A 57,671-nucleotide genomic window follows, 5' to 3' on the forward strand; every position below is an offset into this window, starting at 1 on the left:
GCCCCGGACGCCAGCCGCCCCACGCCTCCGGGCGCCATGTTCGCCCCGCCGCCGGTGGACGATGTCAGCCTCATTCCCACCCTGGAGGAGGCGGAGCGCATGCTCATCGCCCGTGCCATGACGGTCACCAAGGGGCACAAGGGTCGCACCTGCCAGATTCTTGGAATCAGCCGGCCCACCCTGGAGCGCAAGCTCCAGAAGTACGGTCTCGCACAGGGACAGGGTCCTCAGGTCCACACCTACCCCGTGAAGGACGCCTCGTGAACACTGTCACGGCTCCGACAGTGACGCGGCCGGTTTGAACGTTTCGTTCAACTTGATCAGACTGTTTGAACGTTCTGTTTCAGGTTTTGGACACAGAGCGGGGGGCGATGCGGGCCTGTAGCGCTAAGTACCCGGCATTACTCAATGTGTTCCCCCGGTGGCACTTCATTCCCGGCTGGCACGTAACTTGGAAAAGGAAACCCCCGTTCGCCGCTGAAGCAAGCGGCCGGTCTTCCCCACCTTTCCTTCTTCCTTCCACGGAGTGATTGCCATGCACGGATTCAACCGCCCCCTCGGCCCCATCGGTTCCAACGTCGTGGCGCCGCTGCAGACGACCAGCTCCGGGATGATGGTCACCGCCAACAAGCTCATCCCCGGGCAGGAGGCCATCGACTTCAAGGGGTACTTCAAGGTCGAGTCCTTCCCGCACAACTCCACCATCTACCGCCCCGGCGACAACACGGACCGCGTGTACCTGCTGAAGTCGGGCCGCGTGCGCCTGATGCGCATTGGCAAGAACAGCACCCGCTCGGTGGTGTCCATCCTCCGCCCGGGCGACCTGTTCGGCGAGCTGTTCCGCCCCGAGGGCACGCCCATCGAGGAGATGGCCGTGGCGGCGGGCGAGGCCGAGGTGTGGAGCATCGAGGGTCGTGACTTCCGCGCCCAGCTGGAGGCCCGTCCGGCCCTGGCGGTGGACGTGGTCCGCGCCTACGCCGAGCGCGTCCGCTCGCTGCGCAAGCGCGTGCTGGGCCTGACGTTCAAGGAGGTTCCGGCCCGCCTGGCGGACACCCTGCTCACCCTGGTGGAGGCGCACGGCGAGCGCTGCCCGCACGGCGGTGAGACGGACCTGCGCGGCATCACCCAGCAGGACCTCGCGGACCTCGTCGGCGCCTCGCGCTCCTTCGTGTCCACGCTCATCAACGAGATGAAGCGCGAGGGCGTGCTCGGCAACGTCGGCCGCATCCTCTGCGTGCGCGACCAGAAGGCGCTGCGGAAGATCGCCTCCAAGGAGAAGTGAGCCGTTACTTCCCGCGGTGACTCGCGGGAATGGATGCCAGACCTCGGGCCTGTCCGCGCGACCTTCGCGTGGCCGGGCCCGTGGCGTTTTCTGAGAGGCCGAGAGGCCGGGCCGCGCGGGGTGCATGGAACGTTGAATGCCCTGCTCCGTCCTGGACCGGACGATCTCCCACGCTCGTTGCACGGAACGTTCAGGGCCCCCCTGCCCGCCCCAGGTTCGGGCCCGGGCGCCACGCGCCTTGCACGAAACGTCAGGCCCCTGAGCCGCGCGGGGCGGCTTCCAGCGGACCACACGCGTTGCACGAAACGTCGGTGCGAAGGCGCGCGGAACGGGCGATGCGGGATGCACGAAACGTCGATAACCCGACGCGCCCCAGGAGCGGGGCGCGCACATCGCACGAAACGTAGACGCTCCGGCGCCCTGGGAGCAGGCCGCGCACACCGCACGAAACGTCGACGCGAGGGTGTGCGGCACGACGGCGCGGGTTACGCGAAACGTCAACGCGCCGCCGAGCGGGAGCGGACCGCGCACACCGCACGAAACGTAGACGCCCTCCGCTCACGGGGAGCAGAGGGCGTCCGGTGCTTCGCGGCGGTTGAACGAGACGTCAGGCGCGCGGCGCGCGCAGCTCCTCCACCTCGGTGCGCAGCAGCCAGTCGTCCGGGAAGTCCGTGGCGGCGGCGGCGATCTGCGCCAGCCGCTCGGGCTTCACGGTGCGCGCCTCGCGCATCTGACGGACCTCGCGGTAGAGCGCGGCCAGCGACGGGTGCAGGGCCAGGGCCTTGCGCGAGCGCGCCTTCGCCTCGCCGTCCCCCTCCGAGAAGGCGCTCATCTCGCCGAACCACCGGTCCCACGTCTCCGGGTCCGCCGGCCCACCCGCCACCGACGGCAGGTGCGTGCTGACGAAGAGCTTCGTCACCGCCGGCAGGTCCAGCTCGCGCCCGGCCAGCCGGCCGCGCAGCGCCAGCACCTCGCCACCGCCCGCGGCGAAGCCCTCGAGCACGAGCCCGCTCTCCAGCGCCAGCTTGAACGGCCCGCGCTCCGGCAGCGCCGCCTGCCCGAAGGCCACCAGCGCGGAGCCATTCCACGGCTTCTCTCCTCCCGCCTTGCCTTCCCGCGACGAGAGGATGGGGCCGTCCATGTACACCAGCGCCGTGGTGAGCCCCGAGGCCAGCGGCCGGGGCGCGGCCACCATCTCCAGCACCCGGCCCGTCACCTCGCGCCCGTCCGCGAGGACGAGGTGATTCACCGTGCGCGCGCGCCGCGCCTCCTCCAGCCCGAAGTCCCCGCCCCGCTTCCACGCCAGCGTGGACTCGAACTCGCGCAGCACCTCGAACAGGTGCTCGAAGTCCCGCGCCACGAACAGCTGCGGCTGCATCCGGGTGATGTCGTAGTCCGTGTCCGCGCAGGCCACGCTCAAGGGCAGCTTCTTCACCGCCGGGGTGAGGCAGTGCTTCGCCTCGCCGATGCTGGACAAAATCCCCGCGCCATAGATGCGCGGACGCTCCAGGTCGCCGATGAGGCCGTACTCCGCCGTCCACCAGTACAGGCGGCTGGCCCGCGTGCTCTCGCTGACGAAGCGGCGGCTCGCGCTCGCCGCCTCCAGCCGCGCCTGGGCGTGGGCCACCTCCTCCTCGCTGGCGTCCGGGTCCTCCTTCACCACCGACAGGTTGCGGATGGCCTCGAAGACGGCCTGGTCCTCCACGCTGGCGATGGACTTGAAGCCCACCAGCCCGCACGCCTTGAGGTACTCCGCGTAACGGCGGTTGGCGATGATGGGCGCGTGGCCCGCGCTCTCATGGACGATGTCCGGCGCCGGCGTGTATTCGATGTGCTCATGCGTGCGGATGTCCGCGGCGATGGCCAGCACGCCCAGCGCCTGCAGCTCCGTGAAGACGGCCGGAGGGATGAAGCCGCGCACGCCCACGCACGCCCAGCCCAGGCGCGAGAGCTTCTCGTTCATCTCGTCCAGGCTGGGGATGCACTCCGAGCCGATGCCCGTCGCCTCCAGGCCCTCCAGGTAGACGGAGTGGGCCTTGTCCGCCAGGTGGCCGCGCAGCTTCCCCAGGATGTTGCGCCACACGGCCTGATCCCGCGCCGTGTACGCGGCATAGTCCTGGCTCACCACGAAGCGACGGAGGTGAGCAGGCAGGCGGGCTATGGTCCGTTCCGTGGGAGTCATCGTTGTGCACCTCTGGCAGAATCTTCTACCCTCCAACGATAACTCGTCTAGGCCCAAACGGAAATCCGGCAGAATTCGACGGCTTCGTCGTTTTAACGACGGAAGTTGGGCAGGCTGCGAATGCCGTCCAGGAGGCTGCGCGCTCCAGGGCTGAGCGAGCCGGTGGGCCAGAGGGCGACGACCTCCACGGCCTGGGGCTCCTCCTCCCTCAGCGGCCAGGCGCGGATGTCGTGGGGAAAGGGGTGCATCAGGCGCAGGTCCGGAGCGATGGCGCAGGCCTTGAAGGCCCGCAGCAGCTCGTACATGAGGAGGAAGCTCTCCGCGCGGGCCACCTCCATCACCGTCACCCCATGCGTGGCGAAGCGCGCGCTGTTGGCGCCTCCGTAGGGGTCGTCCCGCAGCCAGTCGACGAAGGGCTGCCCCTCCAGCTCCTTCACGTGCAGCGAGCGCCGGTTGGCGGCCTGCTCGACGAGCGGGTTGTCCGGCCCGGCAATCACGACGAAGGCCATGCGCAGCAGGGACTCGGCCTCCACGCCCTCGTGGGGAGGCAGCGGGGTGAAGTCCAGGGCGAGGTCCAGCTGCCGCGTCTGGACCTGGCGGATGAGCTCGTGGGGACCGCCGAAGCTCAGCACCAGCTTGAGGCCGGACGCGGCGGCCTCGCGCGCCACGTTGCCCAGCAGCGACAGGGACAGCGTGGGATTGAGGCCCAGGCGCACCACGGGCTCGGCGCTGGCCAGATCCCTCAGCCGCTTCATGTCCAGCTGGTGCAGCGGCGTCTGGGTGCCCGCGAAGAGGCGCTCGCCCCGGGCGGTGAGCTGCAGGCGGCGGCCGGGGCCGCGCTCCAGCAACGGGGCCCCTTCCGCCACGGCCAGCTCCAGGGCGCGGATGTGCTCGCTCACCACGGAGCGCGCCACGCCCAGGTGCTCGGCGGCGGACTCGATGCTGCCGGCCTCCACGGCGGCGGCGAAGGACTCCAACCAGACCAGGTGCCGGACGAGCTTTCGCGGGGGCATGGGCTCCATCCTGGCACCGGCCTCCCAGTGGGACACGGGCGTTTTGTGGCCCGGAACCGGCGCCCGCGAGTGGACGGAAACCGCGCTGCTCGTGCGCTCCCCGGGCCCTCATGCTCCCTGGCTGGAGGACCGGCCGGGCTCCCGTCACTTCTTGAACATCCGCCCACGGCGGGCTAGCAGGGAGCGCGATGTCACGAAAGCCCCACGCCCCTCCCGCCCTGGCAGGGCTCCTCCGCCGGCTGGACGAGGCTCGGCCCCTGCTGGGGCCCTCGCTGCTCTGGTGCGTGCTGCACGGACTGCTGTCGCTGGCCTTCTTCGGAAGCGCTCTGCTCTCCGCGGCGGGGCGACTGGCTCCGGCCCTGCGGCCGCTGGTGCTGGCGGGAGGCGTCGTCCAGGCGCTGTTCCTCGGCCTGCTCATCTTCCTGGTGACGCTGCCGCTGGCGCTGCTCGGCCGCCGCTACGCGGTGGGCGTGGCGGGGGTGACGGCGCTGGCGGTGGCGCTGTCCGGCGTGGACTCGCTCGTCCTGTCGTCCCTGGGCTTCCACATCAACGGCTTGGTGCTGGCGGTGGCGCTCCAGCCGCGCGCGCTGGCGGAGACGGGCCTGTCGCCCGTCGAAGTCACCCTGGCCGCGGCCGGTGCGTTGGCGTTGCTGGGGCTGGACGTGTGGGCGGGGGTCCACTTCATGCGGCGGGTGCGTGCCCCTCGCCGGGTGCTGGCGGCGGTGGGCGCGCTCGTCCTGCTGTGCACGGGCGAGCGGCTCTTGAGCGCGTACCTCATCTTCTCGCACGGAGGCGCCGTGCAGCATGCCGCCACCACCCTGCCCCTGCAGGCGCCGGTGCGGATGAACACGCTGCTGACGCGCCTCACCGGACACCCGCCCGCCGCGGGCCTGCGCCTGGGCGTCAGCCCCGAGGCCGGCGCGCCCGCGGCCACCATCGACCCGGCCGACGTGCGCTTCACGCGCCGGCCCGACATCCTCGTCATCCTCGTGGAGAGCCTGCGCGACGACTTCTTCCGCGAGGACGTGATGCCGAACCTGTGGCGGCGGGCGGAAACCGGAACGCGCTTCATGCTCCACCACAGCGCGGCGAGCTCCACGGACTACTCCCTCTTCAGCCTCTTCTTCGGGCTGGAGGCCCAGCGGCGCGACGCGGTGGTGGGCGCCGGGCGCGCGCCGCTGCTCTTCCCCGCGCTGCGGCACAACGGCTACCACCAGGCCTTCTTCGCCGCCTCCTCCGTCGACTGGATGGGCCTGAAGGACACCGTCTTCCGCGACGTGCAGGGCGGCCTGCGCACGGACTACACGGGCCGCAGCCACCTGCGCGACGAGGCCATGGTGAAGGACGCGCTCGCGGTGGTGGAGACGGCGCCGGCGGACACGCCGCTCTTCCTCTTCCTGTTCTTCGCCGGCACGCACTTCGACTACGACTACCCGCCCCGCTCGGCGGTGTTCTCTCCGGCCTGGAACGGCAAGGGCGGCCTCGCCACGGCGGGCATTCCCGCGGAGCACATCAAGGCGCGCGCGTGGAATGCCGCCTACGAGGTGGACACCAAGGTGGAGGCGCTGCTGTCGCGCATCGAGGCGGTGCGCGGCGCGCGGCCGCTCGTCATCTTCACCGGGGACCACGGCGAGGAGTTCCGCGAGCACGGCCGCGTCGGCCACGCCAGCGACGTGACGGCGTCCCAGCTCCACGTCCCCATGCTCATCTTCGACGAGCGGCTCCCTCCGGGCGAGGTGGACGCCGTCACCGGCCACATCGACGTGGTGGCCACCCTGTTCGACCTGCTGGGCGACACGCATGACCCGTCGCTCCTGGGGGACGGCATCCCCATGACGCGGCCGGATCCGGACCGCTACCTGCTCGCCACCATCGGCTGGGAGCCGCTGTACGCGCTCATCGGCCGGGAGCTGAAGGTGCGCTTCGGCGCCGGCCTCCCCGGCACGGAAATCACCGACGTGAAGGACCGCCCGCTGCCGGACGCGCGGGCCCGCTTCGCCGCGGAGGCGCCCCGCATCCTGCGGCGGCTGCGCGGTGGGGAGGACACCCCCGCGCCCGGGCCCGCCGCCGCGAGCCCGGCCACGCCCTGAGGCCCGCGCGTCAGAAGCGGAACCTCACGCCCAGCGCCAGCGAGAAGAGCCCCGTCTCCACGGTGCCGGGGTCCTGGAGGAAGTGGATGATGCGGTAGTCCGTGGCCACCAGCTCGAAGTAGCCCTCCAGCAGCCGCAGCCCCAGCGCGGGCACCGGCCGCCCCGCGCCGGCCCCCAGGAGCAGCGCGGGCCGCAGCCCCGTCTTGAACCAGTAGTAGCCGTCCTCGTACCGGTCCGGCAGGCGCACGAAGTAGGCGTCACCGAAGGTGTAGCTGAACAGCATCCCCACCGTGAGGGGCCGCACGCTCCAGCCCTCCCACTCGAGGCGGAACGGGTGCAGCTGCCCCTTCAGCGTGAGCGTGAGGAAGTCCTCTCCCGCCACCAGCGGCGGCGCCCAGCCCAGCAGCAGCCCGGCCTCCACCGACTCGTCCAGGAAGGACCACCCGGGCCCGCCGGAGAACAGGCCGATGGAGCCCGCGAACTGGAACGTCGCATGGTCCGGCACGTACCAGGGCGGCCCCTCGCGCGACGGCTCCGAGAGCGCCGCGGTGGAAACCAGGAGGAGCGCCGCCACGAGGAACGCCCGCGAGTGCCAGCCCGCCGCCATCAGTAGAAGACCCGCTCCACCTGGACGGACTCGCCCTGGACGCTGACCAGCAGGTAGTTGCGGTTCTCCAGCGAGTCCGCGACGAAGTAGCGCACGCCCTGGCGCTCATTGCTGTCGAACCGGTGGATGTGCGCGTGGAAGGAGACGGACACCCCGCGCTCGGCCTGCAACGCCTCCAGCGGCTGGGACAGCGTCGCGTCGAAGTCTCCATGCCCCGGCGGCACATGGGAGAAGGTGAACAGGTGCGTGAGGCCCGGCTCCGGCGTGAGCGCCTCGCGCAGCGCCTCCAGGTCCGGCACGTTGCCCGGGAAGCCGTACTCGCGCGAGTTGGAGTCGTAGAGGACGAAGCGGCTGCCCGCGTAGTCGAAGGAGAGGAAGGTCGGCCCGAAGGTCCGCCGGTAGATGTCCGCCCCGGTGCCCAGCACGTCATGGTTGCCGATGACGGCGAAGTACGGCACCGGCAGCTCCTCCAGGAGCCCGGCCGCCCACTCGTACTCCTTCGCGGAGCCGTACTCCGTCAGGTCCCCGAGCTGCACCACGAAGGCCACGTCCCGCCGCTGGATGTCCCTCACCGCCGCGGCGGACTCGTCCAGGAACAGCTGCATGTCCCCGATGACGGCGAAGCGGAACGCGCCCTCCCGGGTGTCGCGCCGCAGCCGCTCGAGCGAGCGGGCATGCCGGTCCCTGTCCCCCCCACGAAGCTCGTAGGGGTGGAACTCGAAGACGCCGCAGCTTCCACAGAGCAACAGGAGCAACGGCCATGGCATCCACCAGCGCACGCCCGCGAGGTAACGGCGGACCCCGGGGCCTTCAACCCGCGATGCCCACAAATCAATGGCGCCCCCGGGCGAAACCCGGGGTGCCATCGACTATCGGACACACGCTCCGGGCCCGGGAACGGCTGGCCCCTACGCCGCGGCGGCCTTCCCGCCCTCCCAGTCCTCCACCTCGTAGAGGAACTTCGAGCCGCCCATCAGCTTGCGGTTGGCCGAGGTGCTCTGCACGAAGACGACGTACTTCTCCAGGCTGGCGGGGCGGATGCGCACCGTCTCGCCGGGAGGCAACCCGAGCATCTCCCGCGCGCGCTCGCCGCTGTAGAGGTCGCCCGTCTTCCGGTCCATCAGCACCACTTCCTTGTGGCCCTGGATGGTCTCCGTCTTGGTGAACTCGTAGAAGCCGCGGCCCGTCTTGAAGCCCAGGCCGTTCTCCTGGACGAACTCCTTGATGGGCATGGCGCGGTCCACGTCCAGCACCTGGAAGCGGCCCGGCGGCACCGCGCGCAGGTCCGCGGCCCCGAAGACGGACGGCGTGGAGCGCCGGAGCATCGTGCTGAAGATGGCGTTGAGGCCGCGGCTCATCCGGCCCTCCTTCACCACCTCCGCCTCGTAGTCCTGGAGCTTCGCGTCCGACGACTGCTTGTAGCAGATGGCCAGCAACATGTCGGTGACGTGGGCGAACTGGTCCAGGCTCAGGTGGAACCCGCCCGACTTCTCCGCCAGCTCCCGGTAGAAGGCCGTCGCGTGGCCGCGCGCGAGCGCCTGCACCCCGTACACCGGCACGCCCATCCGACCCAGCGCGTCCACCTCCTTGCGCCAGTCCAGCCGCTTCGGGTTCTGGCTCGGCGCGTGCGGCACGTCATCGCCAATCAGGACGAACGCGCGCGTGTACCCCACCGTCCATGAGAGGGATTGCGCCTCGCGCAGCACCAATTCATAGCACTCCGGGGCGTCACCACCACCCGTCTGTCCCACGCGGTCCACGAAGCGCACGACGGCGTCCTCGTCGTCCGTCAGGTCCAGCACCTTCGTCACATAGGTGGAGCCCGCGTCGCAGTAGTCCCCGTGCGCGATGATGCCAATGCGGATGCCCGGAATCTCCTTCATCAGCCGGGACACCGTGCCCCGCAGCTTCTTGCGCACCTGCGCGAGACACGGATACATGCTGCCCGTCGTGTCGAAGCTGAAGACAATCTCGACGCGGTTATCAATGACTGACGTGCTCATCGTATGGCCCCCTCGTGTGTGCCGACGAGAAGAACCATACGTGGCGGGTCTGACATCCGACGGGGCCCCGGAGCCGGGCGCTCCGGGGTTTTTCCGGCACCTGGAAGATGCTCCGGGCGGCGCCTCAGAACGTGAACATCATGCCGGTCTCCAGGCCCGCGGCGGAGGTGCTGCCCTGCACGCGGCCCACGTCCACCGCCTGGAGGGCGTGACGGGTGTTGAGGAAGAACGGCTCCACCACCAGGGCCAGCGAGGGACTGGGACGGTACTCGTAGCCCACGCGCACGCTGCCGTTGCGCAGCAGTCCCGGTCCGGTGCCAGAGAGGGTGCCGCTGCCGAGCGCGGGGACCGAGCCATCCGGAGCGGGGGCGTACCCGTAGGCCGGCACGACGCGGTCCAGGGTGAGCATCCGCGCGAAGCCCGCCGAGGCGTACACGACGTGGCGCTCGGAGAGCGTGTGCCTGGCGCTCACGAAGCCGCTCACGCCCCGGTTGTCCGCCGCGAAGCTGCCCTGCGGGAGCGAGAGCATCCCCAGGTTGGCGGTGTTCTGCCCCACGTTCAGCTCCACCCGGAGCGTGGTGCTCGCGAAGGGCACCCACTCGCCGAAGACGTCGGCATGGGCGGCGAGCGCCTCGCGGTCCTCGGCCCCGCCGGTGCCCGCGAAGGTGAGCCGGGTGGCCAGGGCGCTCACGCCGACGCGGCTCTTGCCGAAGAGCACGGCCCCGCGCACGGCGAACGTGGGCAGCCCCAGCTCCAGCTGCGAGTCCCGCGCGGTGGGGTTGGCGCCCGGGAAGCCGATGGCCGCGCCCACCTCGGAGTGCGGGCCGGTGTGCAGGTAGCGGACCTGGAGGCGCATGAAGCCCTCGTTGCCGCCCTGGAAGAGGGCTCCCACCAGGTTGAGGGTGTACGGGGCCAGGGGCGCGACGAGGTCCCAGTCCTGCCCGATGGAGAGGGTGTCCTCCGGCGTCACCTTCCAGTCCGCCCGGGCGATGCGCAGGCGCGGATTCGCCTGCACCGTGGGCGTGGCCTTGGCGAAGTCGACGAAGTCGAGCTCCACCTGGCCGCGAAAGGCCCCCTTCTCGTTCACCCAGATGCCGAAGCGGGTCTGCTGCACCTGGAAGCTGAAGCGGTCGTGCTCCGGCTTCGTGGCGAGCGCGTGGTTGCCGGCCGCCGTCACCGCCACCATGGTCTGCTGGGTGAAGGACTCCAGGGCGGAATTGCCCACCACCACGCGCGGGTTGAGCGTGCCGTACACGCGCACGAGCGGGGCCTCGGGGGCGGCGGGAGTGCTCTGGGCGGCGGCGCTCGGAGGCGGAGGGGTCGCCGCGGCCGGAGGCTGCTCCGCGCCCTCGGCATGGGCCATCGGGGCCGCGAGCAGCGCGAGGCAGAGCGGTGAGAGGTGGAGAGGAGATAGCGGGCGGGAACTGTGGCGCACGGGGGTCCTCGGCAGGGGAAAAGGTGCGGTTCCCTTACCAAGTGCAAAGCAGGGGCCGCGCTGCCCTCGTGCGAGAAATGACTGGTGGCGCGCACTTCTTGCGCGTTGTGGCCAGGAAAGCGAACGCCTTCGACACGCCCCCGCATGGGCTCGGGGCGCCTCCCGCCATCCAGGAACAGCCAGTCCAGGCCCCCTCCTGCGTATTCCGGGAGCAGCCGGCCCGCGCGAGGTGCCGCTCAGGCAGGGGCCGTCCAAGGCGCGGAGCCCTGCTCGATGGCGTCTTCCATCGGGTGGAGCGACGATGCATTCAAGCGGCGTAGACGGCTGGAGGGCTGTCCCACTCCGGGACAGGGAGGACGTGTGCGGAATCAGGTGTGGTGCTCGGTCCTGGCGGGTGCGCTCGTCTCGGTGATGGCGGGCTGTGGCGAGAAGTCCGTGTCGCCGGACGGTGAGGGGCCGGACGCCGGGCCCGTGCTTCGCGCTCCGGACGCGGCGCTCGTCCAGCGCATCGAGGAGGTCCGGACGCGCGTCCTCGCGGACACCTGCTTCCGCGAGCACCCGGGCAGCGCGGAGTGCGCGTGGGTCGACCACCCGTTCGACCCGGCGGAGTTCTCGATGACGGAGGGCACCGGCGAGGCCATCCTCGTCGTGGACGACTTCCGCGGCCTTCCGCCCATGCTGCTGCGCTACCGGAACCGCCTCCGTGGCTACTTCCGCACGACGGAGGATGGGACGCTCGCGCCCATCCCGTTCACCTGGCACCTGCCCGCCGGGCTCCACGACGCGCTGACCGCGTTCGCGGGCCCGGGCATCATCCCGGCCGAGTGGCTGAGCTCCCTGTGGGAGCCCCTGAACGGCGCCTACGGCTCCCTCGACCTGGGGGGCCTCGGCCATGGCTACATCGTGCTGTCCCTGCTCGTGGAGGCCAGCCCGCGTCAGCCCCTCGTCCTCTGGAAGGACGAGGGCTTCGAGGTGGCTCCGCGCGAGGCGTTCTGCGCGCCGACCGCGACACCCGAGACGCTCGAGCCGTTGCACGCGCACGCCCGGAGGAAGGCCGACTCGCTCCGGTCCGTCATGCGCGAGCTGAACGTGCGGTTCATCAACTTCAGCCGGGGGGAGACCGTCGCGACGCTCCGCGACACCTGGGCGCGACTCTGTGGCGCCACGCCCCCGTCCGACGAGGTGCTCCGCGCGAAGCTGCTGACGGTGGAGCCGGTCATGGAGGTGCTGTTCGGCTCTCCAGGGGTCTTCGCGGCCCACGCCGCGGGCTACGTCTCCGGACCGGACGTCTCGCCTTTCGACTTCCCTTCCGAGCGCCATCCCAACCGCCTGCGCGTCGGCTTCTTCAACTCGCTGGACTCGGGTCTGGACGCGGAGGGTCACGGGCCGTACGCGAACCTCGAGGGCCAGCCCGCCGCGCACGCCGTGGACATCTACCTGAACGCCGGCATCCGTCCGAGCAGGCCCTTCGACTTCAACCGGACGCCGATGCTCCAGGTGGATGGCTTCGGCGTCTCCATCGGCCCCTTCAGCAGCTTCATGCAGACCTCGTGGATGGCCCCCATCGCGCTGTCGACCTTCATCTACCGGCGGGACGGCGCCCACGGAGGAGAGGCGCTGTCGGACGCGCTCATCCAGCGCATCATCGATGAGATGATACCGCCCGGCTGCGCGGACCTGCCCGGAGGCCGGTGCAGCTACCAGGACCCGCTGAAGTTCGGCCAGACCGAGGCCATGCGCCTGGGCTACCGGGCCGTCGAGTACGCCGCGCCCTGACGCGCGTGCTCTATTCTCCAGGCGCGTTTCACGGAGACCCTTCCTTGAGAGTTCCCTCCTCGCGCTGGGGCATCCTGGCGCTGCTGCTCGCCGCCTGCTCCGCGCACCGCGCGCCCACCGGAGCCCCTCCCAACGAACCCACCGAGCGGGAGCTGCGCGCGCGCATCTACCTGGCGAAGGGAGACGCGGCCATCGAGTCGAAGCAATGGGGCCTGGCCGCGGGGGCCTTCACGCTCGCGCGCGCGGCATGGGATTCACCGGAGGCACAGTGGGGACAAGCCTGGGCCACGGACCGCGCCTCCACGCCGCGCTGGACGAAGAAGTTCGAGGGCTCGGTGCTCGCCCTCGCCTTCTCTCCGGACGGACAGGTGCTGGCCTCCGCGGGCTACGACTCCGTCCTCCGCCTCTGGAACGCGAGCAGCGGCGAGCTGCTGGCGAAGCTCGAGGGACACCCGGCCGAAATCCACGCCGTCGCCTTCTCTCCGGATGGCCGCTGGCTGGCGGCCGCGGGACGGCCCGGAGACATCTGGCTCTGGGACTGGCGCGAGGGCCGGCGGGTGGCACTGCTCCAGGGACACTCGGACGTGGTGCGCGGGCTGGCGTTCTCTCCCGACGGAAGCCGGCTGGCCTCCTGCGGCCTGGACAAGACGGTGCGCGTCTGGAGCACCGGCCCCTGGACCGAGCAGCTGCGGTTCGAGCACGACGACTTCGTCATCGCCGTGGCCTTCTCCGCGGATGGCGGGCGGCTGCTCTCGACGAGCATGGACCGGAGCGCGCGGGTGTGGGACCTGGCATCTCGCAAGGAGGTCCACCGCCTCCTGGGCCATACGGAGAAGGTGGAGTCGGGCGCCTTCTCCTCCGACGGGCAGCTCATCATGACCGCCGCGGCGGACCGCACCCTGCGCTTCTGGAGCGCGCGGACGGGGCAGCTCGTCAACGTCCTGCGCAACCTGGGCGATGTCTCGGTGGCCGCCATCGACGCCCGGTTCCGGCTCCTCGTCCAGGGAGGCTGGGATGGGCGCGTGCAGCGCGTCGACGCTCGCGACGGCGAGCCACTGGAGCGACTGGACGCTCATCATTCGTTCGTGGCGAGCGTGGTCCTCTCGCCCGACGGCCGCGCGTTCGCCTCCGGGGGAATGGATGGCGTCCTGAATGTCTGGTCCCGCCCGGAGGCTCCCGCGGAGGTCGTCCTGCGCGGCCACGGAGAGTGGATGGAGACGCTGGCCTTCACCCGGAAGGACGAGCTCTTCACGGGCGCCGAGGACGGCATGCGCCGTTGGCACGTCTCGGATTGGAACGACGTGCAGGTACGCCAGGAGACGGCGGAAGCGGTGGTGTCCCTGGCGGTGAGCCCCGACCGCCAGCTCGTCGCGGCGGGCACCACGAAGGGCGCCGTGCGGGTGCTGGAGGCTGGCTCGGGGCGACAGGTGCTGGAGCTCTCCGGTGTGAATGGCTCCGTGCGCGCGCTGGCCTTCAGTCCGGATGGGAAGGTGCTCGCGGCGGGCGGAGACCCGGACATCCATCTCTGGTCGGTTCCCTCGGGCACGGCCCTGGGCCGGCTGGTGGGGCACACGGCGAAGGTCTGGACCCTGGCCTTCGACGGAACGGGCGAGCGGCTCGCGTCCGGTGGCTCCGACAAGACGGTGCGCGTCTGGGACGTGGGCCGGCGTCAGCCGCGCTTCCACCTGGACGCGGGAGAGCGTGTCCGGGCGGTGGTCTTCACCCCATCCGGCGACACGCTGGTGACGGCGGGGATGCGGCAGCCCATCCGCTTCTGGAGCGCCGCGGAAGGCCGGCTGCTGAAGACGCTCGACGAGGGCAGCGTGGGTATCCTGGCCCTGGCGATATCACCGGACGGCCGGTTCCTGGCCTCGGGCGGATTGGACATGCGGGTGAAGGTCTGGAGTCTCCCCGCGGGCGAGCTGATGGGACAGGTCTGGGGCCAGCAGGGCTTCCTGGCCGCCATGGCCTTCTCTCCGGATGGCTCGGTCCTGGCCGTGGGCGCCTCGGACAGGACGCTCAAGCTGCTCCGGTTCGACAGCATCGCGCACCCGCCCGCGGCGGGCACCGGAGTCCAGGAGACGCTGCTTCGCTACGGCCTCGAATGGGATGAAGCGCGGTTCCTCCTCCAGCACCGATGACCCGATAAATACGGTGGCTCCCTCCTCTGAAGCCCGAAGGCATTCACCGAGGGAGTTCACGACATGAAGAAGTCAGGCTGGAGCTTTCCGTTGGGGTCGATTTCCGCGCTGCTCCTGAGCGTGCCCCCCCTGGCGGGGGCGGCACCGTTCACGGAGAACTGGGCGTCGTACCCGTCCCGCTACTTCTACAGCTACGGCGGAGCCGCGAATACGGCGTCGTCCGTCTCGCAGTCCGGAACGACGGACGGCCGGGCGCTGCGGCTCCAGCTGTCGGCCTATCCCGCTCCGGGTGTCGGGGGCGGCATCACGCAGGAGAGCTCGGCGCGCTACCAGTACGGGACGTTCACCACGCGGCTGAAGACGACGAACTGCGCGACGCAGCCGAACACGGGCATCGTCACGGGGTTCTTCACGTACTTCAACGACGGCGGCGACTACAACGGCAACGGCCTGCCCGATAACAGTGAGATCGACTTCGAGTGGCTGTGCGCCGAGCCCCAGGTCATCTACCTCACGATGTACACGGACTTCGGCCCGACGGCCCATCGCCGGGTCTCGCGCATCCTCAACCTGGCGACCGGCACCATCCTCTCCACCTGCTACTACGAGAGCTTCAGCGGAGCGTGCACGCCGCTGACGGGCAACGAGAACCTCCCCACGACGATTCCGGCGCTGGCGGGCTACAACTCCAGCACGGCGTATTACGAGTATGGCTTCACGTGGACGGCGAGCCGGGTGACGTGGTGGGTGGTCCACCCCACCACCGGCCAGCGCATCACCCTATGGGACTACCAGGGGCCGGCCTCGCGCATCCCCGCCAATCCCTCCCACTTCCTGACCAACACGTGGCACACGAACGACTGGACGCCGCCGAGCCGTCCGCTGGCGACGCAGCCGCCCAACTCGGCGCGGTATGCCTACGTGGACTGGACGGCCTACGTGCCCTGAGCCCGCGTCCCACGGACGAGCAGTGGGAGCGGCGCGCTCCCCTGCTTCTCCGCGGAGACCGGCGACGCTCGGGTCACTTCAGACTGTTCCGGAAGAACGTGGTCACCTTGTCGAAGGGAATGAGGTTGACGCGATCGTAGAGGTCCACGTGACCCGCGCCCGGCACGATGAGCAGCTCCTTGGGTTCAGCGGCAAGCCGATAGGCCTCGTCGCTGAACTCCCTGGAATGGGCATCCTCGCCCGTCATGAAGAGCATCGGACGAGGAGAGATCGTCTCGATGTCCGTGAACGGGTAGAAGTTCATGAACTTCGTGTTGCTGCTGAGCGTCGGATGCGTCGTGGTGTTCGGGTGATGACCCCTCGCGGTGCGGTAGAAGTCGTAGAACTCGCGCTCAATCGCGGTTGACGTGTCACTCAGCTCCTTGGGCGCCCCGCTCGTATACCGGGTTTCGCCACCCGCGAACTCCACATCGCGCTGCAGCGCTGCCTCCTCGATGATCTTCTTTCTCTGCTCGAGGGTCACCGAGTGCCTGAGCCCGTTGCGGTTGGCGGCGCCCATGTCGTACATGCTGACTGTCGCGAGGGCCTTGATGCGCGGATCGATCTTGGCCGCACTGATGGCGAAGCCCCCGCTGCCGCAAATTCCGATGGCGCCAATCCGCTCCCTGTCGACAAACGGCTGGGTGCGCAGGAAGTCCACCGCGGCGCTGAAGTCCTCGGCATAGATGTCCGGCGCGACGACATTGCGGGGTTGGCCGTCACTCTCGCCCCAGAAGGACAGGTCCAGGGACAGGGTGACGAATCCCTGCTCCGCCATCTTCGTGGCGTACAGGTTCGCGCTCTGCTCCTTGACCGCGCCCATGGGATGTCCGACGACGAGCGCCGGAGTCCTCGCGCCGCGCTCCAGGCCCTTGGGAACGAACAGGTTCCCCACGACATCCATCTTGTATTGGTTCTTGAAGCGGACCTTCTGAACGGTGACCTTGTCGCTCGTGTAGAAGTTGTCCGCACCGTTGCTCGTGTCCCCGGACGCGAGACCCGGCGTTGGACGTGCCACCGATGCCGCGGGCGATGCGCAGGCCACCAGCGCGGAGCATGAACCCAGCAGCAGTGCGCCGAACAAGGAACGCCGGTGGGTCGCGAGGGGCAGTTTCATCTTCTTCATCGTCTTCATCCTCATGGGTGTCGTTTGTGTCCAAGGGGTACCGCCCGGCTCCGCCGGGGGCTACGCGTCGAATGTGAACGGGCCGTTCAGCGCTCGTTGACGGTGGGCCTTCACGCCGCGCTCTTCAGCGACTCCATGCGGACCTCGGCCTCGCCAACGCGGGCCTCCCTCGACGCCCGGATGGCCAGGAGGGCCGCTCCCCCGAGCAGTGCGGCGCTCACCACGAACGTGCTCTGGTAGCCGCCACGGTCGAACAGCAGCCCTCCGAGCGAGGCGCCCACCGTGATGGCGAGCTGGATGGCCGCGACCATGAGGCCGCCGCCAGCCTCCGCGTCGCGCGGCAGCGTGCGGCTGAGCCACGTCCACCACGCGACCGGCGCCGCCGTGCCGATGAGTCCCCACCCCACGAGGAGGACGGCCGTTGCCGCGAGGGCCTGGCCGAAGACGACGAGCGCGACCGCGATGACGGCCATCGCCACCGGCGCGGCGATGAGCACCGCGGACAGCCGCCTGGCCACGAGGGACCCGATGAGAGACGTGCCCAGGAGCCCCGCGATGCCCATCCCCAACAGGATCAGCGAGAGGGTGGACACCCCGACCCGGGTGACCGTCTCCAGGAAGGGACGCAGGTACGTGAAGAGGGCGAACTGGCCCATGAAGAAGAACGTGACCGCCAGGATTCCCCACAGCGCCTTGGGGCGCCGAAGGAGGGCGAACGTGCTCGGAGGCGGAGCGGCGCGCTCCGTGGGCATGGGAGGCAGGGTGAAGAACTGCCATGCGAGGGTGATGACCGCGAGAGGAACGACCGCGAAGAACGCGCCACGCCACCCGATGTACTGGCCCAGGAAGCTGCCGAGCGGCGCCGCGATGGTGGTGGACAGCGCGTTGCCACCGTTCAGCAGGGCGAGCGCGCGCGGAACGTCTCTCTCGGGGACCAGCCGCATGACGGTGGCCGCCGACAACGACCAGAAGCCGCCGATGACGATGCCAATGAGCGCACGGCCCAGCATGAGCACGGTGAAGCTCGGCGCCAGGGCGGTCACCAGGCCCGAGACCAGCATCACGCCGGTGAGGCCGAGGAGCAGCTTCCGTCGGTCGACGGACCTGGCCGCGGACGCGATGAAGAGGCTCGTCAGCACGGCGAAGAGGCCGGACACGGCAATCGCCTGACCGGCGCGGCCTTCGCTCAGGTGGAGGTCCGACGCGATGGGCGTCAGGAGGCTCACCGGCATGAACTCGGACGCGATGAGCGTCGAGACGCACAGGGTGAGCGCGAATACGGCGCCCCATGACGCGGAGCGCGGGGCCGGCGCCATGGGCGAGCCGGCGAGTTGGATGGACATGCTTGGCCTTTCGTGGTGGCAAGTGCCCCGCGCGTCGTGCTCGCTGAAGCAGCAGGGCCCGGTGAAAGGACTACGAGGCGCGCCCTCCGAGGACTAGAGGCGGGGAGCGAACGGGCCGTTAAGCACGGGTTGATGGTGGCCAATGAAGACAATCCCCTTCCAGCAGCTCCACGTGTTCCTTGCCGTCGCGCGTCTCCAGAGCTTCCGTGGCGCGGCGCGCGAGCTCGGCGTCTCCACGGCCGCCGTGAGCCAGTCGGTTCGGCAGCTGGAGGAGCAGCTGAGCGTGGTCCTGCTCAACCGCACGTCGCGCAGCGTGGCCCTGACGGACGCGGGGCGGCGGCTGGTGGAGGAGGCCGGTCCGAGCCTTTCCCAGGTCGCTGCCGCCCTCCACGGGGCCTCGGCCCAGCCCGGTGAGGCCGTCGGACGGCTGAAGCTGTCCGTGCCGCGAGGGGCGGTGTCCCTCCTCATCGCGCCCGTGCTGCCCGCATTCCGGGCGCGATACCCCCGCGTGGAGGTGGACGTCGTCGTCGAACAGCGCCTCGTCGACATCGTCGCGGAGGGCTACGACGCCGGCGTGCGCCTGAGCGAGACCATCGAGCGCGACATGGTGCACGTGCGCCTGACGGACGCCTTCCGCTTCGTGGTGGTGGGTGCACCGGCCTACCTCGAGAAGCACGGCCTCCCAGAGCGCCCCGAGGACCTGCTCCGGCACGAATGCATCGTCCTGCGCACAGCGACGACCGGGACTCCCTATGCCTGGGAGCTGGAGCGCGGAAGCAGGACGTGGCGCATCCCGGTGCACGGCGGTATCGCCACCAACGACGAGATGACCGGCGTGGCGCTCGCCACCGAAGGGGTGGGGCTGGCGTACACCCTGGAACCAGCCATCCAGGAGCATCTGCGCTCCGGACGCCTCGTGCGGGTGCTGGAGGACTATGCGCCCACCGTGCCTGGCTTCTTCCTCTACTACCCCAGCCGCGCCCAGCGCTCGCAGCCCCTGCGCCTCTTCATCGAGGCAGCCAGGGAGCTGGCAGGCAGGACGGGCTGACGCCTTCTGCCGCGCGGCGTACCGAAAACGCTGCCGCGACGAGCACCTCTTCGACCGGCCGAAGCAGAGCCGCGGAGTGGCGACACACTCCGAGAAGCGCGCAGCCAACACCCTGGCGAGGGTTCACCTCGCTGCGGACACGCCCTACCGTCCCTGCTCCTTGAAGTCCGCGGCGGACAGCCCGTGCCGGCGCAGCAGCTCGTAGAAGTCGGTGCGGTTGCGTCCGGCCATGCGCGCCGCGGCGCTCACATTCCCTCCGCTGCGGCGCAGGGTCTCCACCAGGTAGCTGCGCTCGAAGGCATCCCGCGCTTCGCGGAGGGTGGGCAGCGGGGCCTCGTTCCCCTGCACCCGGAAGGTGAAGGGGGCGGGGCCGCCCTCCTCCGGCGCGGCCGTCTCCTCGCGAGGAGGCGGCTGCACGAGGTGGATCAGGTGCTCCGCGCGCAGCTCCTCCGAGGCCGCGAGCAGGACGGCGGCCTCCATGACGTTGAGCAGCTCGCGCACATTGCCCGGCCAGACATGGTCCCTCAGGAGCTGGAGGGCGTCCGCGCCCAGGCGAGGCACCCGCATTCCGTTCCGGGCCGCGGCGCGCTCCAGGAAGAGCTGGGCCAGCAGCGGGATGTCCTCCGAGCGCTCGCGCAAGGGCGGCATGGTGAGCGGCACCACGCACAGCCGGTAGTAGAGGTCCTCCCGAAAGCGCCGCACCTCCACCTCCTCGCGGAGGTCGCGGTTGGTGGCCGCCACCACCCGCACGTCCGCCTCCTCCTCGGTGTTCGAGCCCACCCGCGCGTAGCGCCGCTCCTGCAACACGCGCAGCAGCTTGACCTGCACGCTGGCCGGCGCCTCTCCCACCTCATCGAGGAAAAGTGTCCCTCCGCGAGCGGCGCCGAAGAGCCCCTCGCGCGACTGGGTGGCGCCGGTGAAGGCTCCCTTCACGTGGCCGAACAGCTCGCTCTCCAGCAGCTCCGGCGGCAGCGCCCCGCAGTTCACCGCGACGAAGGGCCCGTGCGCGCGGCGCGACAGCCCGTGCAGCAACCGCGCGGCGAGCTCCTTGCCCGTGCCCGACTCGCCGAGCACCAGCACCGTGGCATCCGAGGGCGCCACCCGGGCGATCTGCGAACGCACCTGCGTAATCGCGGGGCTGACGCCGAGGAGTCGCTCGCGAGGGGCGCCGGCGACGATGCGGCGCAGGTCATCCACCTCGCGCTGCAGCGTCGTGCGCTCGAGCGCGTGCACGAGCTTCTGCACCAGCTCGTGGTCCTGGAATGGCTTGGTGAGGAAGCCGTAGGCGCCTCGGCGCATGGCCTCCACCGCCGTCTCGATGGTGCCATGCGCGGTGAGGATGACCACCGGCAGCTCCGGGATGCACTCCCGCGCCTGGGCCAGCACCTCCAGCCCGTCCACGTCTCCCAGCCGCAAATCGAGCACCATCGCGTCGACCTCGCCGCGCGCCACCCGCGCGAGCGCCTGCTGGCCGGAGGGGACACTCGTCACCTGCATCCCGTGCGTCTCCAGGCGCAGCGAGATGAGCTCACACAGCTCGAGGTCGTCATCCACCACCAGCACCCGGTTGGCGGACGGAGAGGGAGTCTGGGAGGACGGGCTCATGCGGGACTCGACTCGGAGGAGGAGGAGGACAGGGAGGCGGGGGCCTCGGTGACGGGATGGACGGGCGCGGAGCGGCGAAGCGGGACCCAGAGCGCGAAGGAGGCTCCCGGTCCCGGCGTGTCGAGGTAGTCCACCTCACCGCCATGCGCGCGCATCATCTCGCGCGCCAGCGGCAGGCCCAGGCCGATGCCGGGCGAGGTGTCCCTGCCCACGGGCGAGGTGAAGAAGTGGTCGAAGAGGCGGTCTCTCACCTCGGGCCGGACACCCGGGCCCTCATCGCTCACCACCACGCGCGCCCAGGTGCCGGCGTCCGTGTGGCCGGGTGGCCCCGCCTGGGTGACGGTGCGCACCATCCGGATCCGCTGCCCCGGCGCGGAGACGCGGATGGCGTTGCCCAGGAGGTTGGCCACCGCGCGCTCGATGACGGCCGCGTCGAGCGAGTCGGGGGCCAGCGCCCCCTGCGTCTCGAACTCCAGCCGCACGCCGGCCTCTTCGGCCTCGAAGCGCATGGCCTCCATCGCCTTGAGGAGCACGTCATCCAGCAGACAACCCGCCTCGCGCCGCAGTGTCTTGCCCGACTTCACGCGGGACATGTCGAGCAGCGCGGAGACGATGCGGATCTCGCGCTCACAGGCGCTGCGGGCCACGTCCACCACCCGCCGCTGCTGCGCGCTGAGCGGGCCGGTGGTGCCGTCCGCCAGCAGCCCGAGCGCGGCCCGCAGCCGCGTGAGGGGCGTGCGCAGGTCATGTGACACGGAGGCAACGAAGGCGTCCTTGAGCTGATCGATTTCCGCCAGCCGCGCGCGCATCCGCTCCAGCTCGTGGGCCAGCTCCTGCACCTCGAGCGGCCCTCCCACCGGAGTGATGGGCCTGGAGGTGCCCTGCCCCACCTGCTGGGCCTGCGTGGCGAGCAGCTCCAGCGGTCGCGTCACGCTGCGCGCCATCCACCGCGCCACACCCCAGGCGGCGAGCACCGCCAGGACGCCGAAGACGAGCCCCACGCGAATCGCGGTGGCGCCAATGGCATAGGCCTGTCCCTCGCGTTCGAGCACCACGCCGTGCAGCGAGTGGACCATGGCAATCCAGGCATCCGTGAGGTTCTCGTCCCACGTGAGCCGCTTCTCACGCAACGCGGGGTCGAACAGTCGGGCGCATGTGTCCCCGTCGCTCACGTGCCGGGCATACGCGCGGTAGTTCTCCGCCGTACTCCGGGTGCTCGACTGGATGGCGTCTCCATGCTCGGCCAGCAGCGCCTCCAGCCGCTGCAAGGGCGCCTTCATGGTGGCGGCCGCCGTGGCTCCAGATGTCGGGTCGCGCTCACACGCCAGGATGGCGCGCCGGGCGGCGACCTCGATGCTCCAGGCGGCCTGGTGGACGGCCTCCTCCTCCTGCACTGTCGCGAAGTGCTCTTCGCGAATCTCCGTGAGAAGGGCGGTCATCCGGACCAGGGCCACCACGGAGAACGCGGCGGCGCCGAGGAGCACGACGGTGAGCAGGGCATGGGAGATGAGCAGACGCTGAACGAGGCGCATGTCGTGTGCGGGCTCCTAACGTGTACCCGTCTCACGTGCACGCGAGAGTGTGCCGGGTCGCACGCTCACCAGACACGGCGTCGGCTGGAGCTGACAGGTGTCGGCCGAACCCCGCAACATGAGTGTCGGTTCAGGCCGACAGCGCGGAACACCGTCCGTGTGAAAGCGACGCGGCATGGAGCGTGAAGAGGGCGCATGCCCATCATGCTCGAACATCATCCGATTGGAGCCGCGGAGCGCCTGCGCTTTTTGGTGGGGGACTGGAAGCAGATGGTTTCGTCCCGGACGCTCGGGCCGGACCTGTCCAGTGCGCTCACGGTCGCGTGCGTGGCACTGCCGCTGAATCTCGCGCTCGCGGTGGCCTCGGGGCTGCCGGCCAGCGTGGGTCTCATCAGTGGAGCGATTGCCGGCGTCGTGGCGGGGATGTTGGGAGGTGCACGCCTGCAGGTGACGGGGCCCGAGGCGGCGCTGGTGCCCATCGTGCTCCTCCTGGTCCAGCGCCACGGCATCGGAGGCATGGTGGTGGCCACGCTGCTGTGTGGCCTCCTCCAGATACTGCTCGGCGTGCTGCGCGTGGGACGGCTCGCGAAGCTGCTGCCCGCGCCGGTGGTGCGTGGCTTCATGGCGGGCATCGGACTCATCCTCCTCAACAGCCAGCTGCCCCGGCTGTTGGGACTGGAGACGTCCGGCACGTTCTCCTCCGTGCTCAGCCAGGGAGGAGCGCTGGGCGTGCACGCGGGAGGACTCGCCCTCGGCGTGCTGGTGATGGCGTGCATGGTGGGGCTGCCCCGGCTGCACAAGCGGATTCCCGCGGTGCTGGTGGGGCTCGTGGTGGCCTCGGCGCTGGGCGCGCTGCTGGGCCCCGAGCTGGCGCGCGTGGGAAGCCTGCCTCCGGGTCTGCCTCCGCCCCGCCTCCCCTCGCTGGAAGGCATCGACTGGAGCGCGCTGCTTCCCGACGCGTTCTCGCTCGCGCTCCTCGCGTCGCTGGGCTCGTTGATGTCGGCCAGCGCCATCGACCAGCTTCCGGCCGCGGGGAATCACCGGACCGACCATGACCAGGAGCTGATGGCGCAGGGCATGGCCAACCTCGCGTCCTCGCTCTTCGGCGGGATGCCGGTGATGGGTGCCATCGTCCGCTCCTCGGTGTCCATCCAGGCGGGAGCCCGCACCCGCGCGGCGGCGGTGCTGCATGCGCTCCTGCTGCTCGGCGTGTGTCTGGTGGCCGGGCCGCTCGTCGCGCGCGTGCCCATCGCCGCGCTCGCCGGCATCCTCGTCGTCGTGGGCGTGCGGCTGCTGGACGTGCCGGGCGCGCGGGCCCTCTGGGCGAAGGAGCCCGCCCAGGTGGCGGTGGTCGTGGTGACCGCGTCCGTCATCGCCTCGGTGGACCTGCTGCTCGGACTGGGCGCGGGCGTGGCGCTGTCCATCGCGTTGGTGCTGATGAATCGACCGCGCACCGAGTCCCAGGTACGCACCCTGCGCCTGGATGGACGTCCCTTCTTCCGAAGCCTGGGCGCGGCGGCCGCGGGTCAGGACGACCAGCCGCCCATCCAGCGCATCCGCATCACCGGGCCGCTCGACTTCCTCTCCCCGGGCATCCTCAACGCCACACTCACGCGGAAGCCCTTCCCGCGCTACCTCGTGCTCGACCTGTCCGCGGTGCCCTACATGGACGCGACGGGGCTCAAGGCGGTGCTGGACCTCCGGGACTGCCTCGGCGTGCGTGGAGGCGTGCTCGTCGTCGTTGCCCGGGGCGAGGTGGCCCGCCTGCTCGAACAGGGAGGGCTGCCGCGAAGCACGCCGCTGGCCAGCCTGGTGCCCTCGTATGACGAGGCGCTCGAACAGGTCGCCCGGACGCACAAGGCCCTGCCCTCCTCGTACGCGCCCCAGGAGCCACCGCCGATGGGGGCCTGAGCCAGCGCCGTGTCCTGCCTCGGCGCATCATTCCGATGTGTTCGCCGGAACATCGGCCGTGGGCGTCGAGAAGCGACCTTGCCCGGATTCCAGGAGCGTGCTGAAAAGCCCGCCCCACAGGCCCCGGGCATGGGGGCGCGGAGGTCACGGTGGAGATCGAGAAGCCCTACCTGCTGTTCCTGGGTGACGTTCCCGACCAGCTCGCCGCGAAGACGGCGCACGGCATCGTCGACTGGCGGCCCGACTGGTGCGTCGGGCAGCTGCGGCTGCCGGGCTGCAAGGCCGACTGCGGGCTGCCGGACCTGGACATCGCGCAGGCGAAGGCGAAGGGCGCCAGGACGCTCATCGTGGGCGTGGCCAACGCGGGCGGCGTGCTGCCGGAGCACTGGATTGGGAAGCTGGTGGAGGCGCTCGACGCGGGGATGGACGTGGCCACCGGCCTGCACAAGCGGCTGTCGTCCTTCCCCGCCATCGCCGAGGCCGCCGCGCGCAACGGCCGCAAGCTGCACGACGTGCGCCTCCCGAGCATGGACTTCGCCACGGGCAAGGGCACGAAGCGCCCGGGCCTGCGGCTGTTGACGGTGGGCACGGACTGCTCGGTGGGCAAGAAGTACACGGTGCTCGCGCTGGAGAAGGAGATGCGCGCGCGGGGCCTCAAGGCGGACTTCCGCGCCACCGGCCAGACGGGCATCTTCATCTCCGGGCGCGGCGTGGCCATCGACGCCGTGGTGTCGGACTTCGTCGCCGGTGCCGCCGAGTGGCTCACCCCCGCCAACGACGCGGACCACTGGGACCTCGTGGAGGGCCAGGGCTCGCTCTTCCACCCGTCCTTCGCGGGCGTCACCCTGGGGCTGCTCCACGGCGCGCAGCCGGATGCCTTCATCGTCTGCCACGAGCCCACGCGCACGAAGATGCGCGGCGTGCAGCATCCCCTCCCCTCCATCCAGGCCGTCATCGACCGCACGATTCTGGAGGGCCAGCTCACCAACCCGCGCATCCAGTGCACGGGCCTCGCCATCAACACCGAGCACCTGGACGAAAAGGAAGCCCTCGCGCTGCTGGAGCGCACCGGCCGAGAGCACGGACTGCCCTGCGTGGACCCCATCCGCACCGGCGTCGGCCCGCTGGTCGACGAGCTGATGCGCCGCTTCCCCGCGGGCGGGTGAGGGTCCATGCGCAAGCTCACCGTCAAACACGAGAGCTGGCCCATCGCGGGGAAGTTCACCATCTCCCGGGGCTCGAAGACGTCCGCCGAGGTCGTGGTCGTCACGCTGGAGGAGGACGGCGCGAAGGGGCACGGTGAGTGCGTCCCCTACGCGCGCTATGGCGAGACGCTGGAGGGCGTCATCGCCGCGCTGGAGGCCGCGCGCCCGCGAATCGAGGCCGGGCTGGGACGTGATGGCGTGGCGGAGGTGCTCGCGCCGAAGGCGGCTCGCAACGCGCTGGACTGCGCGCTGTGGGACCTGGAGGCGAAGCGAAGCGGCCAGCCCGTGTGGAAGCTGCTGGGGATGTCCGAGCCGAAGCCGCTCGTCACCGCGTACACGCTGAGCCTCGACACGACCGAGGCGATGCGGCAGGCCGCCGAGAAGGCCGCGCACCGGCCGCTGCTCAAGGTGAAGCTGGGACGCGGCATGGAGGACATCGAGCGGCTGCGCGCCATCCGCGCGGGGGCTCCGGCCAGCCGCCTCATCGTGGACGCCAACGAGGGGTGGAAGCCGGAGGAGCTGCCCGCCCTGCTCGACACCTGCGCGGAGCTGGGCGTGGTGATGGTGGAGCAGCCCCTTCCGGCCGGCAATGACGAGGCGCTGCGGGGGATGCGGCGGGCCGTGCCGGTGTGCGCCGACGAGTCCGCGCATGACCGCCACGGGCTGGGGACGCTGCTGGGGCGGTACGACGCCATCAACATCAAACTGGACAAGACGGGGGGGCTGACGGAGGCGCTGGCCCTGGCCGGAGCGGCGCGGGCGGAGGGGCTCCAGCTGATGGTGGGCTGCATGGTGGCCACCTCGCTGGCCATGGCGCCCGCGATGCTGGTGGCCGAGGAGGCGGCGGTGGTGGACCTGGACGGGCCGTTGCTGCTCGCGAAGGACCGGGAGCCCGGCATCCGCTTCGAGGGGAGCACGATGTACTGGCCCCCTCGGGAGCTGTGGGGCTGACGGGCTTCGTCCTTTCCGTGTCACGGGGCTGAAGGTGCCGCTTGCCCTGGGCGCCGTGCGCGCACAGCATGGACGGCCATCGTGTCCGCCCCTTCCGAGAGCCCCTCCCCCCACCGCACGTACACCGAACGCCGCGCCGCCGCGCAAGCGGACCTGTCCGCGCTGGACCGTGTGAGCGCCCGCTACGCCAACCTGCGCACCCTGGCCTTCCTGGCCGCGCTGGGCATCGCGGGCTTCACCTTCGTGGGACGGCTGCCGAAGGTGTGGTGGTGGGGCGCGGCGGCGGTGATGGGGGTGTACGGGCTGCTCGCCGTCCTGCACCACCAGGTCTTCCTCCGGGAGGCCCGGGCGAAGCTGTACATCCTGCTCAATGACCGCGGGCTCGCCCGGCTCGGGCGCGGCTGGCACGAGTTCACCGAACGGGGGGAGCGCTTCCTCAACGGAAGCCACCTGTACACCCCGGACCTGGACGTATTCGGCCAGGGCAGCCTCTTCCAGCTCATGAACGAGACGGCCACGCGCGCGGGCGAGGAGCGGCTGGCGGCGTGGCTGTCCGCGCCGGCGAGCGCGGCGGAGGTGGAGGCTCGGCAGGGCGCGGCGCGCGAGCTGGCCCCGCGCGTGGACTTCCGGCAGGACCTCTGCGTGGACGCGCGGGTGGTGGCCCGGGAGAAGGCGGACCCGGCGCTGTTCATCCAGTGGGCGGAGGCGGGGCCGTCGCTGAACGCCATCCGCTGGGCGCGGCCGGTGGCGGTGGTGCTGCCGCTGGTGACGCTGGCGGTGTACATCCTGGAAGAGACGGGCGTGCTCCCGGACGGGTCGGTCTGGGCGGGGCTCGCGGCGCAGCTCGCGGTGGCCGTCATCACCCGGCGCACGTTGCAGGCGATGGACCGGGGCGTGGAGGCGGGCGAGCGCGGCTTCGTGCGCTATGCGCCCCTCTTCGAGCGCGTGGAGAGCCAGAAGTTCGAGCACCCGCTGCTGCGGCAGCTCCAGTCCGGGCTGCAGCGGCCGGGCGAGAAGCCCGTGTCGGCGCACTTCGCGCGCTTCAGCCGGCTGTTCTCCTTCATCGAGTTCAAGCGGCACCAGTTCCACCCCATCGTGCACTGGCTCACGCTGTGGGACATCCACGCGCTGTTCGCGCTGGAGCGCTGGCGCGAGGCGCACGGGAAGGATGCGCGGCGCTGGTTCGAGGCGCTCGCGGAGCTAGAGGCGCTGTCGTGCGTGGCGGGGCTGGCGCATGACCGGCCGGAGTTCGCGTGGCCGGAGCTGGAGGCGCAGGGCCCGCGCGTGGAGGCGACGGTGCTGGGGCATCCGCTGCTGGACGCGCCGGTGCCCAACGACGTGTCACTGCCCGGGCCGAAGCATGCGCTGCTCATCACCGGGTCCAACATGAGCGGCAAGACGACGCTGATGCGGGCGCTGGGCTGCAACGTGGTGCTGGCGCTGGCGGGAGCGCCGGTGTGCGCGCGGAGCTTCCGGCTGTCGCCGATGCAGGTGCTCACGAGCATGCGGGTGAAGGACTCGCTGGAGCGCGGGGTGTCGTACTTCTACGCGGAGGTGCAGCGCATCAAGGCGGTGCTGGATGCGGCCCAGGCGGCGAAGGGACAGGCGCTGTTCCTGCTCGACGAAATCCTGCTGGGGACGAACACGCGCGAGCGGCAGATTGCCTCGCGCGAGGTGCTGCGGCTGTTGCTGGGTACGGGAGCGTGTGGCGCGGTGACGACGCACGACCTGTCGCTCGCGGTGCTCGCGGACGAGCCCGGTGCGCATGTGGTCAACGTCCACTTCCGGGACCACCTGGAGGACGGGAAGATGGTGTTCGATTACAAGCTGCGCCAGGGCGTGGTGGATACGACGAATGCCTTGCGCGTGCTGCGGCTGGCCGGAGTGCCGGTGGATGACCCCGAGGCGGCGGCAGGGTAACGGAGTGAGCGGCTTCACGGGTTTGGTGTGAGCCGGTGCACAGAGCCGCGCCGCGCGCATCGGTACGGTGTGTCCCATCGACGGCGCCGATCCACGGCGCGTCGAACTCCGGAACACACCCCATGACGCAGTCGTCCTTGAAGAAGTCCCTCTCCCTGATGAGCCTCCTCGCCCTGACCGGTGCCCCTCTCGTGGGCTGCGACGGGCAGTCGTTGGAGGCCGGGGTCGGAACGGAGTCCCAGCTCGGCACCACCGAGCAGGCCGTCAGCTACGGCGGCAGTGACTACCTCTTCGTCACCACTCCCAAGACGTGGCACGTGGCGCGCACGCACTGCCAGATGCTGGGCTACGACCTGGTCACCATCAACGATCGCAACGAGGAGGACTTCCTGGAGGTCCAGGAGAAGGCGCGGGGCATGAAGAACGTGTGGACGGCCCTCAACGACCTGGGCTCCGAGGGGAGTTTCAAGGGGCCCCAGGGGGAGCCTGCCTCGTACTTCAACTGGCATCCCGGCGAGCCCAGCAATGCCAATGGCATCGAACACTGCGTGACCGACCGCTTCCACTACTCCACGACCATCGCCAGCGAGCAGTGGAACGACGACAACTGCGACACGCCATTCCCTTTCATCTGCGAGCGCCCGGCGGAGTCCACGACCAACCGTGGCAGCTTCCCCTTCGCCGTCCAGAGCACCGCCGACGCCACCACCAACACCGCGAACCGTCAGCTCAGCCTGGTCGCGGGCCAGCTCTTCACCGCGGGCACCTGTGGGCTGCATGGCGCTTCGGGCAACAAGGGCGATACGTACCTGCGTCTGTTCAACGCGGCCGGGCAGGAAGTCGCCAGCAATGACGACGCGGAGGGCCCGTGCGGATTCCTGTCCAACTTCTCCATCGTCATCCCGGCGACGGGGACGTACACCCTGCGCGCCGGGTGCTTCGCGCACAAGGCCTGCTCCGGGACGGTGGCCTACAACTACTGAGCGCCGCCCCAAATGAAACGGGCCCCGGGAAGTCTCCCCGGGGCCCGCTGTCACTTCACGGTGTCACCGCTGGCTACTTCGCCGCCTCGATGAGGCACGCGAAGCCCATGCCGCCGCCGATGCACATGGTGACGACGCCGTAGCGGCCGTTGCGGCGCTTCAGCTCGCGCAGAATCGTGGCCACCATGCGCGCGCCGGACACGCCCAGCGGGTGACCCAGGGCGATGGCGCCGCCGTTCGGGTTCGCCTTGTCCAGGGGGATGCCCAGCTCGCGGATGCAGTGCAGCGCCTGCGCGCCGAAGGCCTCGTTCAGCTCGAAGACGTCGATGTCCTTCACCTCGAGCTTGTGCTTCGCCAGCAGCTTGCGCACCGCGGGCACCGGGCCGATGCCCATGACCTCGGGGGGCACGCCCACCACCGCGGAGTCGATGAAGTAGCCCAGCGGCTTCACGCCGAGCTGCTTCGCCTTCTCCTCGCTCATCAGCACCGCCGCCGCCGCGCCGTCCGTCAGCGGCGACGCGTTACCCGCCGTCACCACGCCCTTCTGGTTGAACGCCGGCCGCAGCTTCGCCAGGCCCTCCAGCGTGGTGTCCGGACGGAGGATGGTGTCCACCGTCACCGTCACCGTCTTCGCCGTACCGTCCTCCTCGTAGTACGTCGTGGTGACGGGGACGATCTCCTCCTGGAACTTGCCCGTCTCGCGCGCGGTGGCCGCCTTGCGCTGGCTCTCGTAGGCGAACTTGTCCGCGTCCTCACGGCTGACGCTGTAGCGCGAGGCGATGTTCTCCGCCGTGGCGCCCATGGAGGTGTAGACCTCCGGCAGCTTCGCCATGATTTCCGGGTGCGCGCTGGGCTTGTTGCCGCCCATGGGCACCATCGTCATCGACTCCGTGCCGCCGCCGATGCCGACCTCGATCGTGCCCGTCTGGATGGCCTGGGCAATCTGGGCAATCGACTGCGAACCGGACGAGCAGAAGCGGTTGATGGTCATCGCCGCCGTCGTCACCGGCAGGCCCGCCAGCAGGGCGGCCTGACGGGCGACGTTCATGCCCTGCTCCGCCTCCGGCATGGCACAGCCGAGGATGACGTCTTCCACCTGCTCCGGCTTCAGGCCCGGCACCTGCGCCACGGCCTCCTTGATGGCCACGGCGGCCAGCGTCTCGGGCCGCGTGTCCTTGAACTCTCCCTTGTGCGCGCGGGTGAAGGGCGTGCGCACGGCGCTGGCAATCACGACTCGACCAGGCATCTTGGATATCTCCTCGCCCGGGGAGCACCCGGGCAGTCAGCGAAATTCGATTCAGTGGTCAATGGATACCGGCCGGCCGTCAGTTCCGCAGCGGCTTGCCCTTCTCGATCATGTGCTGCAGGCGATCCTGGGTCTTCTCCTCGCCGCACAGGCTCAGGAAGGCCTCCGCCTCCAGCTCCAGCAGCCGCTCCTCGGTGACGAGGACGGACGGGCTGGTGTCGCCGCCGGTCAGCACGCGCACGAGCTTCTGGGCAATCTTGCGGTCGTGGGCGCTCACCTGTCCGTTGAGCTCCATGTCGTAGAGCATCATGTCGAACGTGGCCGCGGCGCTGGGCCCCGGCAGACGGAAGCGCGTGGGACGCGGCGGCTTGAAGCCCGCGTTGGCCATGCCCAGCACGCGCGCCTTCGCGTCCGACAGGAGGAAGTCGCGGTTGGAGGTGATGCCGTCCTGCAGCGACAGGAAGCCGGCCTCGCGGGCCTCCTCGGCGCTGGTGGACACCTTCGCCATGCCGATGTTGAGGAAGACCTTCTTGAGGAAAGCCATCGCGTCGAAGTCCTTGTCCGCCGCGAAGGGCCCGAACACGTTGCGCAGCAGCTGCAGGTTGCCGCCGCCGCCCGGGATGAGGCCCACGCCCACTTCCACCAGGCCCATGTACAGCTCGGAGTTGGCCTGGACGGCGTTGCCGCTCATCGTCACCTCGGCGCCGCCGCCCAGGGTGAGGTTGAAGGGCGCCGTCACCACCGGCACCGGGCTGTAGCGCATGCGCTGGAGCGTGGACTGGAGCGTGCGCACCTGCTGGCGGATGCCCTCGAACTCGCCGCTCTTGGCCGCCCACAGCAGCGCCACGATGTTGGCGCCCGCGGAGAAGTTCGCCCCGTCGTTGCCGATGACCAGGCCCTTGAAGTTCTTCTCCGTCTCGTCCAGCGCCTTGCCCATCATCTCGATGATCTGGTCATCGAGCGAGTTCATCTTGCTGTGGAACTCGAGCAGCGTGACGCCGTCGCCCATGTCCCACAGGCTCGCGGAGTCGTTGCCGTCGATCTTCTTGTCGCCGCGCTTGAGGTACTCCACGCGCTGGGTGCGCGCGTTCTCCTGCACGACCTTCGCGGACTTCGAGGGGATGTCCCAGTAGGTGTCCTTGCCGTTCTCCACGCCGTAGAAGGACGTGCGGCCGGCGGCCAGCATCTCCTCCACCCACGCGGCCGGCTTCAGGCCCAGCTCCTTCATCCGCTCCACGCCCTTCTTCACGCCGTAGGCGTCCCACGCCTGGAAGGGCCCGAGGTCCCACGCGTAGCCCCAGCGCATGGCGCGGTCCACGTTGACCACGTCGTCGGCGATCTCCGGGATGCGCCGGCTGGTGTAGGCCATGACGTCCAGCGAGATGCGCTCGGCGAACTTCGCGGCCTTGTCCTGGCCGTTGAGCACCACGGCGACGCGCTCGCGCACGTCCTCGACTTCCTTCGCGGCGCCCAGCGACTCGAAGCGCACCTTGTTCTGGGCGCGGTACTGCAGGGTGCTCAGGTCGAGGACCTGGATGTCCTTGCCGACCTTCTTGTAGAAGCCGCCGCCGCTCTTGTCGCCCAGCATCCCCTTCTTCACCATCTCGTGGATGAAGTCGGGCATGCGGAACGCCTCACGCTCCTCGTCCTGGGTGAGCGTGTCGTAACAGTTCTTCGCCACGTGGACGAAGGTGTCCAGGCCGACGATGTCCGTGGTGCGGAACACGGCGGACTTGGGACGGCCGAGCGGCGGACCGAAGACCTTGTCCACCTCTTCAATCGTCAGCTCCGCCGCGCCCATGCCGGCGATGGTCTTCATCATCCCGTACGTGCCGATGCGGTTGGCGATGAAGTTGGTGGTGTCCTTGCCGTAGACGATGCCCTTGCCGAGCACCTCCTCGCCAAAGCGGTGCAGCGTCTTCAGCACCTCGGGGGAGGTCTCCTTGCCGGCCACCAGCTCCAGGAGCTTCATGTAGCGGACCGGGTTGAAGAAGTGCGTGACGAGGAAGTTCTTCTTGAAGTCCGCGCCGCGGCCCTCGGTCATGCCCACAATCGACATGCCGGAGGTGTTGGAGGAGACGATGGTGCCCGGGCGGATGTGCTTCTCGACGCGCGCGAAGAGGGCCTGCTTGACGGCGAGGTCCTCCTTCACCACCTCCACCACCCAGTCGCACTCCTCGATGCGGGCCAGGTCGTCATCGAAGTTGCCCACCTCGATGTTGGCGAAGACCTGCTCGGAGACGATGGGGCTGGGCTTCTGCTTGCGCATGTTGGCCAGCGCGCCCGCGGCGAACTTGTTGCGGAAGGCCTTGGACGAGGTGTCCTCGCCGGGGTTCGCCTTGGGGGGAACGATGTCCAGGAGGAGCGCGCGCACGCCCGAGTTGGCCAGGTGCGCGGCGATGCCGCTGCCCATGACTCCGGCGCCCAGCACAGCCACTTTGCGGATCCGCGTCGTCATCTTGAAAGGCTCCCTATGTGGGAAGGAGAGGACTGCACAAATGTAGGCGATTGACTCGAAAGTCAATCGAATCAGATGGCCGTATGACTCGCCATGGGGTCGTGACACCGACTACAAACCGGACCCCCATGGCGCGCCTCGACCCACACTCGTACAACGACAGCACGCAGCCCGAGACGGAAACCCTGGACTGGAAGGCCCGCGTCGATTTCCGGACGCAGCGCCTGCACGCGGAGGCCACGCTCACGCTGAAGGAGGCCTCCGCCGGTCCGCTGGATTTGGACACGCGGGATTTGGAGATTCGCGGGGTTGTGGACCCGCGGGGTCGCCCCTTGCCCTACATGCTGTCGCCACCGGAGCCGATTCTGGGCAGCCGGCTGCGGGTGGAGCTGCCGCCCGGGCTGAAGCAGCTGACCGTGCGCTACCGGACGTCACCGGGGGCGAGCGCCCTCCAGTGGCTGACACCCTCGCAGACGGCCGGGGGGCAGCACCCCTTCCTGTACAGCCAGTGCCAGGCCATCCACGCGCGCAGCGTGGTGCCGCTGCAGGACACGCCGCGCATCCGCATCCGCTACCGGGCGTCGCTGCGGGTGCCCAAGGCGCTGAAGGCGGTGATGGCGGCCAGCTTCGTGCGCCGCGAGGAGCTGGGCGTGGAGGCGGAGGAGCACTACGAGATGCCGCAGCCGGTGCCTCCGTACCTGCTGGCCTTCGCGGTGGGCAGCCTCGCGCCGAAGGAGCTGGGCCCGCGCTCGCGCGTGTGGGCGGAGCCGGAGCTCCTGGAGGAGGCGGCGGACGAGTTCTCCGGCGTGGACGACATGCTGCGCGCCGCGGAGGCGCTCTTCGGGCCGTACGACTGGGAGCGCTTCGATTTGCTCACCATGCCGCCCTCCTTCCCGTACGGCGGCATGGAGAACCCGCGCCTCACCTTCCTCACGCCCACGCTCATCGCGGGGGACAAGAGCCTCGTCAACGTGGTGGCGCACGAGCTGGCGCACTCGTGGACGGGGAACCTGGTGACGAACGCGTCCGCGGAGCACTTCTGGCTCAACGAGGGCTTCACCGTCTTCGCCGAGCGCCGCATCCTGGAGGCGCTGGCGGGGCCGGAAGTCTCGGCGCTGCACGCGGCGCTGGGGCGGCGCTCGCTGGAGGAGGCGCTGCACCACTTCCGCGCGCACCCCAACCTCACGGCCCTGCGCACGCATCTGGCGGGCGTGGACCCGGACGAGGCCTTCTCGCAGATTCCGTACGAGAAGGGCTACCTGCTCCTGCGCGCCATGGAGGACGCCGCGGGGCGCCCCGCCTTCGACGAGTTCCTCCGCCGCTACCTCGCCACGTACCGCTTCCGCGCGCTCACCACCGAGGAGTTCGTCGCCTTCGCGGACCGGGAGTTGCCGGGGGTGCTGGCGAAGGTGGACGCGGACGCGTACCTGAACAAGCCGGGCGTGCCGCCGGGAGCGCCCTCACCGCGCTCGGCGCGGCTGGAGGCGCTGGTGCGCGTGCGCGGCGTGGTGCCCACCGCGGACATGGTGAAGGACTGGACGCCCACCGAGTGGCAGCTCTACCTGGAGTGGCTGCCGTCGGACACGCTGCGGGACACCTTCCGGATGCTGGACGAGCACTTCAGCCTCACGAAGAGCCGCAACTCGGAGGTGCTGGTGTCCTGGCTGGTGGCGGCGCTGCGCGGAGGCTGGGAGCCCGCCGTGGCGCGCACCGAGTCCTTCCTCTCCGAGGTGGGCCGGATGAAGTACCTCAAGCCGCTGTACGGCGTGCTCTCCACGTCGCGCGAGTACCGCGGGCTGGCGCGCGCGCTCTTCAAGAAGAACGCGGAGCGCTACCACCCCATTGCCCGGCAGGGCGTGGAGCTCATCCTCTCCCGCGCCTGAAGCGGGGCGCGGGGGGCCCGCGGGACTACCGGGACGACGACACGGCCTGCAGGCGCTTCTGGGACAGGGCGAGGTACTTCTCGTCCATGTCGATGCCCACGTAGCGGTGGCCCAGCTTGAGGGCCGCCACGCCGGTGGTGGCGCTGCCGTTGAAGGGGTCCAGCACGAGCGCGTCCGGGGGGCAGCTGGCCTCGAGGATGCGCTCCAGCAGGGCCACCGGCTTCTGCGTGGGGTGGCTGCCGAAGGCCTTCTCCTCGCCGCCGCGCGGGACGGTGAGCGTCCACAGCCGGCCCTCGCCGTCCGCGGTGAGCTCCGCGTCGCCGGAGGGCGGCAGCACCCACGCGTCACGCATCTGCTTGCCGCCGTTCTCCGCCTTCATGCGGGCGTAGTTGAACGTGTGCTGCAGCTTGCCGCCGGACTTCGGCGAGGCCCAGATGAGCAGCTCGGTGGAGTGCGTGAAGTAGCGGCACGCCAGGTTGGGGCTGGCGTTGGGCTTGAACCAGGTGACGGTGTTGAGCAGCTTGTACCCGAGCTTCTGCATGGCGAAGCCCACGTTGAAGATGACGTGCTGGGTGCCGCTCACCCACAGCGTGCCGGTGGGCTTCAGCAGCCGCTGGCACGCGGCCAGCCACGCGGTGGTGAACTTGTGGTCCTCCTCCACGCCGCGCGACTCGTCCCACTTGCCCTTCTGCACGGACACGCGCTTGCCACCCTTGCAGGTGGTGCCGCCGTTGGAGAGGAAGTACGGCGGGTCCGCGAAAATCATGTCGAACGTCTGGGGCTCGAACTGCTCCATCAGCTCCAGGCTGTCGCCGTGCAGCAGCGTGTAGTCCTCCCCTTTCGCGTAGACGCTCTCGCTGAGGGAGCGGCGGACAACCTTGAGGGCAGGGGCTGCAGCGTGCGCGGACATCTCGCCTCCGTCGGACACTCGTCGTGGACGCGGCGGAATGTGCAGGCACTTCACTGCTACGTCTAATTTCTGGTCTGTAGCACCCTGAAACTTGACGCGTGCTCCAGGCGCCAGAAGCGCCGCGAGCAGGGCGGGAGCGCCTCTCGTGGAGGCCCTCCGACACCCTGCTCGACGGGTTACTGCTTCAGGCTGTGAAGAGGGCCCTGAGGCGCTGAATCAGGCCTCGGCCTTCTTGCCCTTCTTGCCACCGGCCGGCTTCGCGGCGGGGGCAGCGGCGGCACCCTCGGCGCCCTCGGCGGCCGGAGCGGCCTCGGCCTTGGCCGGGTTGTTCGCGTACTTCTTGCGGAAGCGGTCGATACGGCCGGCCGTGTCCACGAGCTTGTACTTGCCCGTGAAGAAGGGGTGGCAGTTCGAGCAGATTTCCACCGAGAACGAGCCGCGGGTGGACTTCGTCTCCACGACGTTGCCGCACGCACAGGTGATGCGGGACGGCGGGTAGACCGGGTGAGCTTCGGGCTTCATGTCTCTCTCCAGTGTGCCTTGCCCCTACCCGCCCACGGGTAGGAGGTCCGGCGCTGAGGGTGGCCGGCGCTTATAACGGCGCGCCGGCCGGTTCACAAGACCAGCTCGGGTCAGTGGGCCGCCGAGCCAGGAGGCTCGATGCGTTCCACCAGCTTCTGGACGGCCGGGTCCCCCGGCACCTCCGCCCCGAGCTGCGTGTACGACAACAGATGCGTGCGCCCGGAAGACGTTGCGCCCCCCTCCAGGACCTTCTTCAAGGCCGCCTGCCGGGCCTCCAGGCTGGAGACCGCCTGCGTGTAGGACTGCTTGGAGGCGTCATCCGTGGCGGATGCGAGCTTCTCCCGGGCCTTGGCGAGGTTGGCCTCGACGATGCCCAGGTTCTGCCGGGTGCGCTCCCGCTCGGAGATGTCCACGAAGCGGCCGGGGCCGTCGAGGGTCAGCTCCAGGCGGGCGAGCTGGCGGCCCCGGTCTCCCGGCGGGACGACGGTGGCGAAGGCCTGGCGCTGGGCGATGCCCACGCCACGGCCCTCGTGCGACTGGACCACGAAGTCCACGTTCTCCGCCTGCGCGGCCACGCGGAGGGCCTCGTCGTAGGGCACCGCCGCCAGCACGACGACGACGTCCACCTTGTCCTGCTCGCGCAGGCGCCGGGCCTCGGCGGCCACCGCGGGCTGCACCGGCAGGCCCCGCATCATCGGCTGCGGCTTGCCCTTCACGGGCGGCCCCGCGGGCCGCGGCGCCTCGGTGGCGGGCGACACGCCCACCACGCCGACCTTCACGCCGCCCACGTCCGTCACCAGGGAGGCGGGGAAGTACGGCTTGCCCTCACCGTCCACGAGGTTGGCGGACAGGAGCTTCATCTTCGCCTTCTTCGTGCCCTTCTTGAGGAAGTCCACGCCGAGCACGAGGTCGCGCTCGCCCACGGCCATGGCCGCGGTGCCCTGCGCGTCCATCTGCGACAGCAGCAGCTCCGCGCGCGCCTTCGCGTCCGGGGCCTCGCCACTGTCGCGGCTCTTGAAGAGCGCATTGCCCGCATCCAACACGAGCACCGGCACGCCCTTCGCGCGCTCCTTCTCAATCGCTACTTTTCGTCTGGCCAGACCGCCAGACGGGTTGTGCCTTCAACCACAGGGGGCGATTTCGCCCCCATTGTCTCCGGTGAAGAGCAGCACGAGCTGCTTCGGCGCCGCGCCCGCCACCAGGGGCAGCAGGAGCAGCAGCGCGAGCGCGGCGAGCCGCGTCGGACGCAGGTTCATTTCTTCCCCTTCTTGGGCGCGGCCTTCGCCGCCTTGTCCAGCTCGGCGAGGCGCTCCTTCGCCGTCTTCGCCGCGGCGGACTTCGGGTAGCCCTTCACGAGCTCCTCCAGCGCCAGCCGCGACTCGTCCTTCATCTTCAGCTTCGCGAAGCACTCCGAGGAGCGCAGGTACGCGTCCGGCGCGGTGGACGCCTTCGGGTGCTCCTGCACCACCTTGCCGTACTCGAAGAGGGCCTCGCGGCAGCGGGACTCGCTGAAGTACGTCTCGCCGAGGCCGTAGTGGGCGTCACCCACGAGCGGGTCCTTGGCCCACTTCTTCAGGAACTCGGTGTACAGCTGGCGCGCCAGCAGCACGTCGCCGGCCTTGGCCTTCTCCTGGGCCAGGGCGAGGAACTCCTTCTTGTCGGTGGGGCGCTGGAGCTCCTCGGCCTTCTTCTTGGCCTCGGCCTCCTTCACCGCCTCCGCGCCCTGGAGGGCGACGAGCTTCTTGTCCTGCTCGCCGAGGGCCGTCTCCAGCTCGGTAATCTTGTGGAGGTAGGTCTCCACCTGGCCGCGGAGCTGGGCGAGGTCCTCGACGGACTTCTGGAGCTGGATGCCGATGTCGGCGTCCTTGCGGCGCGCGGCGGTGTCCAGGCCCTGGAGGGCCTTGGTGACCTCGGCGACCTTTTCGTCAATCTTGGGCAGCGTGGCGGCGAGCTGTTCGCGCGCCTCCTTCAGCTGCGATTGCATCTGGGCGGTTTCGGCGCCGAGCCGGTCGACCTTCGCCTCGAGGGCGCGACCACGGTCGGCGGGATAGAAGCAGCCAGGGAGTGCCAGCAGGGCGAGCAGGACGAGCCTTCGCATGGGGCCCGCATCTTACGGCCAAATCCCCCGGGCGTCCGGACTTCTCGCATGGGGGGTGCCAGGATGCCCGGCCGGCTGCTTCTTCAGCGGCTCCGGCCGGCCGCCTCCAGGCGCTCGACGGCGTGGGCGCAGGCGACCTGGAGCCGGACGGGGTTGAGGAAGAAGGGGACGGGGCGCGCGCGGCCGGCCTCCAGCACCTGGAGGGCGCGGCGGTACTCGGCGGCGGCTTCGGCGGGCCGGCCTCCCTGCTCCAGGAGGAGGCCCAGCAGGTAGCGCGCGGCGGCGTGGTCCGGGTCGAGCGCGAGGCAGCGGCGCAGGTCGCGCTCGGCCGTGTCGTCCGGCGTGCCCGACGAGGCCCCGTCCAGCACGCGCGCGAAGAGCAGGTCCGCCTCGGTGGCGGCGGTGGTGGGGGACGCCGGTGGCTCTCCGGCGGGCGTCCCCGGGCCAACGGCGGCGACACGGCCCGAGTCGCGCGCGGGTGCGGCCGGGGGTGTCCCCGTCCCGACGGTGGCGAAGCGGCCCGAGTCGCGCACGGCAGAGGACGGGGGCGCGGCGGTGGGGGTTCCTGCGCCAACAGTGGCAAAGCGGCCCGAGTCACGTACGAGTGGAGCCGGAGGCTCGGCGCCTGGCCCCCCTGCCCCCACGGTGGCGAAGCGCCCCGAGTCGCGCGCGGCGGAGGCCGGGGGCGGAGCGGACATTCCCGGGCCGATGGCGGAGACCCGGCCCGAATCGCGCGTGGGTGTCACTGGAGGAGACCCGGCGGTGGGCATCCCCACGCCGATGACAGCGAAGCGGCCCGAATCGCGCGCGGCGGTGACCGGAGACTCCGGAGTGGGCGTCCCCGTCCCAACGGGCGGCTCGGTGGGCCCCCCTGTCCCAACGACGGCGACGCGGCCCGAGTCCCGTGCGGGGACGACCGGAGCCGCCACGGCGAACCGGCCCGAGTCGCGCCTCCGACTCCCCTCCCCCGCCGCAGCGTCGCCCCACGGCCCGGCGTCCTCCGCCGTCCGGACGTAGAAGAACGCCTGCTCCCCCTTCAGCACCCGCAGCGTCGGAGGCACCCGGAGCAGCGGCTCGGAAGCGGACAGCACCAGCGTGCCCCCGGGCGCCAGGCTCGCGGCGAGCACCTCCACCGTCCGCTGGAATGCCTCCGGCGTGAAGTAGATGAGCACGTTGCGGCAGAAGATGACGTCGAACCCACCCCCGCCCGCGGGCGCGGGGTACGGCGTGTCCATCAGGTTGTGGAGCTGGAAGCTGGCCCGCGCCCGCAGCGCCGGCGCCAGCACGACGCGCGAGCCCGCCTCGACGAAGTAGCGCTCGCGCGTCGCGGGAGGCACGCGGCGCACCTGCTCCGGGGAGAACCCCAGCCCCCGCGCCCGCTTCAGCGCATGCTCGGAGATGTCCGTGCCCAACACCGTGCTGCCCGGGTCCGCCCCCAGCTCCGCGAGCATCACCAGCAGCGTGGCCACCTCCTCGCCCGTGGCGCAGCCCGCGCTCCACAGGCGCAGCGGCCGCCGCGCCCCATCCACCAGCGGCGCGAGCACCTGGCCGCGGAACGCCGCGAGCTGCACCTCGTCCCGGAAGAGGTCCGTCTTGTGGACCACCACCGCGTTGATGAGCTCCTCCAGCTCCCGGGCACCGGAGGGGGACTTGAGGTAGTTGAGGTACTGCTGCGGCGTCAGGCCCCGGCTGCGCGCGTCCAGCCGCTCATCCAGCCGGCGCACCTGGGGGCCGCTCAACGCCATGCCCGTACGGGCCGTGAGGAAGGCACGCACGCCCGACCATTGCGACCCGGCGGCCCCCACTCGAGGTCAGCGCCCCACGGCGAGGGGCTCACCGCGCGCCAGCCGAGACAGCGTGGCCGCGACGTCGTCCCCGTGGATGAGGTGGTCCACCGCCTTGCGCTCCACCGCCGAGCCCGGCATGCCGAAGACCACGCAGGACTCCTCGTTCTGCGCCAGCGCCAGACCTCCCGCCTGCTTGATGGCCAGCAGCCCGTCCGCGCCGTCCGCGCCCATGCCCGTCAGCACCAGCCCCACCGCGCGCCGGCCGTACGTGCGCGCCGCGCTCTCCAGCAGCACTGTGCCGGACGGCATGTGCCCGTCGCGCTCCACGCCCGGCTTGAGGCCCACCCGGCCCCGGAAGGGGATGACCAGGTGCTGCCCCGGCGGGGCGATGAGCACGTGCCCGGGCATCAGCGGCTCGCCGTCCTGCGCCAGCCGCACCTTCAGCTTGCTGGTGTTGGCCAGCCAGCCCGCCAGCGACTCGGCGAAGGCCGCGTTGATGTGCTGGACGATGACGATGGGCGCCGGGAAGTCCGCCGGCAGCTCCGAGAGCATCCGGTAGAGCACCTGCGGCCCGCCCGTGCTGGCCGCCACCGCCACCACGCCCATGGACACCGCCGGCAGCACCGAGGCGGCCACCCGCGGCGGGGTGATGTTCCCCTTCTGCGGCCGGCGCAGGTGGCGGATGACGCGCACCGAGGACAGCAGCTTGATTTCCCGGACCAGGTTCCACGCGTCCGGCCCGGCGTCGATGGCCGGCTTGATTTGAAGCGCGAGCGCCCCCAATTCCAGCGCGCGGTACGTCAGCTCCGGCGCCTGGGAGCGCGGGTCCGCCGTCAGCACCAGGATGGGCGTGGGGCACTCGGCCATGATGTGCTCGGTGGCCGTCAGCCCGTCCATGACGGGCATGTCCACGTCCATGGTGATGACGTGCGGACGCAGCTCCTTCGTCATCTCGATGGCCTGCTTGCCGTCCGCGCAGGAGCCCACGACATCGATGTCCGGGTCCTTGCTCAGCGCGTCGCAGATGAGCTGTCGGCAGATGAGTGAGTCATCGACCACCAGCACCGACACTTTCTTGCCCATGCCCTGTCCATACCCCGTACGCGAAGCGGGGAGTATAGCCAATGCAGCGGACTGTCCTCAGGAGGTTGCGATTGGTGCCCGTCAGCCCAACAGGCGCCCCACCACGTCCACCAGGTCCTGCCGCACCAGGTCTCCCTTGGTGATGTAGCCGTCCGCCCCCGCCGCCAACCCACGCCGCCGGTCCTCCTCGCCACCACGCGTGGTGAGGATGACGACGGGGAGGCGGGAGTGGACGGGGTGGCCCTTCAGGCGGCGGGTCAGCTCCAGGCCGTCCATCCCGGGCATCTCCAGGTCCGTGACGACCAGGTCCGCCGGGTGGGAGGCCAGGACGTCCAGGGCCTCGGCCCCGTCGCCGGCCATGATGGTGTCGTACCCCACCGCCTCCAGGAGGTTGGAGATGAGCTCCCGGGTGAGGGGGGAGTCGTCCACCACCAGGATGCGGCGGCGGCGGGAGGGGACCTCCGGGGCCGGCAGGCGCGGCAGCCGCAGGGGGGCGGTGCCCTGGGCGCTGGCGGTGAGGTAGGCGGCCGACAGCACCATGGCCAGGCGCCCATCCGCCAGGGAGGTGGCGCCGGTCAGGTGGGAGAAGCGTCCGAGCACCCCCTTCAGGGGGAGGATGGCCTGGACGCGCTCCTCCAGCACCCGGTCCACCACCAGCGCGGCGGCCCCGCCCTGGCTCCTCACCACCAGCACCAGCTCGCCCTCACGCACGGGGCGCTCCGGGGCCAGGCCCAGCAGCGAGGACAGCAGGGCGAGCGGGAGCACGCGGCCCTCCACCAGCAGCGAGGGGCGCCCTGCCACCTCGCACACGTCCGCGGTCTCCACCTTGAGGGCCCGGGAGACGTGGGTGGCGCTGAGGGCCAGCGTCTCCTCGCCCACCTGGATGAAGAGCAGCGGCGCCACGGTGAGGGAGACGGGCACCCGCAGCTCGAAGATGGTGCCCCAGCCGGGCGCGGACTCCACCCCCACGTCGCCGCCGAGGGCCTGGATGGAGGTACGCACCGCGTCCAATCCGACGCCCCGCCCCGACAGGTCGGTCACCACCTCGCGCGAGGTGAAGCCGGGCAGGAAGATGAGCTCGCGGGCCGCGGCGTCCGACAGGGCGTTGGCGGCGCTCTCGTCCAGGACGCCCCGGCGCACGGCCACCCTGCGGAGCTGGGCCGGGTCCAGCCCCATGCCGTCGTCCTCCACGCGGAGGATGATGCGGCTGCCCTCGCGCGCGGCGCGCAGCGTGAGGCAGCCCCGGGGGTTCTTGTCCGACGCCACCCGGTCCACCCGCGTCTCCAGGCCGTGGTCCAGCGCGTTGCGGACCAGATGCATGAGCGGCTCGCGCAGCGCCTCGACCACCGCCCGGTCCGCGCGGGTGTCCTCACCGTCGACGACCAGCTCCACCTCCTTGCCGAGCGCGCGGGACAAATCCCTCACCATGCGCGGGTAGGGCTCGAAGAGGACGGACAGCGGGAGCATGCGCAGCGTCTGCACCTCCTCCACCAGCATGCCCAGGTCGCGCAGCTCCGCGTTGGACAGGAGCTTCGACTCGCGGTGGAGGGCGGCGGCCAGCTCCTTGGCCGTGCCCAGCCTCGCGGCCAGCGCCGCTCCGGCGGGGCCCAGGTCCTCGGCCTCGCGCGCCAGCTGGCTCAGCTCCCGCGCCAGGGACAGGCGCCGCGCGTTGGCCAGCTCGCGCCGCCGCGCCACCTGGGTGAGGTTGGTGACGGCGCTGGTCAGCAGGTCCAGGCTGGCCACGCCGATGCGCACCGCCGTGTCCGAGCGCGCCTCGGCGCCACGTGCCGGCCCCGTGGTGCCTCCGGAACTCCGCGCCGTCGCGGTGCCCGGGGCCGGCATCCGGCTCATGGCCGCCGCCGCGGTGGCGGTGGCGGTCCGCGCCGAGCCCTCGGGGGGCTCGTCGTCGCCTCGAACCACCACGGTCCGGGGGCGGGCGCCGACACTGGAGGGGGACACACCGCGCGAGGACGCCGCGCCGGCGGCCCGCGCCGGCTCCTGGCCGGTCGCCCACGGCACCTCCGCGCCGGATGCGGGCTGGCCCCTCGCCCCGTGCTCACCCCGTACGGCGGCTCCCGATGACGCCGGACCGCGCACACCCGGCTCTCTGTGAGTCGCGGCCGCCGGGTCTCCGTGGGCCTGACCTCCAGCTCCACTGGGCGCGAAGCCTCCCGCGTCTCCATGAGCAGGGCCTCCCGCTCCACCCCGAGCGGAGCCTTCAAACCCACCACGCGTCGCGCCCCACGATTCGCCGCGCGCCGCACCCGCCAGCTCCCCACGAGCGGGGCTTCCCGATTCACCACGAGCCGCGCTCCCCGGCTCGACCCGGCTCGGCTCACCGCGCCCCGGGCCCGCCGGCTCCGCCTTGGGAGGCGTCACCGGAATGGGCTTGAGCACCGAGGCGGGGATGCGCTCATTCTCCGCGCGGATGCTCGCCTGGAGCGCCGCGACGAGCGTGCCCACGTCCGGCGGCGGGTCCGCCGAGGGGAGCGCCCCGGACAGCAGCAGCACCGCGTCGGCGGCCACGAGGAGCGCGTCGGCGGAGCCCTGGGTGAGCGTGTAGCGGTGGGGCTCGGTGGCGCGGACCAGCTCCTCCATCTCGTGGACGAGCGCGTTGATGTCGTCGAAGCCCATCATCCGGGCCTCGCCCTTGAGGCCGTGCAGCTCGCGCAGCACGCCCCGTCCAGCCTCCGGGTTGGCGCCTGCCTCCAGCTCCATGAGCGACCGGTTGATGCGCTCCAGCCGCACCGTCACCAGGTCCCGGAACTGCTTGATCAGGCGGTCGCTCGGGTTCAACTGCCCTCCTCCCGGAGCGGCTCCTGGCCAATCTGGAAGCGCTCCACCACGCCGCGCAAATCCCTCGCCAGCACCAGCAGGTCCGTGTTGGCGGTGCTCACCTGCTTGGTGGCGTTGAGGCTCTGCTGGGTGATGCGGAGGATGTCCGCCATGGTGTCCGCGAGCTGGTCCGTGCCCGTCTGCTGCTGCTGCGTGGCCAGAGAGATGCTGCGCACCGAGTCCGACGTCTGCCCGGCCAGGTCGACAATCTGCCGCAGCGACTCGGACACCTGCTGGGCCAGCGTGGTGCCCGTCTCCACCGCGCGCACGCCGCCCTCCGTCGCGGACACCGCCGCGGCCGAGGCCTCACGCACCTCCTCGATGAGCCCCTCGATTTCCTTGGTGGACTCCAGCACGTTCTCCGCCAGGCGCCGCATCTCCGCGGCCACCAGCGAGAAGCCCCGGCCCACCTCGCCCGCCTTCGTCCCCTCCAGCTCCGCGTTGAGCGCCAAGAGGTCCGACTTGTCGGCCACGCCGTTGATGAACTCGACGATTTTTCCAATCTGCTGCACGCGCTTGTTGAGGCGCACCACCGCCGAGGCGATGGCCCCGTTGTCCTGGCGCATGCGCGACATGGAGCCGAGGAAGTCCTCCGCGCTGCGCTGCCCCTGCTCCGCCGCGCCCAGCGTGCGGTGGGCAATCTCCGACACCGACGTCGCGTTCTCGGCGATCTGCCGCGCCGAGCGCGCCAGCTCCTCCGTGGTGGCGCTCGTCTCGTCCAGCGAGCTGGCCTGCTCCGTGGCCCCCGCCTCGTAGCGCCCGGAGGTGGAGAGAATCTCCTCCGTGGTGGCCGAAATCTGCGCCCCGGCGCGCTGGAGCTGGGACATGACGTCCGCCAGGTGCGCGCGCATGGTGGAGAAGGCGGCGGACACGTCCCAGATTTCGTCCTCGGCCGGCACCACGCGTGGGCTGGCCAGGTCGCCCTCGGCGATGCGGCGCGCCTCGCTGGACAGCTCGCGAAGGGGCCGGCCCAGCAGCGTGCCGCCCAGCCACGCGGTGGTCAGCGCCAGCCCGAAGACGAGCACCACCAGGAGGCCGCCCGAGGTGAGCGCCTCCATGCGCAGCGTGTCCGCCAGCAGCAGCTGGGTGCTGGAAGTGGACTCCGCCATCAGCTGGTCCAGCAGGCGCCTGCCCAGCGCGGAGGCGAGCCGCTGGGACAGCACCGCGGGCGTCACCACGCAGATGAAGGTGAAGGCCACCAGCCGCGCGCGAATCTCTCCCCGCCGGGGCATGGCCGCGATGAGCTGCGCGTGCGTCATGCCCAGCTCCGCCAGCCAGAGGACGATCCGCCGCGAGCGGAGGATGACGATGCAGTGGACGAGCAGCGAGGTGAGCGGCCCGAACATCAGCCCCAGTCCGGCGATGCGGAGCGCCACGCCGCCGTCCACCCTGCCCGAGCTCCACATGACGGCGCCCAGGGAGATGGTGGTGAGCAGCCACAGCCCCAACGAGCCGAGGAAGGCCTCGTCCGGTGCCCGCGTCACCTCCCCCACCGCCGCCGCCAGCTTCTCCGGCGTGGAGGGCGAATCCCCGCGCTCCAGCCCGCGCAGCGTGCGCACCCGCCCCAGCGAGCCCACCGCGCCCACCAGCATGGCCAGCACGGACAGCAGGCCGCCCGCCAGCGCGAAGAACTCCAGCCGCTCGCCCTCGAGCTCTTCGGCCAGGGTGAGCGACGCGAAGTACAGGCTGAGCATCGCGCCCACCGCGTTCGCCAGGGGCACGGGGACCATCAGATGCCGGCTGAAGGAGGCCCGCCGGGGGCCCTTGATGGAATCTCTCATGGCCCCCTCACGCCTCCTCGGTGGCACCCACGTGGAAGCGCTCCACCACCCGCTTCAAATCACGCGCCAGCGCGGCCAGGTCCGCGTTGGCCGCGGCCATCTGCTTGGTGGCCGCCGAGTTCTGCTCGGTGACGCGGAGGATGTCGCCCATGGCGGCGGCGAGCTGGTCCGTGCCCGTCTGCTGCTGCTGCGTGGCCAGCGAGATGCTGCGCACCGCGTGGGACGTCTGCCGCGCCAGCTCCAGGATGAGGCTCAGGCTCTCGTCCACCTGCGCCGCCAGCACCGTGCCCGCCTCCGTCGTCTTCAGCCCCGCCTCGGTGGCCATCACCGCCGCGTGCGTCGCGTCGCGAATCTCCTCGATGAGCTGTTCAATCGCCTTGGTGGAGCGGATGACGTTCTCCGCCAGGCGCCGCATCTCCGCGGCCACCAGCGAGAAGCCCCGGCCCACCTCGCCCGCCTTCGTGCCTTCCAGCTCCGCGTTGAGCGCCAGCAGGTCCGACTTGTCGGCAATCTCGTTGATGAACTCCACCACCTTGCCAATCTGCTGCACGCGCTTGTTGAGGCGCACCACGGCATCGGCGATGGCCTGGTTGTCATGCTTCATGCGCTGCATGGCGCCCAGGAAGGCGGCGGCGCCGCGCTGGCCCGTCTGCGCGGCGGTGAAGGTCGTCTCGGCGATGGCGGACACGGACTCGGCGTTGCCGGCAATCTGCTGCGCCGAGCGCGCCAGCTCCTCCGTGGTGGCGCTCGTCACGTTGAGCGAGCCGGCCTGCTCGTCCGCGCCGGACTCCTGCTCGCCAGAGGTGGCCACGAGCTGCTCGGTGGTGGTGGATATCTGCAGGCCGGCGCGGCGCAGTTGGAGGAGCGCCTGCCCGAGCTGCGCCTGCATCTGCGCGAAGGCGGCCGAGGTGGCCCACACCTCGTCCTCCGCGGCGATGACGCGCGGCGGGCGCAGGTCTCCCTGGGCGATGCGCGTGGCGTCCTCCGTTATCGAGCGCAGCGGCTCGGCGATGACGGTGCCGCCCAGGTAGGCGGTGAGCATCACCAGCAGGGTGACGAGCCCCGCCACCCCCATGCCCCGGCCGTCATGGGCCGCCTCGAAGGCGGCTTCCCGGACCTCGCGGTCGGACGACGCCACCACCTGGTCCACGGCCCGGAGCGTGCGGGAGACGGACGCGTCCAGGATGAAGATGGACGGGCACAGCACGGCGATGGCGATGAAGAGCACCATGCGCCGGCGGATGTGCATGCGCCGGGGCGGCGCCGCGGCCACCACCTCCAGCGGGGACAGCCCCTGCGCGGCAATCACCTCCACCGCCCGGCGCCCGCGGCGCGCCACCAGCAGGTAGACGAGCAGCGCGCTCAGCGGCCCCAGCGAGGCGCCCATCAACACGATGCGCAGCCCCAGCGTCCACGACGTGCCCGCCAGCGGCACGAAGACCAGGGCCATCAGCAGCGAGCCGCCCAGCCAGTTCTGGAGGATGAAGGCGAAGCAGCGCTCGGGAAAGGCGCGGGCCTCCAGGAGCGCGGTGCGCAGGTACTCCGGCGTGGGCCGCAGCCGTCCCTCGCCCAGCGCCGCCAGCGTGCGCAGCACCCGCCGGGCATTCAGGTGGAGCAGCCACAGCGAGCCCGTCAATGACGCGGACACGAGCGCCAGGAGCAGGCCCCAGGCCCCTTGCGGCACGGCGGTCGTCAGCCACCCGTGCAAGAGCGCCAGCACGATGCCCGCGCCACTGCCCAGCAACGCGGGCAGCGACATCCACCGCGCCAGCCCCGAGAGTCCCTCCGGCGCCTTCATGCCGCCTCCCCGACGAGCCCTCGCAGGAAGCGCTCGAAGTCCACCAGCCCCATCAGCGGCCAGAGCTTTCCCTGCACCAGGACGAAGCCCTGGAGGCTGCCGCCCGAGGCGCGCACCGCCACAGCCGGCGCGGGCAGCACCGGGTGGGCCTCCGCCTCGATTTCGAGCGTGTCCACGCCCACCGCGCCTCCGGCGGCGGACACCAGCACGCGCGCGGCGCCGTCCGGTGAATGGAAGGCGCGCCGGGCCGAGGGCGCCGCCCACCCTTCCGGCGAGGTGATGGAGGCCACCTCGTGCGCGTGGAACGCGAGGCGATGGGGCCCCGCGTGGCACAGGAGCATGCCCCGGACGCTGAGGGGGACCATGGCTCAGGCCCCCTGGCTGAGGTGGTCGAAGAGGCCTTCGGGGTCGATGACGGCCACGTCCCGGGGGCCGCTCTTGGCGGGGCCGCGCAGGTGGACGTGGACGCCGGTGGGGCCCAGGGGCTCCAGCGTGCCCGTCACCGGGGAGACGCCGGCCACCGTGCTGGCCGTGAGGGCGAGGGTGCCGCGCGGCAGGCGAACCAGCACCGCCCGCCGCGAGGACTGACTGGCCCCGCCCACCAGCAGGCCCATGTCCACCACCGGGATGACCTCTCCACGGTGGGCGAACACGCCGAGCAGGTGGGCCGGGGCACCGGGCACCCGCGTGAGCTCGGGGAAGGTGACGACCTCCGCCGCGCTCTCCGCGGGTACCGCGTACCAGCTGCTGCCGCAGGCGAAGACGAGATAGGACTGACGCGCTTCAGGCTCGTGGACGGCCATGAGGCGCGCAGCCTACCTCAGACTAGCGCTCGAACTCGACGCGGCGGTTCTCGGACCAGGCATCTTCCGAGGAAGCGTTGCTGGCGGGGCGGGTCTCACCATAACCCACCGTGTTGAGCTGCTTCGCCGGGACGCCCAGGTCCGTCAGGTAGCGCTTCACGGACGCGGCGCGGCGGTTGGAGAGCTGGAGGTTGTACTCCTCGGTCCCCCGCTCGTCGGCGTGGCCGGCGAGCGTGAGGCGGCCCTGCTGGCCGGTCTTCATGCAGTTGGCCAGGTCGGACAGGCGCTGCTGGGCCTCGGAGGACAGGGAGGACTCGTTGAAGCCGAAGCGGATGGGGCTCCAGTCGCAGCGGTCCGCGGCGGCCGTCACGCACTTGCCGGCCTGGCACTCCTGGCCCTCACCGCAGTCGGTGTTGGCGGAGCAGGTGTCCGTGGGGGCCTGGCAACGGCCGGCCTGGCACTTGCCGCCACCGGGGCACGCCGTGTCGTCCTTGCACTGGGCCTCGGCGCACTTGCCGGCCTCACAGATGCGGCCATCGCCACAGGCCGCGTCCGTGGTGCACTCGGGCGGCTTGGGGGCGCACTTGTTGTTCTGGCAGGTGAAGCCCTCCTTGCAGTTCGCGTCGGTCGCGCACTCCTGGCACGTCCCCTGGACGCAGACCTCGCCCCGCTCGGTGCAGGTCGAGTCGTCCTTGCAGTTGGGGTACGAAGGGGGGCAGCCGGTCAGCACGGCCATGGCGAGGGAGAGCCCCGCCCAAAGGGTAATCCGACGCATCATTCCTCCCGAATTCATGAAAAACGAAAGCACGCCCGCTCGTTCGGGCACGTGCGTCGCGTCTAGTCGCAGTCCCGAAACGAGTCAAAGCATTTGTCCCGTCTCAGACACCCCGGGCGCGCCCCGAAACCCTTGAATCTCCAAATATTTTCCGTGAAATTGTGTCACTGACCCACGCGGTGGCCGCGAGCCGTGGCCCGCCGTCGGGAGCGCCCTCCATGCCCGCCTCCGTCCTCATCGTCGACGACGAGAAGAACATCCTCCTCACCCTGAGCCAGTCGCTGCAGCTGGCGGGGTATCAGACGCACCTGGCCAGCAGCGGGCAGGTGGCGCTGGACGTGGTGAGCGCACGGCCGGTGGACGCGGTGTTGATGGACGTGAAGATGCCGGACATGGACGGGCTGACGGCGCTGGCGCGGCTGACGGAGCTGAAGCCGGAGCTGCCGGTCATCATGATGTCGGGGCACGGCACCATCGACACGGCGGTGAAGGCGACGCAGCTGGGGGCGCGGGACTTCCTGGAGAAGCCCATCGCCCGCGAGCGGATGCTGGTGGCGCTGCGCAACGTGCTCAAGCACCAGGCGGCCATGGAGGAGCTGCAGGAGCTGCGGGCGCAGCTCGGGCGCTACGACATGGTGGGCAGCGGGCCGGCCATGCAGCGCATCTTCTCGTTGATTCAGCGCACGGCGCCCTCGGAGGGGCGGGTGCTGATCACCGGTGAGAACGGCACGGGGAAGGAGCTGATTGCCCGGGCGCTGCATCAGAATTCACGGCGCAAGGGCCAGCCGTTCGTGAAGCTCAACTGCGCGGCGGTGCCGCACGAGCTCATCGAGAGCGAGCTGTTCGGACACGAGAAGGGCGCCTTCACGGGCGCGGTGAGCGTGCGCCGGGGCAAGTTCGAGCTGGCGCACGAGGGCACGCTGTTCCTCGACGAGATTGGCGACATGCCTCCGGCGATGCAGGCGAAGCTGTTGCGCGTGCTGCAGGAGGGTGAGCTGGAGCGCGTGGGCGGGGCGGAGACGCTCAAGGTGGACGTGCGCGTCATCGCGGCGACGAACAAGAACCTGGAGAAGGAGATCGCCGCCGGGCGGTTCCGCGAGGACCTGTATTACCGCATCAACGTCGTCCAGATTCACTCGCCGCCGCTGCGCGAGCGGCGGGAGGACCTGCCGGACCTCATCAACACGTTCCTCGGCGAGGCCTGCGCGAAGAATGGACGCCGGCCGCTGACGCTGTCACCCGAGGCGCTCGCGGTGATGAGCGCGTATGACTATCCGGGCAACGTGCGTGAGTTGCGCAACCTGGTGGAGCGGCTGGCGATTCTGTGTGAAGGGCCGGTGATCAGCCGGACGGATGCGCTGGAATTGCTGCCCCGGGGACGGGCGGTGGTGGTGCCTCCGGTGGTGGAGAACGGCACGGCGGCCGTGGCGGCTCCGCCCTCCCCCATGCCTTCCGAGGCCGAACTCATGGTGGCGGCCAGCACTCCCGCTCCGGCGCTCGCGACGCCGGCTCCGACGGCGGCTCCGGCACCGGCTCCGACGGGCTTCCGCCCCCGGGTGGACCGGACCTTCCGTGAGCAGGTGGAGGACGCGGAGCGGGAAATCATCCTCCACGTGCTCGCGCACACGCACGACAACGTGACGGAAGCGGCGCGGATCCTCGACCTGGAGCGTGGGCACTTCTACAAGAAGATGAAGGCCCTGGGCCTGCGGCGCGGGCAGTCGGAGTCGTAACCCCCTGCATTTCCTGCTCCTTTCTGGTGCTACGTTGGCGGGCAGCCGTGATGGCTGGTGCCCGTGTGTCTGCGGTGTGCTCGGCCGCTGCGACGTCCACTAGACGAGTCGCGGCAACGCGGTTCGCTTGGTGCTCCACGTCCCGGCCCACGTAGTACGTGGCGGTGACTGCCGAGGTGGAGTGGCCTGCGAGCTGCTGGGCGGTGGCGATGTCGCCGCCTGTATCCCGAATCAGGTGGGTGATGAACGTCTTCCGGAGGGTATGGAACGTGGTGCCCTTGGGGAGTTCCACGCCAGCGCGCTTTGCGATTTTCCGAATCAAGCGAGACACGTGCCACGCCTCATCCCGCATGCCGCCCTTTCGAGGCGCGGGGAACACCAGCTCCGACGTCGCCGCCTTGCGGGCCCGCTCAATCTCCGGCAGCAGAACCGGGTGCAGCGGCACCTTCCTCTCCTTGCTGCCCTTCGTGGTGCTACGGCTCCAGCTGCGCCGGTAGTGCACGGTACCAGTGGGACCATCATCCAGCCGGAAGTCATCCCACAGCAGTCCACCGAACTCGCCTCGGCGGCCCCCGGTGAGCGCGGCAAGATCCACTGCCGCACCTCGTGGCGGCACATCTAGGGGACATGGAGCGCATTCTCCGCATAGCCCTCAAGAATCCGTGAGCCGTGATTCACGCCGCTCTTGTGCGACCGAGGCGGCACCCCGTGCCCGCACGGGCGGGGCCTCGTCGTGGTGGTGGGCGGGCCCAAGTGCAATGCGGCTCAGGGCCGATCAACCCCGCCCTTCATTCACTACACCCGCCGGGCATGGGGCTCGGCGGGGCAGTTCTCACGGCGCGACGTTGGCGCCACCCACGGGCCCGGCTCGGGGCGTCCCCCCACCGGGGCCGGGCCCGCGTCTTTCTGGAGGTGCACCATGTCGATGTGTCCGCAGGGCCCGGCGCTGCCGGAAGAGGCTGTGACGTGCAAGCACAAGTCGGGAGCGCGGTTCGGCTGCCCCGCGTGTGTGCGCCGCGTCCGCGCTGGCTACCCGGAGTTCCCTCTGCAGGTGACGCGGGACAGGAAGGCGAAGCCGGGCCCCGTCAGCGTGCCCTGGCCGGTGGCGGAGCGCGCGTGGGCGACGTACTCGCAGCTCTACGGGCGAGAGCGGAGCGTCGAGCGCCTCGCGGAGCGCGGTGGTTTCGACTGGGCGGAGATGGACAGCCTGCTTCCTGGCTGGCGCGAGGCCACCGACGCGTGGAAGCGGCTGGAGTTCGAGGCTGCCGTGCTCCGTGAGCAGAATGGCACCCTCGGTGCCCAGCTCTCAGAGGCGCGCGGGCGGGTGGTCACGCTGGAGTCCCGGCTGGAGCAGGTGGGCACCGCCGTGCAGCTCGGTGCCGACTACGACGCGGTGACGCGCGAGGCGGCGCGGGAGCAGGCGCGAGACTTGGCCCGAGAACTCGACGCCGCGCTGGCCAGCGTCGAGGCGCTCCAGTCCAAGGTGGCGGAGCTGGAAGCTGCGCTGGAGCTGGCGCTCGCAGTGGGGCGCCCGGCTCCGTCCCCCTTGAACGTTTGGTGCGGCCTGGAAGGAGACGAAGGTGAGGCGACGCCGCGAGCGCGCATCGCCCCGACCCGTTCACCCGAGGTGCCCACGTTGGCCCGTCCCGAGGAGCGCCCCTCCCGTGGCGGAACACGTTACGCGCGCGGTGGCATGCGGGGCGAAAGACGCTGCAATGGCCGCTGCCTGCTCGGAACGAACCGGTGTCGGGCCGTTCGACGCGGCAGTCCCCCGTTACCGCAGAAGGGTCTTGACGTGGCCCTTGCTACTTCTCCCGGTTGGCGAGACCCGCGATGAGGGCGACCGTCCCGAGGACCGCAGCGACCTTCCCGGACTTCGACTCGGTCACCCAATGCCAGAGCGCAGGCAGCAGTCCGCGCTTCGGGTCTGTGACGTCCCGATGGGCGATGAAGATGCCGTTCGCCTGCTGGTGCAGGTGGATGCGGCTACCGTCATTGAGCGACAGGACCCAGTCATCCACTTGGCCGTCTGGTTCCGCCATTGGTGGACGCTCGAAACCAGCGTGTTGCGGATGCGGCAGCCATGGTGGCGCAGTCACCCGCTGCCCGGCGGCGAGCCGGAGCCAGTGCGACCTCACCCAATCCAGCCATGCAGCTTGCGGCCCAGCCCACTGCATTACGTACATACCCGCACCTCGCGTAAGGGCCACCCCAAGACTTGAGGTGTGGCCATGTCCACTCTACGTAAAGCAGCGCGAGTCACGTGCAAGGCGCCACTTCGTCTTTTCGGACGAGTCGGCCTGAACGACGCCTGGAAATCCCAGGGAGGGATGACGCCATGAGCCGTCCCGCATTGTGGCTGCTGCCTGTGGCGCTGTGGGCGCCGATCGCATTCCTGCCCCTTTGAGCCTGGGCGACAGTTCGCGGCGCCGCCGATCGAGCGCGCCGAGTCCGCCCTGTCCTGTCGCGTCCTTCTAGAGGGCTTCCAGCCATGAACAACGAACGGCTCGGCGGCCCCTACCGCTACACGCGCCAGGGCCGGGGAGTCTTCCACCTGCCCCTGGCCCGACCCTGGACGTGGACACTCACCCACCACGGCGCGGAGGCGCTCTTCATCACGGACGGAGGCGTGGATGAGGGCGAGGCCCGCATCATTCACCCGCCGGACGCCCTCCTGGGCTGCTGGCTCGCGCTGTACGCGACGCGCGAGTACGACACCGCCGCCGTGGAGTGGATGCGCCGGGCATACGGCCTGGAGGCGCCCGGCGGCGACGTCCTCCCCGCTGACTGCTACGTCGCCGTGGGCCGGCTGGCCGAGGTGGCCACCGTCAGCAACGACATGGCCCGCGCGACGGCCCCGGAGTCCTGGTGGTGGCCGCCCGGCGCCTCCTGCCGCCGCACGGTAGCGTGGTGGCTGGAGGAGGTGACGGTGTTTGAGCCACTGCACGCCCCGCCCAGCCGGCGCCTCGCCCTGGTGGACGGGGAGCTGCTGCCCGAGCTGCGCGAGCGCGTGCGCCTCGCCCGGGACGGCCTCTGGCGGCCCGAGGTGTACCCGGTGCCCGCCGCGCTCCCTCTCCCTGTCCTGGCCTGCGAGGAGCCGTCCGTGCCTGCCCCTCCGCACCACCCGGCACCCGTGGTGGACGACAGGCCCGTGCCGCCCATGCTCCACGTCGAGCAGCTCGGCCTCTTCGGCACTTCGGCTCCCGTGGAGCCCCCTGCAGCGCCGCCCACACCGCCCCAAGTGCAGCGCGTCGAGGCTGCGCCCCTCCCGAATGCCCCGGGAGAGGCCTTGCACAGCGCGGCGGAGCGCCTCCGTGCCTTGCTCTTGGATCGCGTGTAGCGCACGCTCTCCAAGTCGCAAGATGCATGACTCCGGCAGGCAGATAGCGCGCGGAGGCCGTGCACGGCCTCCCCATTGCAACGTTCCGCCTGGATTCCACTAATATTCGGCACAGTCTATTTAAATGTTCTCGCAAGAAGCCCGGCTTGACTGGCACGGCATCTATAGCGGGCGCCTTTTTCCCAGTTGCTGCCCCGCAAGCAGCATCACCAAGCGCCCTAAGGAAGGCATCATAAATGACCGAACAGAGCGACATGAAGTCGGGCGTTTCGGTGGAATCTCAACGTACACACCAGCCAATGTGGCACACCTGGACTCGCCTCCTGGGCATTGCCGGAACGCTGCTGCTTGGAATTGGGATGGGAGTAGCTTGGGAGCGCCTGACTATCCACTCGCTAATTCCATTGATTCTCAACGCAACACTGCCCTATCTGGCGGGAATCAGCACCACCCTGTTCGTTGCCGCAATTGTCTTCTTCATACTGCGGCAGATTGTCCGCTCCAGTATCACGGGAGGCAGGATCTCGGAAATCAAGGAGATCGCTGGGCAAGAATTGGAACGAGCTGCTTCGGTGTGGCTTTACGGCGTGCGGGAGGTGACCTGGGAGTCTGGCCGAGCAGAGCGCCTCAAGAAACTGCGTGACGCCGCATTCTCGGCAATGAAGCTCCTCATGGCGACCTGGGGTCTCAGAAGCTCCATATGGCTAATAACGGTGCTGCTTGGTGGAACTGTCGCTTTTGCAAGTCTCATTGTCTCATACATGCAAATCGAGCGCCTCGATATGCAGAATCGACTACTTGAGACGCAAAACCGCATTGCCCTCCAGGACCAAGCGGCTCAAACAATGCAAGCACAGGCGGACTCGGCACACAGCCAGATTGCAGAAATACTTCTCAATCCAGACTCAACGGAGGAGTCCCAGACTTTTGCCCTCAGAAGCATCCCGCATGCAATACAGATGAGTGTCCATCGGGCCAAGAACAACGCTGATGGTCCTGCGGGTATAGCAAGAGACTTCCCAAATCTTGAGCGAGTGCGCGGAGTGCTCCGAGCCTTCATGCGTCAAGACAGAATGCGCAGCGCACTCAGGCGAGCAGGCCTATCAAACTATGGCCAGAAGAACGAATCTATCCCGTGGAGTGTTCTCCTGCAGGAGGCCCGACCACAGGGAGAGGTAAGCACTGCGCTGCTTGAGGTCCTCCATCAACTTGGGCCCGCCTCAATGGATAATCTCGGCGCATGCCTTTGGAACGTGCGCGTCGACAGCGAGACCGAAGACCTTCCCCCGGCTCGTCCGCCTCCTGCCGTAGTGGCCAGGAAGAGAGAGTATGACTTGAGACACATCGAAAGGTCTGAACTCAGGGGGCTGCAGGCGCCATTCTTGTTTTTCGATGCAAACGGAAAGGAGTCGAACCTGAGCGGAGACATTCTCTTTCCTCCCGATGTCGATCTTGCCGGCGCCAATTTCGACGGAGCCCGCCTTGACCATGTCAATCTAAATGGAGCGCGCCTCGATTTCGCAAGCTTCCGTGGATCGTACTTGTTTGCCGCCCAATTCAATGACGCATCAATGGAAGGAACAGACCTTCGTGGGGCAGACCTGACTCATGCACGCTTCCACGGAGTGCAGGCGATAGACGCGCGGTTCCAAGGCGCTGAAATTGAGAATGGTGAGTTTTTCGGCGCAACCCTCCGAGGGGCTCGTTTCGAGGGAGCCGATTTGCATTCATGCAAGTTCAATGGCGCGGATCTCCACTCGGCCCGAATGAATGGCTCGACCATCACAGAGGCGCAATTCATCCGCGCGAATATGTATAATGCCGATTTGACAAACTCAGAGGCAGGTGCGAGCGACTTTAGCGGCGCCAACATGTCCGAAGTAGCAACTGTCAACGCCCAAATGGGCCGATCCCTCTTTTATAGCACTGACTTCTTCGGTGCCAACCTTGGCGGTGCCGACTTCAGTCTAGGGCAATTCCAGGTTGCATCCCTAGCCCACAGATGCACTACCTTCAATAGAAAGTGGCACGGCCCGGTAGAATACTGCGTCATCGCTCAATCGGACGATCCTGATAGAAGAGAATTGCTCTCCCAGGGACAGCCTGCAAATTTTGGCGAAGCGAACACTGGTGGATTTAGGCGGGCGACATTGGGACGAGTGCACATCTGGCAGGTCTCGAATGAAAGTGCTGCGTTGCGCTGGCTTCAAGAAAATTGGCATCTTCCAGAAAGGCGCGCACGCAAAATGGGATGGAGTGAGACTCCTCCCGAAGCCTCCCTCGACGGATTCGCACGAGATGTCGTTCCAGCACTTAAAATGACGATAACAGCAGACACAAATTTCACAGGCGCAAACCTAACCGGAGTTAAACTGCACCCTGCTCTTCGCAATGCTGTCCGTCTTGGACACGCACCATAGCTCTCCCCGCTTGAGTGGACTGCTCTGAACGGCTGGTGTCCAGAACTGCGGTTCGCACGTTACCTCCCTCGTACAATTAGGTCCCGAAGTAACTGGAACTACCCGCGTTTCGGGTCGCTGAAAGCGCCAGCGCCACAGCCCGGCACCCGCAAGGTGAGGTGGCTGCACGTCACCCGGGTGCCCAACCGACACCGGGGTGCCCACCGCATATCTCCGATGGGTGTCGAAGTCGCCGGTGAGCACGGTTCCGCATACACAGGAAGGCCAAGTACGAGCTGGGCGCCGGGGTTGATGGTCGCCAAGAAGCGCGGGAATCTGGTCATGGTCAAGATAGGGGCCTGACTTCAAGCCAGTGCTCTCCGAGCGCTGGCTGGTGGCCCTATGTCGCCGCGTGGTCCCCGAGTCATTGGGGCGCCGCTAGGCGCCGAGCGGCGCGAGCTTGCCCTTGACTTGGCGGAGCACGCGGTCGCCGGAGCCCTGGAAAACCGGTCGAACTGATGACCAGGAGTCTGCGCTTTGTGACCGCCAACAGCCCGGTTCATTGATGGTATCCGTCCGACGGACGGTGTCTGCGGGGCATTGCCTGGCTGAGCGGGGCGGGTCATCCCTGGGCGGATGCTGAAGAGAGTCGAGAAGCCGGAGTGGCTGCGGGTCGCTGAGGAGTTCGAGGCCAGCGGGCTGACGCAGCGAGAGTTCGCCGGGCGCCGGGGACTGCGCCTGAGCACGTTGCAGTCGTGGGTCTACCGGCGTAGACGCCAGGGGAGCGCGGGGGCCGAGCCGCCCGTGCGCTTGCTGCCGGCGCAGGTGAGCAGCGCGCTCGCGGCGAGCGCTCCCGGCAGCGTGGAGGTGGTCGTCGGCGGCGTGCGGGTGCCCGTCTCTCCGGACGCGGACGTGGACTACGTGGCCCGGCTGGTGGCGGCACTGGGGCGCAGCGCGTGCTGACGCTGCCGCCGCGGTGCGAATCCTGCTGGCCACCGGGCCGGTGGACATGCGCAAGTCCATTGATGGGCTCATGGCCCTGGTGCGCACCGCGTGGGGCGAGGACGTCTACTCGGGCCA

44 protein-coding genes and 2 pseudogenes (1 of these 46 running past the window's edge) are annotated in these 57,671 nt (G+C 70.0%); 19 read left to right on the forward strand and 27 right to left on the reverse strand.

Translation table 11 applies throughout. The features are described from left to right. Both HG543_RS04400 and mrpC read left to right on the forward strand, forming a co-directional pair. Positions 1–264 (forward strand): helix-turn-helix domain-containing protein (locus tag HG543_RS04400; RefSeq protein ID WP_211193726.1); only part of this gene is annotated, 264 nt, incomplete at its 5' end. Between the two features lie 271 nt (positions 265–535). Continuing rightward, on the forward strand, positions 536–1,282 hold the full coding sequence (mrpC, locus tag HG543_RS04405; RefSeq protein ID WP_163999786.1) for a Crp/Fnr family transcriptional regulator MrpC: 747 nt from the start codon (positions 536–538) through the stop codon (positions 1,280–1,282). Between the two features lie 607 nt (positions 1,283–1,889). Here mrpC and HG543_RS04410 read toward each other — a convergent pair. Beyond that, complete coding sequence (locus tag HG543_RS04410; protein ID WP_169343386.1) at positions 1,890–3,464, reverse strand: aromatic amino acid hydroxylase; 1,575 nt, start codon at positions 3,462–3,464, stop codon at positions 1,890–1,892. A 92-nt stretch (positions 3,465–3,556) separates the two neighbouring features. Further along, a complete protein-coding gene (locus tag HG543_RS04415) occupies positions 3,557–4,477 on the reverse strand; it encodes a LysR family transcriptional regulator (protein WP_171818829.1) in 921 nt (306 codons plus the stop codon). Positions 4,478–4,665: 188 nt separating this feature from the next. Between HG543_RS04415 and HG543_RS04420 the strand changes: the two genes are divergently transcribed. Then, complete coding sequence (locus tag HG543_RS04420) at positions 4,666–6,567, forward strand: sulfatase-like hydrolase/transferase (RefSeq protein ID WP_169343388.1); 1,902 nt, start codon at positions 4,666–4,668, stop codon at positions 6,565–6,567. 10 nt (positions 6,568–6,577) lie between these two features. Here the strand turns inward: HG543_RS04420 and HG543_RS04425 are convergent, their stop codons facing one another. The 4 genes from HG543_RS04425 to HG543_RS04440 form a co-directional block, all read right to left on the reverse strand. Further along, positions 6,578–7,174 carry a hypothetical protein gene (locus HG543_RS04425; RefSeq protein WP_169343389.1) on the reverse strand — a complete coding sequence of 199 codons (597 nt, stop codon included), beginning with the start codon at positions 7,172–7,174 and terminating at the stop codon, positions 6,578–6,580. Then, on the reverse strand, positions 7,174–7,929 hold the full coding sequence (locus tag HG543_RS04430; protein ID WP_246356747.1) for a metallophosphoesterase family protein: 756 nt from the start codon (positions 7,927–7,929) through the stop codon (positions 7,174–7,176). Before HG543_RS04430 ends, HG543_RS04425 begins: the two co-directional genes overlap by 1 nt. Positions 7,930–8,082: 153 nt before the next feature. Next, positions 8,083–9,177, reverse strand: coding sequence for a vWA domain-containing protein (locus HG543_RS04435; RefSeq protein WP_169343391.1), 1,095 nt, complete (start codon positions 9,175–9,177; stop codon positions 8,083–8,085). Between the two features lie 124 nt (positions 9,178–9,301). Next, positions 9,302–10,540 carry a hypothetical protein gene (locus tag HG543_RS04440; protein ID WP_246356748.1) on the reverse strand — a complete coding sequence of 413 codons (1,239 nt, stop codon included), beginning with the start codon at positions 10,538–10,540 and terminating at the stop codon, positions 9,302–9,304. Positions 10,541–10,972: 432 nt separating this feature from the next. Between HG543_RS04440 and HG543_RS04445 the strand changes: the two genes are divergently transcribed. The 3 genes from HG543_RS04445 to HG543_RS04455 all read left to right on the forward strand — a co-directional run bounded on the left by HG543_RS04445 (position 10,973) and on the right by HG543_RS04455 (position 15,477). After that, positions 10,973–12,388 carry a hypothetical protein gene (locus tag HG543_RS04445; RefSeq protein ID WP_169343392.1) on the forward strand — a complete coding sequence of 472 codons (1,416 nt, stop codon included), beginning with the start codon at positions 10,973–10,975 and terminating at the stop codon, positions 12,386–12,388. 44 nt (positions 12,389–12,432) lie between these two features. Further along, positions 12,433–14,529 (forward strand): WD40 repeat domain-containing protein, encoded by a 2,097-nt coding sequence (locus HG543_RS04450; RefSeq protein WP_169343393.1) that lies wholly within the window; start codon positions 12,433–12,435, stop codon positions 14,527–14,529. A gap of 63 nt (positions 14,530–14,592) precedes the next feature. Continuing rightward, positions 14,593–15,477, forward strand: a complete 885-nt coding sequence (locus HG543_RS04455) for a glycoside hydrolase family 16 protein (RefSeq protein WP_169343394.1) — start codon at positions 14,593–14,595, stop codon at positions 15,475–15,477. A 73-nt stretch (positions 15,478–15,550) separates the two neighbouring features. On the opposite strand, the gene HG543_RS04460 is transcribed toward HG543_RS04455, so the two are convergent. Next, a complete protein-coding gene (locus HG543_RS04460) occupies positions 15,551–16,642 on the reverse strand; it encodes an alpha/beta hydrolase (protein WP_171817822.1) in 1,092 nt (363 codons plus the stop codon). Between the two features lie 110 nt (positions 16,643–16,752). Then, entirely contained in the window at positions 16,753–17,985 is a 1,233-nt protein-coding gene (locus tag HG543_RS04465) for an MFS transporter (RefSeq protein ID WP_169343396.1), read from the reverse strand. Between the two features lie 142 nt (positions 17,986–18,127). Between HG543_RS04465 and HG543_RS04470 the strand changes: the two genes are divergently transcribed. Continuing rightward, complete coding sequence (locus HG543_RS04470; RefSeq protein WP_169343397.1) at positions 18,128–19,033, forward strand: LysR family transcriptional regulator; 906 nt, start codon at positions 18,128–18,130, stop codon at positions 19,031–19,033. 144 nt (positions 19,034–19,177) lie between these two features. On the opposite strand, the gene HG543_RS04475 is transcribed toward HG543_RS04470, so the two are convergent. Together HG543_RS04475 and HG543_RS04480 are read right to left on the reverse strand one after the other, a co-directional pair. Then, on the reverse strand, positions 19,178–20,638 hold the full coding sequence (locus HG543_RS04475; RefSeq protein ID WP_169343398.1) for a sigma-54-dependent transcriptional regulator: 1,461 nt from the start codon (positions 20,636–20,638) through the stop codon (positions 19,178–19,180). After that, on the reverse strand, positions 20,635–22,170 hold the full coding sequence (locus HG543_RS04480) for a HAMP domain-containing sensor histidine kinase (RefSeq protein WP_246356749.1): 1,536 nt from the start codon (positions 22,168–22,170) through the stop codon (positions 20,635–20,637). Before HG543_RS04480 ends, HG543_RS04475 begins: the two co-directional genes overlap by 4 nt. 195 nt (positions 22,171–22,365) lie before the next feature. Between HG543_RS04480 and HG543_RS04485 the strand changes: the two genes are divergently transcribed. The 5 genes from HG543_RS04485 to HG543_RS04505 all read left to right on the forward strand — a co-directional run bounded on the left by HG543_RS04485 (position 22,366) and on the right by HG543_RS04505 (position 29,140). After that, positions 22,366–24,081 (forward strand): SulP family inorganic anion transporter, encoded by a 1,716-nt coding sequence (locus tag HG543_RS04485; protein WP_169343399.1) that lies wholly within the window; start codon positions 22,366–22,368, stop codon positions 24,079–24,081. A gap of 149 nt (positions 24,082–24,230) precedes the next feature. Next, positions 24,231–25,247: an N-acetyltransferase DgcN gene (gene dgcN / locus HG543_RS04490; protein ID WP_169343400.1), complete on the forward strand. Its 1,017-nt coding sequence runs from the start codon at positions 24,231–24,233 to the stop codon at positions 25,245–25,247. A 6-nt stretch (positions 25,248–25,253) separates the two neighbouring features. Beyond that, positions 25,254–26,237, forward strand: coding sequence for an N-acetyl-D-Glu racemase DgcA (dgcA, locus tag HG543_RS04495; protein ID WP_169343401.1), 984 nt, complete (start codon positions 25,254–25,256; stop codon positions 26,235–26,237). 81 nt (positions 26,238–26,318) lie between these two features. Next, a complete protein-coding gene (locus HG543_RS04500) occupies positions 26,319–28,157 on the forward strand; it encodes a MutS-related protein (protein ID WP_169343402.1) in 1,839 nt (612 codons plus the stop codon). 122 nt (positions 28,158–28,279) lie between these two features. Further along, positions 28,280–29,140, forward strand: a complete 861-nt coding sequence (locus tag HG543_RS04505; RefSeq protein WP_169343403.1) for a C-type lectin domain-containing protein — start codon at positions 28,280–28,282, stop codon at positions 29,138–29,140. Between the two features lie 73 nt (positions 29,141–29,213). On the opposite strand, the gene HG543_RS04510 is transcribed toward HG543_RS04505, so the two are convergent. Both HG543_RS04510 and HG543_RS04515 read right to left on the reverse strand, forming a co-directional pair. Next, positions 29,214–30,386, reverse strand: coding sequence for a thiolase family protein (locus HG543_RS04510; protein ID WP_169343404.1), 1,173 nt, complete (start codon positions 30,384–30,386; stop codon positions 29,214–29,216). Positions 30,387–30,465: 79 nt separating this feature from the next. After that, positions 30,466–32,844, reverse strand: coding sequence for a 3-hydroxyacyl-CoA dehydrogenase/enoyl-CoA hydratase family protein (locus HG543_RS04515; RefSeq protein ID WP_169343405.1), 2,379 nt, complete (start codon positions 32,842–32,844; stop codon positions 30,466–30,468). A gap of 128 nt (positions 32,845–32,972) precedes the next feature. On the opposite strand from HG543_RS04515, the gene HG543_RS04520 reads away from it, so the two are divergent. Continuing rightward, positions 32,973–34,727 carry a M1 family metallopeptidase gene (locus tag HG543_RS04520; RefSeq protein ID WP_169343406.1) on the forward strand — a complete coding sequence of 585 codons (1,755 nt, stop codon included), beginning with the start codon at positions 32,973–32,975 and terminating at the stop codon, positions 34,725–34,727. A 25-nt stretch (positions 34,728–34,752) separates the two neighbouring features. Here HG543_RS04520 and HG543_RS04525 read toward each other — a convergent pair whose 3' ends face one another. From HG543_RS04525 to HG543_RS04585, 13 genes and pseudogenes are all read right to left on the reverse strand, one after another. Continuing rightward, on the reverse strand, positions 34,753–35,637 hold the full coding sequence (locus tag HG543_RS04525) for a DNA-methyltransferase (protein WP_169343407.1): 885 nt from the start codon (positions 35,635–35,637) through the stop codon (positions 34,753–34,755). Positions 35,638–35,940: 303 nt separating this feature from the next. Continuing rightward, a pseudogene (gene rpmE / locus HG543_RS04530) lies at positions 35,941–36,159 on the reverse strand (50S ribosomal protein L31); the annotation flags it as partial. Positions 36,160–36,269: 110 nt separating this feature from the next. Then, a complete protein-coding gene (locus HG543_RS04535; protein WP_169343446.1) occupies positions 36,270–37,208 on the reverse strand; it encodes a metallophosphoesterase family protein in 939 nt (312 codons plus the stop codon). Positions 37,209–37,280: 72 nt separating this feature from the next. Then, positions 37,281–37,415, reverse strand: coding sequence for a hypothetical protein (locus tag HG543_RS56165; RefSeq protein ID WP_255662841.1), 135 nt, complete (start codon positions 37,413–37,415; stop codon positions 37,281–37,283). Beyond that, positions 37,412–38,257, reverse strand: coding sequence for a tetratricopeptide repeat protein (locus HG543_RS04540; protein WP_169343409.1), 846 nt, complete (start codon positions 38,255–38,257; stop codon positions 37,412–37,414). The genes HG543_RS56165 and HG543_RS04540 overlap by 4 nt, the downstream gene beginning before the upstream one ends. Before the next feature lie 83 nt (positions 38,258–38,340). Next, the gene (locus HG543_RS54965) at positions 38,341–40,032 is read right to left on the reverse strand and encodes a CheR family methyltransferase (protein WP_343073272.1); all 1,692 of its coding nucleotides are present in this window, start codon (positions 40,030–40,032) and stop codon (positions 38,341–38,343) included. 36 nt (positions 40,033–40,068) lie between these two features. After that, positions 40,069–41,127 (reverse strand): chemotaxis-specific protein-glutamate methyltransferase CheB, encoded by a 1,059-nt coding sequence (gene cheB / locus HG543_RS04555; protein WP_169343410.1) that lies wholly within the window; start codon positions 41,125–41,127, stop codon positions 40,069–40,071. An 81-nt stretch (positions 41,128–41,208) separates the two neighbouring features. Continuing rightward, positions 41,209–43,923 (reverse strand): response regulator, encoded by a 2,715-nt coding sequence (locus HG543_RS04560; RefSeq protein WP_169343411.1) that lies wholly within the window; start codon positions 43,921–43,923, stop codon positions 41,209–41,211. Further along, a complete protein-coding gene (locus HG543_RS04565; protein WP_169343412.1) occupies positions 43,920–45,743 on the reverse strand; it encodes a methyl-accepting chemotaxis protein in 1,824 nt (607 codons plus the stop codon). The genes HG543_RS04560 and HG543_RS04565 overlap by 4 nt, the downstream gene beginning before the upstream one ends. A 7-nt stretch (positions 45,744–45,750) precedes the next feature. Continuing rightward, positions 45,751–47,541, reverse strand: coding sequence for a methyl-accepting chemotaxis protein (locus tag HG543_RS04570; RefSeq protein ID WP_169343413.1), 1,791 nt, complete (start codon positions 47,539–47,541; stop codon positions 45,751–45,753). Then, the gene (locus tag HG543_RS04575; RefSeq protein ID WP_169343414.1) at positions 47,538–47,906 is read right to left on the reverse strand and encodes a protein CrdC; all 369 of its coding nucleotides are present in this window, start codon (positions 47,904–47,906) and stop codon (positions 47,538–47,540) included. Before HG543_RS04575 ends, HG543_RS04570 begins: the two co-directional genes overlap by 4 nt. A gap of 3 nt (positions 47,907–47,909) precedes the next feature. Beyond that, a complete protein-coding gene (locus HG543_RS04580; protein ID WP_169343415.1) occupies positions 47,910–48,344 on the reverse strand; it encodes a chemotaxis protein CheW in 435 nt (144 codons plus the stop codon). Between the two features lie 22 nt (positions 48,345–48,366). Next, on the reverse strand, positions 48,367–49,119 hold the full coding sequence (locus HG543_RS04585; protein WP_169343450.1) for an OmpA family protein: 753 nt from the start codon (positions 49,117–49,119) through the stop codon (positions 48,367–48,369). 218 nt (positions 49,120–49,337) lie between these two features. Between HG543_RS04585 and HG543_RS54970 the strand changes: the two genes are divergently transcribed. Continuing rightward, positions 49,338–50,852, forward strand: coding sequence for a sigma-54-dependent transcriptional regulator (locus tag HG543_RS54970; protein WP_169343416.1), 1,515 nt, complete (start codon positions 49,338–49,340; stop codon positions 50,850–50,852). A gap of 163 nt (positions 50,853–51,015) precedes the next feature. Here HG543_RS54970 and HG543_RS56970 read toward each other — a convergent pair. Further along, a pseudogene (locus HG543_RS56970) lies at positions 51,016–51,468 on the reverse strand (tyrosine-type recombinase/integrase); the annotation flags it as partial. A 303-nt stretch (positions 51,469–51,771) separates the two neighbouring features. Between HG543_RS56970 and HG543_RS04595 the strand changes: the two are divergent. After that, the gene (locus HG543_RS04595; RefSeq protein WP_169343417.1) at positions 51,772–52,689 is read left to right on the forward strand and encodes a hypothetical protein; all 918 of its coding nucleotides are present in this window, start codon (positions 51,772–51,774) and stop codon (positions 52,687–52,689) included. On the opposite strand, the gene HG543_RS04600 is transcribed toward HG543_RS04595, so the two are convergent. Further along, positions 52,658–52,873: a hypothetical protein gene (locus HG543_RS04600; RefSeq protein WP_169343418.1), complete on the reverse strand. Its 216-nt coding sequence runs from the start codon at positions 52,871–52,873 to the stop codon at positions 52,658–52,660. The genes HG543_RS04595 and HG543_RS04600 overlap by 32 nt on opposite strands. A 470-nt stretch (positions 52,874–53,343) precedes the next feature. On the opposite strand from HG543_RS04600, the gene HG543_RS04605 reads away from it, so the two are divergent. The 4 genes from HG543_RS04605 to tnpB all read left to right on the forward strand — a co-directional run. Then, complete coding sequence (locus HG543_RS04605) at positions 53,344–54,192, forward strand: hypothetical protein (RefSeq protein WP_211193728.1); 849 nt, start codon at positions 53,344–53,346, stop codon at positions 54,190–54,192. Positions 54,193–54,428: 236 nt separating this feature from the next. Further along, a complete protein-coding gene (locus HG543_RS04610; RefSeq protein ID WP_169343419.1) occupies positions 54,429–56,612 on the forward strand; it encodes a pentapeptide repeat-containing protein in 2,184 nt (727 codons plus the stop codon). A gap of 615 nt (positions 56,613–57,227) precedes the next feature. After that, positions 57,228–57,554, forward strand: coding sequence for an IS66 family insertion sequence element accessory protein TnpA (tnpA, locus tag HG543_RS04615; protein ID WP_169343420.1), 327 nt, complete (start codon positions 57,228–57,230; stop codon positions 57,552–57,554). A gap of 13 nt (positions 57,555–57,567) precedes the next feature. Further along, positions 57,568–57,671 carry the 5' portion of an IS66 family insertion sequence element accessory protein TnpB gene (gene tnpB / locus HG543_RS04620; protein WP_211193729.1) on the forward strand. Its footprint extends 241 nt past the window's final position, so only the first 104 of its 345 coding nucleotides appear in the window; it begins with the start codon at positions 57,568–57,570; the stop codon falls past the right edge of the window.

The sequence above is a fragment of the Pyxidicoccus fallax genome (genome assembly GCF_012933655.1).
Lineage (GTDB): Bacteria > Myxococcota > Myxococcia > Myxococcales > Myxococcaceae > Myxococcus > Myxococcus fallax.

Coding starts and splice junctions, on each gene's coding strand:
- mrpC (WP_163999786.1), top strand. CDS start 536: ATGCACGGATTCAACCGCCCCCTCGGCCCCATCGGTTCCAACGTCGTG.
- HG543_RS04410 (WP_169343386.1), bottom strand. CDS start 3,464: ATGACTCCCACGGAACGGACCATAGCCCGCCTGCCTGCTCACCTCCGT.
- HG543_RS04415 (WP_171818829.1), bottom strand. CDS start 4,477: ATGCCCCCGCGAAAGCTCGTCCGGCACCTGGTCTGGTTGGAGTCCTTC.
- HG543_RS04420 (WP_169343388.1), top strand. CDS start 4,666: ATGTCACGAAAGCCCCACGCCCCTCCCGCCCTGGCAGGGCTCCTCCGC.
- HG543_RS04425 (WP_169343389.1), bottom strand. CDS start 7,174: ATGGCGGCGGGCTGGCACTCGCGGGCGTTCCTCGTGGCGGCGCTCCTC.
- HG543_RS04435 (WP_169343391.1), bottom strand. CDS start 9,177: ATGAGCACGTCAGTCATTGATAACCGCGTCGAGATTGTCTTCAGCTTC.
- HG543_RS04440 (WP_246356748.1), bottom strand. CDS start 10,540: ATGGCCCATGCCGAGGGCGCGGAGCAGCCTCCGGCCGCGGCGACCCCT.
- HG543_RS04455 (WP_169343394.1), top strand. CDS start 14,593: ATGAAGAAGTCAGGCTGGAGCTTTCCGTTGGGGTCGATTTCCGCGCTG.
- HG543_RS04460 (WP_171817822.1), bottom strand. CDS start 16,642: ATGAAGAAGATGAAACTGCCCCTCGCGACCCACCGGCGTTCCTTGTTC.
- HG543_RS04465 (WP_169343396.1), bottom strand. CDS start 17,985: ATGTCCATCCAACTCGCCGGCTCGCCCATGGCGCCGGCCCCGCGCTCC.
- HG543_RS04470 (WP_169343397.1), top strand. CDS start 18,128: ATGAAGACAATCCCCTTCCAGCAGCTCCACGTGTTCCTTGCCGTCGCG.
- HG543_RS04475 (WP_169343398.1), bottom strand. CDS start 20,638: ATGAGCCCGTCCTCCCAGACTCCCTCTCCGTCCGCCAACCGGGTGCTG.
- HG543_RS04480 (WP_246356749.1), bottom strand. CDS start 22,170: ATGCGCCTCGTTCAGCGTCTGCTCATCTCCCATGCCCTGCTCACCGTC.
- HG543_RS04485 (WP_169343399.1), top strand. CDS start 22,366: ATGCCCATCATGCTCGAACATCATCCGATTGGAGCCGCGGAGCGCCTG.
- dgcA (WP_169343401.1), top strand. CDS start 25,254: ATGCGCAAGCTCACCGTCAAACACGAGAGCTGGCCCATCGCGGGGAAG.
- HG543_RS04505 (WP_169343403.1), top strand. CDS start 28,280: ATGACGCAGTCGTCCTTGAAGAAGTCCCTCTCCCTGATGAGCCTCCTC.
- HG543_RS04510 (WP_169343404.1), bottom strand. CDS start 30,386: ATGCCTGGTCGAGTCGTGATTGCCAGCGCCGTGCGCACGCCCTTCACC.
- HG543_RS04515 (WP_169343405.1), bottom strand. CDS start 32,844: ATGACGACGCGGATCCGCAAAGTGGCTGTGCTGGGCGCCGGAGTCATG.
- HG543_RS04520 (WP_169343406.1), top strand. CDS start 32,973: ATGGCGCGCCTCGACCCACACTCGTACAACGACAGCACGCAGCCCGAG.
- HG543_RS04525 (WP_169343407.1), bottom strand. CDS start 35,637: ATGTCCGCGCACGCTGCAGCCCCTGCCCTCAAGGTTGTCCGCCGCTCC.
- HG543_RS56165 (WP_255662841.1), bottom strand. CDS start 37,415: ATGAACCTGCGTCCGACGCGGCTCGCCGCGCTCGCGCTGCTGCTCCTG.
- HG543_RS04540 (WP_169343409.1), bottom strand. CDS start 38,257: ATGCGAAGGCTCGTCCTGCTCGCCCTGCTGGCACTCCCTGGCTGCTTC.
- cheB (WP_169343410.1), bottom strand. CDS start 41,127: ATGGGCAAGAAAGTGTCGGTGCTGGTGGTCGATGACTCACTCATCTGC.
- HG543_RS04565 (WP_169343412.1), bottom strand. CDS start 45,743: ATGAGAGATTCCATCAAGGGCCCCCGGCGGGCCTCCTTCAGCCGGCAT.
- HG543_RS04570 (WP_169343413.1), bottom strand. CDS start 47,541: ATGAAGGCGCCGGAGGGACTCTCGGGGCTGGCGCGGTGGATGTCGCTG.
- HG543_RS04575 (WP_169343414.1), bottom strand. CDS start 47,906: ATGGTCCCCCTCAGCGTCCGGGGCATGCTCCTGTGCCACGCGGGGCCC.
- HG543_RS04580 (WP_169343415.1), bottom strand. CDS start 48,344: ATGGCCGTCCACGAGCCTGAAGCGCGTCAGTCCTATCTCGTCTTCGCC.
- HG543_RS04585 (WP_169343450.1), bottom strand. CDS start 49,119: ATGCGTCGGATTACCCTTTGGGCGGGGCTCTCCCTCGCCATGGCCGTG.
- HG543_RS54970 (WP_169343416.1), top strand. CDS start 49,338: ATGCCCGCCTCCGTCCTCATCGTCGACGACGAGAAGAACATCCTCCTC.
- HG543_RS04595 (WP_169343417.1), top strand. CDS start 51,772: ATGTCGATGTGTCCGCAGGGCCCGGCGCTGCCGGAAGAGGCTGTGACG.
- HG543_RS04605 (WP_211193728.1), top strand. CDS start 53,344: ATGAACAACGAACGGCTCGGCGGCCCCTACCGCTACACGCGCCAGGGC.
- HG543_RS04610 (WP_169343419.1), top strand. CDS start 54,429: ATGACCGAACAGAGCGACATGAAGTCGGGCGTTTCGGTGGAATCTCAA.
- tnpA (WP_169343420.1), top strand. CDS start 57,228: ATGCTGAAGAGAGTCGAGAAGCCGGAGTGGCTGCGGGTCGCTGAGGAG.